Origin of the sequence: Photorhabdus sp. RM322S (assembly GCF_042879395.1) — a bacterium.
Taxonomy (GTDB): Bacteria; Pseudomonadota; Gammaproteobacteria; order Enterobacterales; family Enterobacteriaceae; genus Photorhabdus; species Photorhabdus khanii.
The window spans coordinates 1-57,671 of record NZ_JBHFKW010000024.1 but is presented as its reverse complement, the minus strand read 5'-3'; the positions used below and the strand labels follow the sequence as shown (position 1 = coordinate 57,671).

Genomic DNA, 57,671 nt, shown 5'->3' with positions numbered 1-57,671 from the left:
TCACCGGCGCATATCTATGTGGATTGAATGGGTTTTATCCAAATTCATCTACACATAATGAGTGCCAGCCACAGGAAAGTTTATCTTTAATGTACCAGTCAATCACATGGGAACATGTTATGTCTGGCACCAGTGCATATAGCATATGGGAAGACAACGTTTATTGAGGTTTTTATGAAAGGGATATCTCATCTTTCTTATGACTTAAATAATTACGCTTCGTCATTGAAGCGTAAAGCACACTTGGCTGCCAGTTTTTTTATAGAAGATAGTCAATTGAGAATGTCATATTTAAAAGAAGTTGATGACTTTGTTAATATGAAAACATATGAGTTTAAAAATACATTTGATATAAGTGAAAAAAAGAGATTAATTTATGAAGTAAGAGATGAATATGAAACGACTGAAAAAGAATATCAGATATTAAGGCGTAAGGATTATACTAAATATATTATAACCGATATATTTGAAGATCAGGGAGTAGTTAAATACGCAAAAATAGGCGGTGGGGTTGTTGCTGGTATTGTTCAAGCAGTTGCTGGTTTTGCTGTAATTAATTCAGGGAGGCTTGTAAAGTCTAAAACAGTTCAGTCAATAGGTGTTGTATTAGCTGCTCATGGAGCTAATAACTTTTATGAGTCTATTAGTCCGATTCTTTATGAGAATCAAGATATAGGCTGGGTCAGGGCAGGATATCGGCATATCTCTCATGCTTTAGGTTATGATGATGGTGTAGCTGATGTTGCTTATAGTTCAGTTGATTTAGTGGCAAGTTTATATGGAACTTATGGGATGCTTAAGCTTAAACCTATTAAATCCAAGAATAATATATCGGGGGGCTATACTGTTAAGCCGGGGACAGGAAAATTATTTAGGTATATTAATGAGGATCTTGCCAGAAAATGGCGGTTAACACCAAATCCTATGTTAACCATTCAAATATCTGGTAGTATATATAAAGTCAAACTTTTGATGGATGACATATATAAACTTCATGATGATTGAAATTTAGTTTTTATTTTAAGATGAATATAAAATGTTGCTAATTTTAATCCTATTATGAAATTACAATTAACAGAGTAGCTGAAATAAAATAAAGCTGATGTTGTTATTGATAAGTAAACAAAAGTCATCAATGGAATTCCATATGCTTGCCCACTGAAAAACATTCCTGATATTATAAATAAGTTAATTAGTGTTGAATATATTAATGGTATGGCGATTTCTTCACCTATAAGTAACAGATAATGACAAAAACAATCTGTTTTACTTTTATATTTATCATAAATGTAGGGGTCGTCTTTATGAAGAATCAGAAAATTTCTCTTTATCTTAAGCAATTCTTTTAAGGTGAATCCACTATTTAATATTAACTTTCTTAAGTCAGTTAAGTTCATTTATTTAGATCCGATTTTATTTAGTTTTATAATTGGTTATTTCTATCATGTTTTATTAATAAACTCAAGGGTTAAATTTTTTTATTTTAAAACGAATATAGAATATTGCTAATTTTAATCCTGTGATTAAATTACAGCTAACGGAAAGAGTATAATAAATAAAAGCAGAAATGGAAAAGAATAAGTAAATAGAGGACATTAATGGGATCCCATATGCTTTCCCACTGAAAAACATTCCTGTCATCATAAATGAATAAACTGAGGTTAATAGTATTATTGGTAATGCTATCTCGTCAGCTATAAATAGTAGATAATGACAAAAACAATCCGTTTTACTTTGGTATTTATCATAAACATCAGGGTCATCTTTATGCAGGACAAGAAAGCTTCTCTTTATCTTAAGTAATTCTTTTAAGGTGAATCCACTATTTAATATTAACTTTCTTAAGTCAGCTAAATTCATTTTTTTAAACTCGTTTTTATAACTATATAAATGGCTTGTCGTAACATATTTAATTTTTTATAGCTGCTTTAAATGTTCTTTTATTCTGAAACGAATATAGAAAATGACTAATTTTATGCATGTGAAAAGATTATAACGATAGCGATGATAAAAAGATTTATAGCATATGCATATTATTGTTGAAATGATATAAAGAATCGATACTAATGATAAATAGGATATTGAATTCTCGTCATAGAGGAAAATCTCCATTATTATGCAGCCTGCATACATGAGAGCAAAAAATAACACTGGATCGCCGGCATCTTCAGCAAGCACTATTATAACGTTGTAAATATTATCGCTTTTTGTATAATACTTTATTACATATCTTCTTTCATCATCGTCAAGATTTTTAAAGATCCTTTGCATCATAAGAAGCTCTTTAAACGTAAATCCGCTACTGAGTGTTAATTTTCTTAATTTTTCCAAATCCATTTATTTAACCTCATATTTATGATTGATATAATGATTTATCATAACATATTTATTCTTTTATTATACCTAATAAATGCGTTCTTTAGATCTGTTTTTCGCAGGTTTGTTGGGCTTGTAAATTTTCGAATTATGCTAACCGTTTTGCCGATAAACTAAAACCAATAAAAAATGAATGAATTTTCAATAAAATCACATAAAATTTTTCTCCTCTATGGAATTAAAGTTTACGTAATGCCGTTATATGGGGTGATTTTATTCTTAATTATGTAAAAGTGATTTATCCCTTAAGTGAAATGTTATTAGAATAGGATAACGCGGAAAAAACGGTATCTAATTTCGGTGGTTGCTTATTATAATGTTGAATAATGAATTATATACGATGAATTCGTTAACGATATCTTTTACTGTACTGATAAATTTCAATATTTAACTGCTTTTGAAAAGTGTTAAGTTAAATTTTACAGGTTAAATCACCTGTTATATATGTATCTAACTAACAGAAATAATAAGGAAAAATATAATGACATTAAAAAAGACTATTATATCTATCCGCCCTCTTGAATCCGTTGAGATTTATAGTGAAAACCATTTTCCAATGCCCTCTGTTGTCAAAGGGATAACGCTAAGAAACAATAAAGTAGTGCCAGTTAGGGTTATAAATTATTGGGCTCCTCCGATTGGAGATTATAAGCAGTATAGCTATGCTGATGTTTATGGCGGCGAAATTAAAATATTCCCATCACTTATGAATACTCTTTATCGTTATAAAATTGTAGTCTTCAATCTGGACGATAAACTAGATGCAGAAGTTGAATTTGTAACGAGTTCTTTACAGGAAGAATTTGACGTTAAATTAAGAAAGGTATATATGTATTCTAATGAACCTTTTGAAATTTTTAATAGTGGTAATGTCATCATTCCCCAAGATTTCGATGACGCACTGATAAAAAACCATGGCACGGCACATAAAATAGGAGGCAGGTTTTGGCCTGCCATCCTCTTACATCACTGTACGTATGCAGTTCCATATTAATATTAATTTTCTTAAGTAAGTTTGGTTCATCTATTAAAATTATATTTATTTGGTGGTTATATAATTCGTTATTTTTATCATGTTTCATTGTCAGTCTTAATGATTGAAGTCTATTTTTAATTTTAAAACGAATGTAGATAATTAACAGTTTTGACCCTGTAAATAATTCTGTTTAATTTTTCCTTATCATATTTTCATTAATAAAACTATATGTGTTTTTACTTAATTATAAATAGAATTTTAAAAGTTTCTTGAGGTTATATGCATAAATCCGTAATGTATTTCAAATTCGTGCAATTCATATATTTTAACGGAAACTTTACTATGTCTGACAAGCACTCAATTTGGCGATACACCATGCCGATAGCACTTTTGCTGATGGCGCCTTTTGATTTACTTGCTTCTCTGGCCATGGATATTTACCTTCCCGTGGTGCCAGCTATGCCCGACGTATTCAATACGAGTCCGTCAGTTATCCAGCTCACCTTAAGCCTTTATCTATTGGCCCTGGGATTGGGGCAGGTGCTCTTTGGACCACTTTCTGACCGCATCGGCCGACGTCCTGTTTTGCTCGGTGGTGCCACTTTCTTCGTTATTGCCTCAGTAGGGATCGCGACATCAACTTCTTCTTCTGTCTTCGTTGCCTTCCGACTTATCCAAGCCCTCGGCGCGTCAGCAGCGCTCGTCACGACTTTTGCAACGGTACGTGATGTATACTCTGACCGTCCAGAGAGCGCTGTAATCTACAGCCTGTTTAGTTCAATGCTAGCCTGCGTGCCTGCTCTGGCACCGATATTAGGCGCTTTTTTGGCGGATGGGTTCGGCTGGCGAGCGATCTTCTGGTTCTTGGCTCTGGTGGCGGTTCTGCCGTTACTACACGCAGCATTTCGTTGGCATGAAACTCGTATGTCGGATGTTTCCGGAGGTTTGTCAGTCATTCCTATTTTGGTAAGCGGTAAGTTCTGGCTTTACACATTCGCCTTTGGAACCGCGATGGGGACATTTTTCGTATTTTTCTCCACTGCACCAAGAGTGTTGATCGGAAAAGCTGGCTATTCTGAATTACAGTTTAGTTTTGCTTTCTCGACTGTTGCACTTGTCATGATAGTGACAACAGGTTTCGCAAAGCGATTTGTCGGCAAGTGGGGCATCGCTGGTAGCGTATGGCGTGGCATGGCGCTGCTGGTCTTTGGTGCTGCAATCTTAGCTGTAACATGGACGATAGGTGAACCATCCTTTGCCACGTTTGTATTGCCTATGTGGGTGATGGCTGTCGGGATGATCTTCATTGCATCTGTTACAGCCAACGGTGCACTCGCTGATTTTAATGACCGGGCAGGCTCGGCCGTGGCTATCTACTTCTGTGGTCAAAGCGTTATTGTTTCTCTTTTCGGCACAGCAGCTGTCGTAGGCATGGGTGGTGATACAGCTTGGCCGCTTGTCACTTTTCCATTCATATTTGCAGGTACGGTTCTCATAGCTATGAGAGTTTTCCCTGCTTGGAGTCGTTGAGATATTTCAATAATCTTATGAAATAATTTTCGGAATGCTGGGGCGACTATTTCCTTAAGAGACGGTAACAGTCGCCTTCTGAATTTGAACTCATGATTTATTATCGATCTTGTAAATATTTCTGATTTATCAGAACATATTTATTCCTTTATTTATTATGCCTAATAAATTTTCAAATAAAGAAAGTTTTTTCTTTGCGTGCAGCTAATAGTTCATCAAGTAATGTATATTCTTCTTCCAGTTTGTCGTATTCAGCTTTGAATTTTGGATCTTTCATCCAGTTAGCAACCATTTCATCGTGTGTTATGGTTGGAGGGATACGTTTACCAGTCATTCTTTTTGATCTCCTTTAATCTGGCTTCTGCAATGGTTCTCTTTTTGGATGGTGTTTTTTACGTCTTTTTAATGAAGCTGACGTAACATTCTTGTTATGTTTTCACAAGGTCTTGCAAGGCAAAGAAGACTCATCTGGATTCTCTCTATTTCAATTCATTATTTTTTAATTACCTGTTTATGATGCTGGAATAATCAGTTTCCATCAACGGCTAAGAGCAATGCCGGAGGCTTGTTGTGCCAGCATATTTTTAGCTAAATCGACAATAATTGCGGCGGCTTCGATCGGTGGTGTGCCGCCACGATGAATATTAGAGATACAAGTGCGGTCCGCCTCAACAGTTTTTTCTACAGTCGGCTTGTAGACCGCGTAGCAGGAGAGGCTTTCCGATTGCCCCAATCCGGGACGTTCCCCGATAAGTAAGATAACCACTTTCGCTTTCAGCAATTCGCCAATCTGATCTTCAATTTTAACGCGGCCATAGCGCACAAAGAACGGCGTGCCGATGCACAATCCTGCTTGTTCCAGCCCTTTTAGCAGAGGTGGCAGAATATCTTCATAGTTGGAAATAATAGCATCAGTAGAGAGACCATCGGAGACAACAACCTGTACGTCAGGATCAGTTTTACACTGTGTCAGCAGAGTTTCTACAGCATTGGCACTGAGTTTTCTCCCCAGATCAGGGCGAGTCAGATAGCGGTTTTTGTCGCTGATTTGAGATTGCACTTCCAGCAACCCCTGTTTTTCTATCCATTCAACCGGGACTTCTTTCAGCACCGTATCCTTGGAACGGGAGTGGTCAGCCAGAAAACGCAGTAATGCTTGGGTTCGCGGACGTGGACCACTGCGGCCGGTACAGACTCTTGATACGGTGCTGCGACGTAATTCTTGTAGGACTTCCATTCGGTTCGGGTTTTGTACACCAATCCACTGTTTGGCTTCCAGGGAACCTAAGTCCAGCGTACAGCTTTCAGCTTCGTCAGTAATTTCAGGAGAGGCATGTGGTTCCTGACCAGATACCACATTGCTTACATTTTCTTCAATTTGTTTTTGGTTCATGTGATTTATCTCAACAAAGCATCAGAAAAAGAACGACGCATCACCTGCGCGTGATGTTAAGCGCCCGTTTGCCATGATCCCCATGTTTTCCAGCCAGCGTTCAAACTCGGGTGATGGACGCAAATTGAGCAGATGGCGGATAGTGGCGGTATCGTGGAAAGCGGATGTTTGGTAATTGAGCATAATATCATCACCGAGCGGCATGCCCATGATGAAGTTACACCCTGCGGTTGCCAGCAGGATCATCAGGTTTTCATTCTGGTTCTGATCGGAATCTGCATGATTGGTATAGCAGCAGTCACATCCCATTGAGACACCGCTGAGTTTTCCCATAAAGTGATCTTCCAGTCCGGCGCGGATAATTTGGCGATCATTGTAGAGGTATTCCGGCCCGATGAAGCCGACGACAGTGTTAACCAGGAATGGATCATAATGGCGTGCCAGACCGTAGTTCCGTGCTTCCATTGTCACTTGATCCGCGCCAAAATGAGCGCCGGCAGAGAGGGCGGAGCCTTGACCGGTTTCAAGATACAGGCAGTTATTGCCGGCAAGACGGCAATATTCCGCGCCGACAGCTTGTGCTTCATCCAGCATCGCCAGCTCTACCCCAAACTCTTTCAGCCCTTTTTCACTGCCACAGATACTTTGGAAGATTAAACCGCCCGGTGCCCCACGCTTAATGGCTTCTATCTGGGTGGTGACATGGGCTAAGACACAGCCCTGTGTTGGGATGGCGAATTTGTCGATCACCTCATAGATGGTATCCAACACGCGAGTCAGGTTTTCCACATCGTCCGTTACCGGGTTAACGCCGATGACGGCATCACCAATGCCAAACGCCAGTCCTTCGTAAATCTGGGCCAGAATGCTTTGTACTTCGTCGCGGGTATCGTTGGGTTGAAGGCGGGCGCTGAATGTTCCCGGCGTGCCGATGGTGGTATTGGCTTTTTTGATCACCGGCATTTTTTTCGCGCCATAAATCAGATCGGCGTTGGAGCTGATTTTTGCCACGGCTGCGACAACCTCAGAACTTATTCCTTTACGCAGAAAGGCAATATCATCCACGCTGGTGTCATCGCTCAATATATATTCACGCAGTTCGCCAATGCGCCAGTTTTTTATGCGAGTGTAGGCAATTTCGTTAATGTCATCCTGAATAATGCGGGTAACACAATCTTCTTCATAGGGAATAACCGGATTCATACGGATATCCGCTATCGTCATTTCCGAGAGAACATGTTTAGCCGCTACACGTTGTTGAGAACTTTCGGCAGCTACTCCGGCTAATATATCCCCTGAACGCGATTCGTTCGCCATTGCCAACACCTGTTTGACATCCTTAAATTGATACGTTTTACCAAAAAGCTGTGTTTTTAATTTCATGTTTACGCTCTCTCAGGAAGGAAAAGCCAGTGATTTGATGGTAACGGGAACCACGGTGCCACCAAATAATGGAACCCCAATATCGATATAATCTCCGGTGTGGGTAATCACTTCGTCGATTACCGCCAGTGGCCGTCCTTCCATCAGAGGATGCAGCAGCATACCCAGTGCTTTACCAAAGTCTTGACCGGCAACGATAAGCAGCGGATGGGAAGAGGGATAGCGTTCGGTAAAATCCTGTAAAGCGGTGATGCATGTTTGTACTGCGGCATAATTGACTGGCAGGGCATCGGGCAGAGCCAGGGCATACAGATCTTGTTGTGGGTCGAGGTCCATTTGTGTTAGTGCTCGCAGCCAGGCTTCTGTCAGTGATTCAGTGACCTCTGTTCCAGGATGAACTACGGGGATGTTGCACAGTGGCAGCGACAGCGTATCAAGCCAAATAGTGCTGCCGGATAGCGATAATGTATGAGCGCCGGCGCCAATCACCGTGGCGCGGACGGTTTGTTTTGGGACTTGCAGCGGTAGCTTGGTGAAATTAGGATCATGATGAATCGCGTTCGCCAGTAGTGGCCCCAGATCGTGAAAACGGAATAGGTCACTATTCGACGCTTGACGATAACATTCACCTACACCGCCGGAGAGGGTGACAGCATAGAGTTCGTCACAGTTTGGTAGTGGTTCCGTCATCAGCAATTGCTGTGCCAGTGGGGTGAGATGCCCGACGGCGACTTCCCATAGCAACTGTGACATTCGGGCGGCAATCTGTTGTATCTGTGTGGCTGTCAGATGTTGAACATCTGTGTTTTCACCAAACAGCGATTGAACGATGAGCGTTCCGGGCGGATGTGCCCGTAAGACTTTTCCTTGAGGATCGGTTTCCAATAAGCGACCGCCGACATTTAGGCAAGCGGAGGCGACCAGTCGTCCGGCATCGAACAGCGCGTAGTTTGCTGTGCCGCCGCCAATGTCAATGTTGAGCACTCTGGCCATCTTCTGTTGTGATAGTGCCTGAGCGCCGGAACCAAAACCCGCGATCACTGATTCCAGATGTGGCCCGGCTGTTGCCACAACAAAATCCCCCAGTTTCTGGGCCAGTGTCATGACCGCAGGACGTGCGTTACAGGTTTTAGCGGTTTCACCGGTAATGATCACCGCTCCGGAATCGATGTTTTCCGGAGCGATGCCTGCTGCCTGATATTGCGCCTGAATTAAGTTGAGCAGTTCGTCTTCACGCAGTTGTCCGGCGAAATCCACGGGAGTAAATAACACCGGGCTTTGCCAGATAATCTCGCGCCGAACAAACTCATAGCGTGGTACTTGTGATACGGCTGCCCGGTTCACCAGTGACAGACACGAAAAGATCACTTGTGTGGTGGTGGTACCAATATCAATACCGACACTGAATAATTCCTTGACCTCCATAGCTACGCCTCTTGTCTGTAATAAGGCGTATGTTGGCATTTTTTTCTATAAATCAGTATTAAATATCGGCAATTTGGTCGAAAATTCAACGGTAATCACAAAAACATCAGGGGTTGTAATAAAAATGGCGTAGGTCAAGGCGAAGGGCTAAGTTCCCAGGAGAAACAAACAGATAAGTCAAAATGTGCCAGGACAGATTGTTATCATCAATACATCAGCAAAAGTGAAGAATTATTGATCTCACACCATATCGTGTTGCTGGCTATCGGTAATATATCTTCTAACAGACTTTCGTTACAGGGTGAGAAAAATGATGAATAGCGGAAAAGTTTGGTTGGTAGGTGCCGGTCCTGGCGATGCGGCACTGATTACTGTCAGAGGATTACATTGTATTCGTCAGGCTGATGCGCTGGTATATGATCGGTTAGTCAGCCCGGATCTGTTATCTGAAGCCCCTGATAGCTGCAACATGATCAACGTCGGCAAAACGCCGAATTACCACCCAGTGCCGCAACGGCAAATCAATCAGATCCTGGTAGAGTGCGCGCAACAGGGGTTAAATGTTGTCCGGTTGAAAGGGGGCGATCCTTATGTGTTTGGCCGTGGTGGTGAAGAGGCCGAAGCGTTGGCACTGGCGAAGATCCCTTTTGAAGTTGTACCGGGTATCAGTTCATCAATTGGTGGTTTGGCTTGTGCTGGGATCCCTGTGACTCATCGTGATTATGCTTCAGGTTTTCATGTTATTACCGGCCATCTGCGTCAGGGAAATGAGCCGCAGGATTGGGCGACATTGGCAAAGCTGGAAGGGACGCTGGTGATCCTGATGGGAATGACGCAACTGGCGAGCATTTGTGAGCAACTTATTGCAGGTGGTAAAGCACCGACGACACCGGCGGCAGTGGTGATGTATGCCAGCCACCAGCAACAGCAAGTAGCCAGTGCAACTTTGCTAACGCTGGCACAGCAAGTGGCCGCTCAGGGATTGACGGCTCCGGCATTGATTGTTATTGGTGATGTGGTGCGTCTGCGGGAAACATTGGTTTGTCACCGGGAGCGTTTGTTGCTAGCTTCCGTTTCATCATTGATGGCACTTTGATTCTCTATTTAACATGTGGATTTGACATTTGATGAGCGAACATGGTGGCAATGTGCTGGAAATGGCGCAGAAAATCGGTGTTACAGCAGAGGAAATAACGGATTTCAGCGCTAATATTAATCCGCTGGGGATGCCGATATCCCTGAAAGCGGCCATTATCGATCAGTTGCAACGTGCTGAATGTTACCCTGATACCGAATATCGCCGATTACATGCAGCGCTAGCGCATGTTCATCATTGCACCGCTGAAAACCTGATAGCGGGTAACGGCGCTACTGAACTGATTTATGCGGTAGTGAATTATCTTAAGCCGCGCCGTGCCATGCTATTGATGCCGGGATTCGCTGAATATCGGCGTGCTTTACTGCGGGTTGGTTGCCAGATTGATGATTATGTGATGAGTGAAACAGAGGGTTATCAGCCTGATGAGCGTTTGCTGGTGACATTGGCGCGTTGTCGCCCTGATTGCCTGTTTCTTGCCACCCCGAATAACCCAACCGGCCTGATGCCGGATGCTGAACTGTTACAGGCGGTGCTTGAACGTTGCCACCAACATAATATCGCGCTGATTGTCGATGAAGCGTTTATCGATTTTCTCCCGGATGCTGCCGGATTTATTCCCAAGATAGCCCATTATCCTCACCTCTATATTTTGCGCTCATTAACCAAGTTTTTTGCTATTCCGGGATTACGTCTTGGCTATCTGGTCAGCGGTGATGTAGCCGGTATTCGGGAGATGAAATGCAGGCGGGAACCGTGGACCATTAATGCTTTTGCGGCATTGGCCGGTGAAATCGTTTTCAATGATAAAGCTTACATTCAGGCAACACACCGTTGGCTGGCACAGCAGCAACGTTGGCTCTATCAGGCATTAGTTGCGTTGCCGGAATTATGTGTCTGGCTTCCCGCGGCGAATTATATTTTCTTACGTTGTCTGCGCCCGGAAATCGATCTCCAGCAAGCGTTGTTGAAACACCGAATACTTATCCGCCATTGCGCTAACTATCCAGGTTTGAGTGCTGATCATTACCGGGTTGCCATAAAGGGCAAGCATGATAATCATCGGTTGGTATTGGCGTTACGTCAGGTATTGGGTTATGGCTGAAACTTGCTGTCCCGCATCGTGCGGTGAACTTATTCAAGGGTGGATTCTTGATGGGTGAGAATCAGCATTTGCTGATCATGATACCGGGTGGCGTGCGCTAGCTGAGGAGAGGGGATCATGTTGGATTATTTGCCGATGTTTTGTCAGATTCGGGATAAAACCTGTCTGTTGGTTGGGGGAGGTAAGGTGGCCGAACGCAAAGCGCATCTATTATTGGATGCCGGTGCGCGTCTGCTGGTTAATGCAAGGGAATTCACTGCGCAATTCCAGATTTGGGAAGATGCGGGTCAAGTGACACTGATCTGTGGTGAGTTTGAGCCTTATTGGCTTGATTTCTGCTGGTTGGTGATTGCTGCGACCAATGATGCAGCCGTTAATGGTTATGTCAGTGATTGTGCGACGGAGCGCCGTATTTTCTGCAATGTAGTGGATGAACCACAACAGGCAAGTTTTATTACACCGTCGGTCATTGATCGCTCGCCGGTGGTAATTGCTATCTCCTCTGGGGGTAATGCGCCGGTATTGGTCAGGTTATTGCGTGAAAAACTGGAACGGTTGTTACCGATGCATCTTGGCCGTCTGGCTGCTTACGGCGGGACACTTCGCCAGCGGGTAAAACAGCATTTTCATCATCTGGCGGCACGTCGTCACTTTTGGGAACAGTTTTTTACCAGTGAGTCGTTGACGGAATCGTTGATCAGTCAAGATCGTCAACAAGTTGATTGTGTGACAGAAACACTATTCTCTGAGTTATCTCAAGCAGATACGAACAAAACAGATAGTCGCTCTTTGACTGACTAACATACTGGAGTGATAAAAATGAGTGAGGAGCGGTATAGACAGAGGAAACAGCGGCAAAAAGAGAGATTTATGGCACAAGTTGCGGCGGCTCAGGAGAACCGTGGGATCGTAATCATCTATACCGGCAATGGTAAAGGGAAAACAACTGCTGCTATGGGAACGGTTACGCGGGCGTTGGGGCATGGATTAAAGGCCGGGGTTATCCAGTTTGTTAAAGGAAGATGGTCAGCCGGTGAAGGCGCTTTGCTGGAACAACATGGATTAGAGTGTCAATTCATGTCGATAGAATTGACTGGGGAAATGCAAAATCATGCTAAGGAAATAGCTGCTTGCACGGGTGTTTGGCAACATGCGCTGCGAATGATGCGTGACCCTGCGTTATCATTGGTAGTGCTTAGTGAATTGGCTTGTATGATAAATAGTGGTTATCTGTTGCTTGATAAAATTATCAAAGCACTAAACGAGCGGCCCATTAATCAGACCGTAATTATTACCGGACAAGATTGCCCTGCTGAATTAATTGAACTGGCTGATACTGTTAGTGAAATGCGCCTTGTAAAACATGTTTTCACTGAGTAGGTTAATTATATGAAAATCAATTAATCACTTTCATATTAATTGACTGGTTGTAATGAGCTTTATTGAATATATAATCAATAAAGCTTGATAATACATTAAATAAATTCCATGCAATGTATTACACCATCCAATAATTTTAGTTTATTTACAAGTTGGGATTTATATCTAATATTGTCGGTGGAAAAAATATAACGTTAATTTAAGTTTTAATATGTGAAATGAGATCACGTAATTTATATTGCATTCTGTTGAATATTTTATTAAGTTTCAAACAACGCATGATTATTTAATTTATAAATTAAGAGGTTCAATATGTCTATTGAAAATACCAATATAGCTGAACAAACAACAGGTAAAGATTCAGTTGTACTTGGACATGCAGAAGCACCGGCAGTACATTCTATCGCAATTGGTGCTTCCCCCCGAAATTCTAAAACAATCAGTGAAGCGGCTATTGCCATTGGGCAAAATCAAATTGCGGGTAAACAAGGTGATACGAAAGTCGTTTGGCCCATTGCGATTGGTGCTGATTCTGTATCCAATGGCCTGGCTTCTATCGCTTTGGGACAAAAGGTGACTGCCAGTGCGGCTCAGGCAGTGGCGATTGGTCAACACTCCTCTGCAACAGAACAAGGGAGCGTTGCATTAGGTGCAGATTCTATTGCTAATAAACCGAATGTTGTTTCTGTAGGAAAAACGGGCCATGAACGTAAGATTATACATGTTGCAGCTGGGGATATTTCAAATCACAGTACTGAGGCGGTTAATGGTCAGCAGGTATATGCTGAATCGGCAAGGATTGATATATTATTGGATGCAAAGAATAAGGAATTGGAAGAGAAGATTCAATCTCTGGAAAGTGATATAGCTAATCTTACTCTGCTGGTTCAGAATAGTGTGGATGATGTCGCATTATTGAAGAAACGACTTCTTGATGCATTAAGTTATTAATATCATCTAACTATTGTTTTATATATTCTTGGTCGTCAGGCCAAGAATATAGGGTAGATAATTTGACCCGTTCCGCAGCATAAAAGCCAGTTCGAAACTGGCCTTCCACTCATCGGATAAAAACTTAAAGAAAACGAGGTGTTGACAGATAAATAACAACACTGTGAACACTCGATATAAAAGATTTGACAGATTTCATGATAGGTTCTCTTTATGGGTAAAATGTGATTTGTCTCACGAAAATCTAAATTCTGACTGTAATTTTAATCAGAAAAACTTCAGAGTCAAGTTGTTTTTAAAAATTATTTTAAATATTAAAATAATTTTTCATGGTGCTTTGAGTAACAGGAGGCTCGCATCTTACGGAGATGGAATGCCGAGCGGTGGTGTAGACGCGGTAAGGTAAAGGAGAGGAAATACCGACGCGAAGTTAACGAAAGTCGTCGTTAGGTCTGCTTGCTGGTGTTTGGAGAATCGCTTATAAATTCGTTAAGACCTTGCCAAGTCAAGGTGGTACGAGACTGGAAATTACTATAGAACTAATATGATAAATCTCAACGGATTGAGTAGGGTTTATATATAATTTATTCTGATGAATTATATATTGATATTTGTCAGAGGCGTGAAAATAATAAAACAATCTCGTTGTTATATCAGTATTAAATGATAAATAAACGAAATGCTTTCATAGAAATATAGAATATTAATAATTAGGTCAGTGAATTATGAACTATACACTGATATACTTGAGTAAATAGAATAATGACGAATAGTGTTTAGAATTTTAGTTTTAATACAATAGGTATGTTTTATTTTTGGTATGTTTTTAATTTCAATATGTTGGGTTATTTATTGTCGCTAATCATATAAAAATAATTGATCATTTAATTTATAAAGATATTTCATTATTATTCATTCAAACTAGACTATGGTTGACATGAATTACTGGGGACTTTTTTCGGTAATTAAATATATTACTTATGAAATAATATTATTTGATTTAAGGAGTATATATGAGCCCTAAGAATGATTTCAAAGCTTTTTCTATTAGTAATAATGCTAATGTAGTAAGTCAGCAATTATATGAAGTAAGTTCAGAATTGCCGACTGGATTCCCACCATATACTGTTACCACTCATGTGTTAAATAAAGTATTGCGTCAAGCGTCAACAATATCGTCTGTTGTAGCTGATTTTATTGCGACACAATCTGGTGAGAATGTTTTGGATGACGGTGATATACCCAAACTCACTCTACAATTAAATAAAGCCTTAGAGCAAAAATTCATAACAGGAGTTCCCAATGCTTCATTAACACAAAAAGGTATTGTTCAACTTACCAATGTGGTTGGTGATAGCGATACATTGGCTGTTACGCAAAAGCTTGTTAAAGAAATAGTAAATTCGTTGCTTGGAAATATTAATGGCAGAGTACCTAATAATCGGAAAGTCAACGGGAAGGCATTGTCTGAAGATATTACTATTTCTGCGATTGATGTCGGAGCGAAACGCCCAGGAGATATCTATTTATCTGCACATCCAGCATCAGATTTGGCTAAAGGAGAGTATATTGCGAATGGTGATATTTATGCGATTGATTCAATTATTGGTAGATCATTGAATAATTTATCAGATGCATATAAGGCAGCATGGGGAATTAAGCAGAATGGCGATAAAATCAATCTTCCTAATCTGTTTGTTGATGGGAGAGGGGTATTCATGCGTGCGGGTTTGAATCCTGGTGTGATACAAGGCGATACGATTAGAAATATTACAGGTGATGTGGGGTTGTGGCATGATGGGCTTATTGCTCGTACTAGCGGAGCATTTTATGGTGTTAATGCGACCTCCCAAGCAAGTATTATGAAAAAGAATGCTCCTGATGAATATGCCAAATTCGCATATGCCACTTTTGATGCTTCAAGAGTAGTGCCAACGGCAAATGAAAATCGCCCGCTCAATGTCAGTATGATACCCATAATTTATTTGGGAGCATGAAACAAAGCAATGATAAATTATTATTTTGATAATACTAAGCCACATCGGCCATTTATTGGATTGGCTGATGCTAATCCGGACAGTGAACCCCCGGTGAATGCTTTACGAATACAACCGCCATTTAAAGATGGATTTTGGCCATGTGAAAAATCAGGGCAATGGGAGCTTGTTGAGAATAAAAGGGGAGTCACAATTTACGATATTGTATCAGGGCAATCACAGGAGAATAGAGAAGTCATTATTCCTGATGGTTTTACTGAACAGTCAAGACCTTCGCAATATCATAAGTGGGATGGAGAATGGTTAATTTCGAAAGATAATGAAAAAAAATGGAAAAGTGATATTCAGCAAACCAGCATTAACGATGCGGAAAATAAGAAGCAGCAACTTCTACTTATTGTAAGTAAACAGATAGCTCCGTTACAAGATGCTATTGATCTAGGTATGGCAAGTGATGATGAAAAATCGCTGTTAACAGTTTTGAAAAAATATAGGGTATTACTGAATCGGGTAGATATTTCACAGGCACCTGATATTGAATGGCCGGAGCAGGTAAAATAACTAAAATAGCCTGAATAAACAGGCCTTTTTTACCGTGGTTTTGTTGATAAGAGTGTTAAGATACTGAAAAATTAAACTTAGATAAAAATTGTAGAGAGAAATGAAAGAGATCGATAAGAATAATTTCGGATGTTGAATATAATTAATTTTAGGGTGTTTGTGTTTGTAATGTGTTGGGTTGTTTATTGCTATCAGTTATACAAAAATAGTTAATCCTTTTAGTCATAAAAATCTCATTATTATTTTTATGAGCTAGACTATTATCAATGAAAATTTAGAGGGATCATCTTTGCAATAATTTAGTCTGTTTCTTATGCAATAATATTACTTAATTTAAGAGGTATATATGAGTCCTAAGAATGATTTTAAAGCTTTCTCTGTTAGTAATAACGCTAATGTAATAAATCAAGAAAGATATGAAGAAAGTCAGAGTTTGCAGACTGGGTTTCCACCAGAGAATATTCCCATTCATGTATTAAATAAGGCGTTACGTCAGTCGTCAACGATATCGTCTGTAGTTGCTAATTTTATTGCGACACAATCTGGTGATAATGTTCTTGATGATGGTGATATAACCAAACTTACCGCACAATTAAATAAAGCTTTGGGACAAAAAATCAAAACAGAATTTGATAGGAGTAAAGCGCTGCTCTCAATAAATGGATGGTGGAAATGCGGTGATACTGGAATAATTATTCAGTGGGGTCAAGCAAATGGCTCAATGAGTGAAAATGATTACAGAAATTTTACGATTCCATTTCCTAATGCTTGCGGCCAGATTGTTGCAACATATTCCAGTTTCGGTAATTACGGGCTTGGTGTTGCTGCTTTTGCCGTCTCTGCGAGCCAATTTATTCTAACGTGCAGAGATGGTACAGGATCTTTAGCAAATTGTTTAGTGAGATATTTAGCGATAGGATATTAATTATGTATTACTATAGTGCAAAAACAAATGCATTCTACCCTATAGAATTGAAACAAAATTATATTGCTTCTGGTTCGTTGCCCGATGATATTATAGAAGTTAGTGATGATATTTATCAAGAATATGCCGCGAATAATGCACCAGAAGGAAAATATCGTATAGCAGGTGAAAATGGTTTACTGGAATGGGCGGATATTCCTCCAGCAACAAAAGAAGAGTTGCAGCAATATGCTAAAAATAAAAAACAACAACTTATTCTAGGGGCTAGTGAACAAATAGCGCCACTACAAGATTCAGTTGATTTAGGTATTGCAACAGAAGCTGAAAAAGAGGTTTTATTATCATGGAAGAAATATAGAGTGATGTTGAATAGGACCGATATTAAGCAGGCGCCTGATATTGAATGGCCTGAAGAGCCAAAATAATGAAAATGGCCTGAATAAACAGGCCATTCATACAATACTTTATTGCTGTTGTAATTATGATACCGAAAAATTCAGTCTGATATATGAAATGGAGGGAATAATTTCATGTGATTAATATAAATGGCTTGGATATATTTCTGGTTGCGATTTGTTTGGTTGTTTATTTATTCTAATTGTACAAAAATAATTATTCTTCTAAGTTATAAGAACATTTTATTATTGTTTTTATGAACTAAACTATGATTGCCGTAAATTATGAAGGATTGCTTTAACAATTATTAAACATATTGGTTGTGAATAATGCTATTTAATTTAAGGAGTATATATGAGTGCCAAGAATGATTTTAAGGCTTTTTCTATTGGTAATAATGCTAATGTAGTGAGTCAGGGAAATTATGAGGGAAACCAGAGCTTGCAGACTGGATTTACGCTAAATGATATTCCTGCTGATCTGTTAAACAAGGTATTACGTCAATCGTCGACAATAGCATCTATGATAGCTAATTTTATCGCGACGCAATCTGGCGATGATGTTTTAGATAATGGTGATATCGCTAAACTCACCGAGCAATTAAACAGGGCTTTAGAAAAAGAAATCACAACAAAAGTTCCAAATGCCTCATTAACACAAAAAGGCGTTGTTCAGCTTACCGATGTGTTGGGTAATAGTGACACATTAGCTGTTACGCAAAAACTTATTCAGGAAATAATAAATTCATTACGCGACAATATTAATGCTAAGGTACACAGCACACGAAAAGTGAACGGGAAAGTGTTAGCTGAGGATATCAATATTACTTCTCAGGATATCTTTGCTGGGCAGGCGATTAATTTAGGTAATAATGCGGATTTGGATAATTACAAAACACCAGGAATTTATTATCAAGAGTATAATTCTAGTGCTCAAAGTGGCAATAATTATCCTGAGCTGTTCGCGGGTTCGCTTATTGTATTGAAAGCGGCTGGGGTCGTTCAACGTTATTTCGTCTATAACAGCAGTCGGGTATATACACGCAGCCAATTTCATGATAATCCATGGACCCCTTGGGTTAGAGAATATAACGCAGTGAATAAACCTACTGCTGAAGATGTTGGCGCATATACAAAAGCAGATTCTGATGCTCGATATATTACAGGGATCCGCAAAGTAAATGGAAAGGCTTTAGCTGAGGATATCAATATTACTTCTCAGGATATCTTGGCTGACCAGGCGATTAATTTAGGTGGTAGTGCGAATTTGGATAGCTACAAAACACCGGGGATTTATTATCAAGAATCTAATGCTCATGCTAAAAATGGCAGTAATTACCCTGAGCCGTTCGCGGGTTCGCTCGTCGTGTTGAAAGCAGCCGGGGTTATTCAACGTTATTTCGTCTATAACAGCAGCCGGATATATACACGTAGCCAGTTTCATGATAATCCATGGACCCCTTGGATTAGAGAATATAACGCGGTAAATAAACCTACCGCTGAGGATGTGGGCGCGTATGCAAAAGCAGACTCTGATGCTCGATATATTACGGGGATCCGCAAAGTAAATGGAAAAGCTTTAGCTGCGGATATCAATATTACTTCTCAGGATCTCTTGGCTGACCAGGCGATTAATTTAGGTGGTAGTGCGAATTTAGATAGCTACAAAACACCGGGAATTTACTATCAAGAGTCTAATGCTCATGCTAAAAATGGCAGTAATTACCCTGAACCGTTTGCGGGTTCACTTATTGTATTGAAAGCGGCCGGGGTCATTCAACGCTATTTCGTCTATAATAGCAGCCGGGTATACACACGCAGCCAGTTTCATAACAATCCATGGACACCTTGGGCTCAGGAATATAATACCTTAAATAAACCTTCTGCTAATAATATTGAAGAGTATACGAAAGTAGAATCGGAGAATCATTATATTACTGGCGTCCGTCTTGGTGCTGAAATTTATAGCAGAGATGGAGATGATTCTGCCGAGATGCTTTATTCTAGCCCTATGCAGTTCTCTAGTAACGGTCAATGGTTCACTATCGTACGAGGATAATGATAATGAGTTTAATAAATGTTGGTCCATTTGAACAATATATACCTGACAATGAAAACGCTATTCAATTTGCACTTTATCTTCAAGATAAGCAGGGCAATGATTGGTATAGATCTCAAAGTCAATTTTCAATAGATACATTAAAAATTATGTATGATACTAGGGGGCTCATTCGTGCAATAACGACTGATGTATCTAAACTTGCGCCACTTGGTTTTTCCGTCGCAGAAATTAATAAGAATAATGCGCCCATCGGATTTGATGAAAAAACCAAAGAGAAATGGATATTTGACGGTCAGAAAATATTACTTTATGTTGCGACTAAAGAAGAATTAATACAGAAAGCAGAATATGAGAAATCTCAGTTACTGACTAAAGTTAATAATATCGTCACGCCACTACAAGATGCTGTTGATTTAGATATTGCTACAGAAGCTGAAAGAGAGGCTTTATTAGCATGGAAGAAATATAGAGTGATGTTGAACAGAGTTGATATTTCATTGGTCCCTGATGTTAAGTGGCCGGAGCAGCCGAAATAATGAAAATGGTCTGAATAGACAGGCTGTTTATATAATGATTTTGTTGATGTTCAGATACTGAAAAATTCAGATTTGAATTTGAAATGGAAAATTTGTGGTAAGAAATAAGAGAGGGGAGAGGAGAATAATTTCTTGATATTGAGTTGCTTATTATAATCAATCATAAGAAATTGTTAACATTATAAGTTATAAGAATATTTAATTAATCTGATAGAGTACCTAAGGCACGATCAGAGTCTTTGCAAAGATTCTGATCGTGGAAATCTTCAGGTATGGTTAATTTAGAAAAGCGTTACTGTAAAGCCGATGATTTTTGTCAGCAATTTATATCTCACTGTTCTTAAACAGAACTAGAATTAATTATAAAATAATATTATTTAATTTAAGGATTTTATATGAGTTCCAAGAATGATTTTAAGGCTTTTTCTATTGGTAATAATGCTAATGTAGCTAGTCAGGGAAGATATGAAGAAAGTAAGGATTTACTGACTGGGTTTCCAACAAATGATGTTCCTACTCATTTGTTAAATAAAGTATTGCGTCAATCGTCAATTATATCATCTGTCGTAGCTAATTTCATTGCGACACAATCTGGTAATGATGTTTTGGATGATGGGGATATAGCTAAACTCACCGCACAATTAAATAGGGCTTTAGAACAAAAAACCACAATAAAAGTTACAGATGCCTCGTTAACCCAAAAAGGCGTTGTTCAGCTTACAAATGTGATTGGCAATAGCGACACATTGGCGGTTACACAAAAGCTTGTTCAGGAAATAATAAATTCATTGCGTGAAAATATTGATAGTAGAGTACCTAATACCCGAAAAGTGAATGGGAAGGTGTTAAGCTCGGATATCAGTCTGAATGCCGTGGATATAGGATCATATGCTAAAGCAGAAATAGATCACCAAATTAATACCCGAGGAGCTAAAAATACAATCTTAAAATCGGAGAATGGTTGGTGGAAATGTGGTGATACTGGGATTATATTTCAGTGGGGAATGTCTGATGTTACTACATATGCTAATCCTAATGCTCAGGTTAATTTCCCAATTCCTTTTCCACAAAAGGTTATTATAGTTGGCCAGCAAGATAGCGCTGGTGGAATTACTACAGCAATTTGGCAAATAAATAATATTCAACTATCAGGCTTCTCTGCGGCAAATCTTGGCACCCTGAGTCGCAACTCTAAAGAGTTTGGACCGGTAGTTGGGTCAAGATGTGTTTGGTACGCTTGGGGCTTTTAATACCGGTATATTTCTTAACAATGTGATAAAGGTTAAAGAATTGGTTTTTTATAGATTTTTTAGGTAATATTCCTCCAAAGGGTAAACAATATAGCAGGCGAAGATAGTTTACCCAATGGAACAGCTTTTTAATAAATAGAGTAATCTATTGATAATTTTCCATGGCTATTTATATATGGATAATAAAAATTCGGAAAATTCAATTTTGAATCCCTCGGCTGGATCTGGCTCATCAGCACTTTCCCATACTTCCCGCAAAATATCTATGTTAGTCTTAATGCTCAAATTAAAAGTCAGGAGTTTTTAAATGAAGGATATAATGATTCGCCATATTGAAGAAGGCGATTGTGAACAAGTTCATCAGTTATACGCTAACCTGCAAGTTTACTGTGATACTTTGCAGTTACCCTATCCTTCTCTGGAAACATGGGCGAAGCGTATTACGAATATTGCTGAGGGGTGTTTCTGTTTAGTTACTTGTATTGATGGGAAAATTGTGGGTCAGATGAGTATAGAAATATGCCAGCTCTTGCGGCGTCGCCATATTGCTACTTTTGGTATGGGGGTACATGCTGATTATCAGGGGCGCGGTATTGGCAGTGAATTGATGAAAGCTATGCTCAATATGTGTGATAATTGGTTGAATATTGAACGTATAGAGATGGAGGTGTATACAGACAATCATGCTGCAATTGCATTATATAAGAAATTTGGGTTTGAGATTGAAGGAACAGCTAAACGTTACGCTTTTCGCAATGGTCAATATGCTGATGCTTATTATATGAGTAGGATTTTAGATATTAGTAAGCGATCTCACTCTCTGTTAGAAAACTAGTTTTTATAGATATAGTTTATAATGTAAATTATAATCTTAACTTTTGTAGTCAATAGGCTTAAATTGGTGTCGAATAAAGGGAGAATAAGTAAATTCTCCCAATTGTCTTTTACTTTAACAAAATTACAGAAATAAAAAATCAGCCATAAATGCTTGGTGAAAATTAACGAAAAATAGTTTTCAGATATTAAATATAAATTTGTGGTATGTTTTCGACTTCAAAATATTGAATTACTTATTGCTGCCAATTATATAAAAACAGTTAACCTTATAAGTAATAAGGATACCATATTATTCTTTTTCTGGACTAGACTTTGATTGGTATGAATTGCAGGGAGGTTATTTTGCAATAATTCAATATATTGATTATAACATCATTTAATTTAAGGAAGGTATATGAGTCACAAGAATGATTTTAAGGCTTTTTCTATTAGTAATAATGCTAATAGAATTAGCCAAGAAAGATATGAAGAAAGTCAAAGTTTGCAGTCAGGGTTTCCACCAGAGAATATTTCTATTCCTGTATTAAATAAAGCATTACGTCAATCATCGACAATAACCTCGGTGGTGGCTAATTTTATTGCGGAACAATCTAGTGATGATGTTTTGGATGATGGCGATATAGCTAAACTCACTGCACAATTAAATAGAGCGTTAGAGCAGAAAATTTCAAATATCTCTAACCTTCCTGTAGGTGTTCCTGTTCCCTGGCCGACTGTGATACCACCAGCTGGGTGGTTGCAGTGTAATGGTGCGCTCTTTGATAAATCGAAATTTCCGAAATTAGCAGAAGCTTATCCTGATGGTAAGTTACCTGATTTAAGAGGGGAATTTATTCGAGGTTGGGATGATAGCCGAGGTGTTGATAGTGGCCGTAGAATTCTAACTCCTCAGGGCGATGCTATCAGAAATATTGAGGGTTCGTTCGCTGGCACTATAGCATCAAACTATCATTTGGCAATAAGAGGCGCTTTTTATGCTAGTCAAGTTCTTGGAATAGCTACAGATGGCAGTTTCAAATCGGTAAATAATTCTAACACGGATACTCCATACGGCTTTGGATTCAACGCGGCAAGGGTTGTTCCTGTAGCCTCAGAGAATCGCCCCCGCAACATCGCATTTAACTACATTGTGAGAGCAGCATAATGACAGAACAAAAGTACTCTTTAGAGACAGAAGTTTCATAGGCTCCTGATATTGAGTGGTCAGAATAGCCGAGGTGACAGACAGTAATAATTAGATAATTTTATGTTTTTAGGTAAGAAAGGCGGGTTTGTAAGTAGCTATAAATGCCAGATATGGAGTTGGGGTTTTTCCCCCCCAAGCAAATCCCAGGCATAAAAAAACCAACCCTAACAGGTTGGTTTTTCTGGAGAAATTTGGTCGGCATGATAGGATTTGAACCTACGACCCCCGACACCCCATGACGGTGCGCTACCAAGCTGCGCTACATGCCGATAACTTTTATTATACTACTGATTTTATGAATTAAAGCAAGTGCTAAATTCAATGACCGATTGATTTTTAAGCATTTAATTAGCTATAAAATGTTTAACCTCTGTGAGTATCTGTAACAGTTGTGCCAGATTGGGTTTAGCATCTTTAACTTCATTGCCTTCAAGGTCATATAAGGAATAATCACCGTTTTTATCCAGAAACAGAGTGTTCTCACTGGTTGTAATGATCAGAGAACCATTATCACCGGTAATAATCAATGGGCTATTACGTTGTGCTGTAAACAGATCTTCGCCTTGAGAGTAATCATCAGGAGAGTTGCTGACATGTAACAAACGTTGCATCAATGTTGTCATGACATCCTGATGGCTTGTCAGCTTATCAATGGTCTGTGATGGTGTTCCTGGCCAATGAATAAGCAGGGGAACATGCGTTTGATCACGATTAAACCTGCCATTATTTATCCATTTAGGTGGATGCGTAGCTGTGATTTCACTATGTGCGGCGGTAATAATAATGACCGTATTATTTAGCGCGTTTTTGTTTTTCAGCGTCTCTAATACAGCATTAATTTGAACATCGAGAGCAGCCGCATTACCTTGTGCGTCGACTTTATCCAGTCCGTTCATCTTCAAGAAGGAGAACCACGGCGCGTTGTTAGTGGGTAAATTCAGCCATTGCTGCCATTGTGTTACCGTAAGTTGATTGTTTTGGTTGACCGCTGTGGGCAATGAGTAGTCGGAAAGTAATGCCTGACGATAAAGTGGAGTATTGAACCCTGTGGAAGAGAATAAGCCAAATTGATATCCCCGATAAGTCAGTGCATTGATCAGTGCGGATGATTTACGTCCAGCAAGTATTCCATCCAGATAGCCGGAAGAAATACCATAAAACAGCCCGAATAGGGCGGTATCATTTTGAATACCATTACTGAAATGTTGATTGAACTGAATGCCGGTTTCTCTGAAATGGGAGAGTACAGGCATATTCTCTGTAATGTCTTTATTATCCAGCCCATCAACCACTAGTATTAACAGGTTGTATCCGCTGCCTTTATCCTGATAAGTCAGATCGTTAAGTGGATATTCCACTGTTAATGCAGCAGGATCTCCCTGTAGCATAAGACGGCGCTGATATTCTTGTTGATCCAGAAGGCCATGTTTTTCAAGAAACTTGCGCGCTGTCATTGGATAAGAGAGCGGCAGGTTAGAGCGTTGCATGGTTATCGGACGATAAAAATTAGCATCAGCCCAGATATACATCATATGGGAAGCCAAAAAGGCAGAAATAAGGACGGCAGCCAATGGCTTACCAATCCGTTGCCGACTCAGGCTGCGTAGTTTCTGCCAACTCCAGGTACCAAATAACATCTGTACCAGAAAAATGACTGGAATACAGATGAACATAAGTTGCCAGTCCCGCGCCAGTTCCCCTTGATCAGGATTGATAACTAAATCCCAAACTAAAGGTGTTAGGTGAAGGTGGAAACGGTGGTAGATGGTAATGTCGAATATTAACAGTGTCAGCCCGGCTGTGGCGAAAATGGCCGAAAGAAACCTGAGCAGGCGCTGTGACATGACAATAAATGTCAGTGGAAACAGAATCAGCAGATAAGCGGCAAAAACAATAAAACTAAAGTGCCCAAGCCAACTGGTCAAAGCATAGACTCGGCCGAGCAGCGAACCCGGCCAGTCAGAAACAAACAGGTAACGGCTACCTAATCCAAGACTGAGTAGGATGTTAAACAAGGCAAACCAATGCCCCCAGCTAATCATCTGGGACACTTTTTCACGATAACGCTGACGGCTAGTCACCATATTTTGTTTACGTTGTGGTCTTTAGTTAAAAATTAATGGGCTTTATCTTCGTTTACTGAAGATTTAAGCGCGTGTGCAAACGAGTCGGCAATATGCCTGCGCTGGGCAGGAGACACACTCGTATTGATTAAATTTGTTACCATATTGCCAAGTACCATCAGAGAAAGGTCTGTCGGCGTATGGTTTTTTTCCAGAACACTGACCAATTCTGTTAATAAACGTTCAACGTGTTCGTCACTATAACGAGATGACTGTGGCATAAATTTAGACTTCCTGAACTAACAAAGCACACTATCTTACCGTATAGGTGCGTGATTTTCTGCTCTTTTGTGGCAAATTAATTCACGGTTAAGATTTTATGTTGCAGTAATAGCGCGTCTTTAGCAATTTTCTGATATCTGTCAGTAAATAATAGTTGATGGAACGTGGCGAAACATTATTTTTCCCAGGGTTTTTTATTGCAGCAGTTGGTTATCAGTGTTTGAATACGCCGTTAGATGCGAATGAAATAAGCAGCGAAAGGAGTAGAAAGAATGAGTCTGCAAATAGACCAAATTGCCTTGCATCAATTAATCAAGCGTGATGAGCAGACGCTGGATGTCGTGCTGCGTGATTCTCTGCTCGCCACCGATCGGGTGGTGGAAGATATGATGGCTGAATTACACCGTGTGTATAGTGCAAAAAGTAAAGCTTATGGCCTGTTTAATGAAGAGAGTGAATTGGCAGAAGCGCTCAGACATCAGCGTAAAGGTGATGAAGATTTTCTGGGGTTCAGTCGCGCAGCAACGGCACGCCTGAGGGATGAACTGGCAAAATATCCGTTTGCTGAAGGTGGGACGGTCCTGTTCTGTCAGTATCGCTATCTGGCGGTAGAGTATTTGCTGATTGCTGTACTTAATAGCTGTAACAGTATGTCTGTTAACGATAATCTGGATCTAAATACCACGCATTATCTGGATATTCCTCATGCTGATATTGTTGCCCGTATAGATTTGACTGAGTGGGAAACCAATCCTGAATCAAGCCGTTATTTAACGTTCCTGAAAGGGCGGGTAGGACGTAAGGTTTCAGATTTCTTTATGGATTTTCTCGCTGCCAGTGAAGGGATGAATGCTAAGGCTCAGAATAAAGGGCTGTTGCAGGCCGTTGATGATTATTGTGAGTCAGGTCAGCTTGATAAAAATGAGCGTCAGGCATATCGCCAGCAAGTATACAGCTATTGTAATGAACAATTGCAGGCAGGAGAGGAAATTGAGATTCAGGAGTTGTCTCAGGAATTGCCAACATTTGGTGAGCAGAATTTTCAGCAATTTTCTCAGGAACAAGGTTATGAATTGGAAGCGTGTTTTCCAGCAGATCGCAGTACATTGCGTCAGTTAACTAAATTTGCCGGAAGTGGTGGCGGATTGACAATTAATTTCGATGCAATGTTATTTGGCGAAAGAATTTTCTGGGATCCGGTAACGGACACTTTAACAATTAAGGGCACTCCACCAAATTTACGTGACCAGTTACAGCGCCGTAGTGGTGGTCATTGATCCCTAAAATAAATAACGCCGCAAATGCGGCGTTATTTACTCGGCGTCCCGAAAAGCTCGACTGTGGCTAATTAAGCACGCAGGAAGTCAATGTGCGCCAGTTTTGGTTTAAACGGATGGCGCTGTACAGCCTGCACTTTAACTTTAGTTTCTTTACCGTCGATAACCAGAGTCAGAACTTCGCTATAAAATTCTGCTTTTTGTTCCATATTGATAACTTGATCGTGATCCAGTTCAATAGAAACAGGTTCCTGGTTGCCACCATATACGATAGCTGGGAACTTGTTAGTTCTGCGCAGGCGGCGGCTCGCACCCTTGCCCTGCTCTTTACGTACTTCTGCATTAATAGTAAACATTATTTTTCTCTTTAAAGAAGAAAATAAATCCTGCTACAGGCGACCCAGCAGCAGGTTCGGGATTTGGTTTAACGCGGGCGCTAAACGGGCGGCATTCTAGCGAAAAATGGTTGTGACAGCAAATGGAATACGTCAATTGGGGCCTATTAATACAATTCATCTGCCCGGCGAAAGCGTCCTTGATAATCAAAGATCTTTTCACGAATCTGCCAGAACTGACCTTTTTTACGGGCGACGACAAAATCGGGATGACGTAATAAAGGTTGCTGATTAACGATGTCTGAAACCGTTTTCCAGTTAAAAGGTACCGCTGGGGCACGTTGATGCTGATGGAGAAACTGGTGTTCAAAGAGCCGTCGTTGAGCCGGGGTTGTAAGCCGGAAGCGTTCAGAGGCATCGGCACCATCTTCATCATAATAGATGATTTTCAGCCATTCTCCTTTACTGTCAGTTCCTGGGATGAGTTGCATACCACCGCAACGCAGTACCAAGGCATCTTTGAGTTTTAATGCCGCTTTCAGCATATCATCGGGATCGACCAACATCTCCTGGCAACGGTGACAACGCCGCGCTGCAATGTCATTTTCTGCACCGCAATGAGGACAGAGTTTAAAACGAAAGCGGAAATCGCATTGATGACGTTTGCCGTGTTGATCATCTTCCCAGCCCTGACAGCGGCGTCCAAAGTGTTCGATAATTTCACCGTCGGAGGTACATTTTCCCCAAAATATATTGGCAAAGTGACAGATAGGACAGAATACCTGAACCGGTTGGCTCTGCTTATCTGGCCGACTGTTGCCAACTTCCGGTGTGTAGAGATCGTGAGGATTTCCTGCATAGTCGAGAATAAGGCAATCTTTTTTACCCGGAAATAATCTTAAACCACGGCCGACAATCTGCTGATATAAGCTGACGGATTCGGTAGGGCGCAGAATGGCTATTAGATCGACATGAGGTGCGTCAAATCCGGTAGTTAATACGGTAACGTTAACCATGTAGTGCAATTGCTGAGTTTTAAAGGCTTCGATAAATAGATCACGATCAGTAGGTGATGTATTGGCGCTGACTAATGCGGCTTGGCCGGAAGGAAGTAATTGAAAGATCTCTTTGGCATGTTCGACTGTTGCAGCAAAAAGCATAACGCCTTTACGGTCAGCCGAATATTCAATGATCTGCCTGATAATATGAGGTGTGACGCGTTCTTGTCGTTTGATTTCACGGTTCAAATCCGTTTCATTGAAAATACCTTGCTGACTGGAGCGGACCTGGCTGAAATCATATTGCATAACTGGCATATCCAGTCGCTGCGGAGGGACCAGGAAACTGTGCTTAATCATATAGCGTAATGGCAATTCATATATGCAATCACGGAAAAAACTATTTTCATCACCGCGGATCATACCGTGATAGTGATATTGATATATCCAGCCGATAGCCATCCTGTAAGGTGTCGCTGTTAAGCCAAGAATACGGAGTTGCGGGTTATTTTGCCGAAGATGATGAATAATTTGCAGGTACTGGCTGTTTTCATCATCACTGATACGATGGCACTCATCAATTATCAGTAAAGAGAATTGATTATCAAAGTGCTGAAGATTACGGGCGACAGATTGTACGCTGCCAAAAACCACTTTTCCTGAACTTTGCTTCTGCTGCAATCCTGCGGAGAAAATATCTGCTTGTAAACCATATGCGCAATATTTGCTGTAATTTTGTGCAACTAATTCTTTTACATGTGCCAATACTAAGACTCTCCCGCGAGCCAATTTTGCCAGTTCAGCAATAACCAGGCTTTTACCTGCTCCGGTTGGTAACACAATAACTGCGGGTTCACGATGATGTCGGAAATGATTAACGGTGGCATCCACAGCTTCTTGCTGATAGGGACGTAAAGTGAAAGTCATATTCGTTCCGCAACAGAAAAATATTCGCGGAAGAGTAACATTTTTCTTATCAATTTGCTGTGGATAGAAGTAAGGTGAGATAATTGTCTGATTAAGTGAAACTATAACCCGTTATAACAAATAGATAATTGTTGTTTATAGTAAACATGGTTATGATTAGCTTTGAAAGCTTTTGAATTCATCTCACATCATCTTTTTTGGTGGCTTTGCGTTGTAAGATCAAGATAGTAGGGTCACGTTTATTTTTAAATTAATTTAATACAGGTATCTTCATCCATGCGATTGGATAAATTTTTGTCACAACAGCTTGGTATCAGCCGGAATGAAGTAGGGCGTGAGTTGCGCGCGGGGCGTATCACTGTTGATGATGAGATTGTAAACGCCGGGGCTTATAAATTAGCTCCAGAGCAACAGGTTATGTTTGATGGTTCATTACTGGAACAGCAGCAAGGGCCTCGCTATTTTATGCTAAATAAGCCGCAGGGGTATGTCTGTTCCACGGATGATCCGGTGAATCCGACGGTTCTCTATTTTGTTGATGAGCCAGCGGCGCATAAATTACACACGGCTGGCAGGCTGGATATGGATACCACGGGTCTGGTTTTGCTGACTGATGATGGTCAATGGTCCCATCGTATTACTTCCCCAAAACATCATTGTGAAAAAACCTATCTGGTCACTCTTGAATATCCTGTTGCAGAAGGGACAGCAGATAAGTTTCTTGCGGGTGTCCAACTCAATGGTGAAAAAACACTGACAAAACCTGCTCAACTGGAAATTCTGGCACCTCAATTAGCCCGTCTGACTATCAGTGAAGGGCGTTACCATCAAGTAAAACGCATGTTTGCAGCGGTAGGTAATCGGGTAACAGAGCTTCATCGTGAGCGAATCGGTGAAATTATCTTAGATCCTGAGTTGGAACCCGGGGAGTACCGACCGTTAACTGAGCGAGAAGTAGCCAGTGTCAATGCCCCTTAATCTTAGAGTTCATCCCTTTAGGGCTATTACACATTCACAAGAACAGTCCGTAACAATCATGCCTGCTGGGGCAGGTTCTTAGTTTTAGTTAATCATTTTAAATTATTGGAGTAATACGCGTGCAACAACAACGATCATCCTATTTAGGGTTGATTTTGATCCTTGGGCTGCTTTCTATGTTAATGCCTCTTGCCATTGACATGTACTTACCCAGTTTGCCGACCGTTGCCGAAGATTTCGGTGTGGACAGTGGGCGGGTTCAGATAACATTGAGCAGTTATATTCTTGGTTTTGCTATCGGTCAGATGATATATGGCCCAATGGCTGACAGTTTGGGCCGTAAGCCGGTTATTCTGGGTGGCGTTATTGTGTTTGCTCTGGCTTCAGCCGCGTGTACGATAGCCAAGGATATTGACGATTTTATTTATATGCGGTTTTTGCATGGGTTTTCCGCCGCTGCGGCGAGTGTTGTTATTAATGCTTTGATGCGGGATATGTTCACGAAAGATGAATTTTCACGCAGTATGTCTTTTGTGATATTGGTAATGACCATTGCACCATTAATTGCGCCAATTCTTGGTGGCATGATGATGATTTGGTTCACATGGCATGCTATTTTCTGGAGTATTGCAATTACTGCTGTTATTGGGGTATTCCTTGTCGCTTTCTTTATAAAAGAAACTTTACCGAAAGAGAAAAGACAAAAGTTTCATCTCCGTACAACCATAAGCCAGTTTATTATGTTATTCCGCCAGCGTCGTGTGTTTTGTTACATGCTTGCCAGCGGATTTTCGTTTGCGGGAATGTTTTCTTTTCTCAGTGCCGGGCCATTTGTTTATATTGAGTTGAATGGTGTGTCGCCGCAGAAATTTGGTTATTATTTTGCGCTTAATATCGTATTTCTGTTTGTGATGACAACAATAAATAGTCGTTATGTACAGCGTTTTGGTGCGTTGAGAATGATGTATTTTGGTTTGAGTGTGCAGTTTATTATGGGGATCTGGCTGCTGCTTTCTACCGCACTGAATTTTGGTTTTATTTCTTTGGTCATCGGTGTAGCAGCTTATGTCTGTGGTATTGCTATGATTACATCCAATGTAATGGCGGTGGTTTTAGATGGTTACCCGCATATGGCAGGGACAGTATCTTCACTGGCAGGTACCATTCGTTTTGGGATTAGTGCTTTGGTTGGGGTATTACTTGCCATGTTACCTGCGCGCAGTGCCTGGCCAATGGTTGGTTCTATGGTTTTATGTGTTATTTTGGCTACTTTGTTTGTTATATATGCAAAAAAAGGTCGTGGTTAAAAGTAGAAGGCTGCTTTATGTGTAGCCTTTTCCTTAGGGAGGCGTAATTTATTACAGAATGATGTCTTTCTTCGTTGATATATTCCTTTAAATAACCATTCAGATTAGGAGATTGTGCCACATTGTGTTATTCGAATATCTGCTATTAAGCCATGGGATAGTATAACTGTGTGGTATAAAAAACATTTTCTGTATCACTAAAGTTTTTATTAAAAATTCTAATGATATTAGCGGGATTATTGGGTTGCCTCCTGAATATTAGGAATATTTAGATATTGAATGGTTTGATGATATCTATATTCTTCAGGAATGAAGCTATTGTTGTTTCATTCTTTTGTTACTTCTTATATGCCGTATTTATTGATTTTTATATTCGGATTGGGCTGAGAGGTTGACGTGTAAATGCAAGGAAATTCCGAACTGTTTTGCTGTGGGAATAAGTAATTATTAATACATTGATAGTGATTATAAGTCTGTTGTTGTATTTTTGTTAAATTAAAAATATTCAAGAGCGTTATCATTAGGTTATTATTAATCTTTCCTTATAAAACACATTGTTATCTATTTGTTTTTACAGTTCTTGTTTGATTTTTATGTTAAAGATTTGAGTTGAAAAAATAAAATATGTAAACAATCATTAAACATACAGTTAGTTTTTTGCATAAAAATAAGTTGAGTTTTCTTTTAAAAAAGTATAAATATATGCGAAATGCGAGCTTGATCTCATTTTTTCTAAGGTGAAGTTTAAAATTAATGTAATACTATAAACACAAATTTAACTTTTTGTTTACCTTTTTGGGGAGTTAGTTATTCGGTTTTGGCGAGTAGAACACCTGAAGATAGTCGCTAACTTTAACTTTTGTATCTATGTTCTTTCAGGTAGGAATAATTTGTGAATAATATTCAGCTTTCGGTGGTACATCGACTACCGCAAAGTTACAGGTGGTCACCCGGTTTTGTGGGTATCAAAGTTGAGCCACTTCCAGTTGATGAAGTGAATGTAAAAAGCAGCCTGATGGGGTTGAAGTTACTCAGCCACGAGGATATGGCTGCATGGAATGTTATGCAAAAATTACAGCAATCTCTTGCTGATATGCAAATTGAAAGTACTGTGATTGAGTGGGAAGGCCAGCCGTGCTTGTTTGTTGACAGTGAAGACGAGAGTGCGGTTATGTGTCGCTTGAAGACGCTTGGCGCTGCGATTGCTGAAAAGATAACAGCTCTCTACCCATTCTGATATAAACGCGAAAAGCGCTTCCTTTGGTGGAAGCGCTTTTTTGTACGCAAGGGAAAGAATTCTTAGCTGTTAGGAGGCGTTGATGACCCGGCGACCACCATAATAACGTTTGCTCCAGTATGCGCTGTTTAATCTGGAAACAATCACACCATTGCTGGTGGAGGCATGAACGAATTGCTCATTGCCAACATAGATACCAACATGCCTTGTGTGGGCACCTGTCTTAAACAAAACCAGATCGCCAGGACGTAATTTTGAGCGGTCGATTTTTTTACCAATGTTTTGTTGTTCAAATGTTGAACGTGGTAGTTCCATGCCAAACTGGTCATGGAAAGTACGTTGAACAAAGCCAGAACAATCAATACCGCGTTTAGTGTTACCGCCGAGTCGATAGGCAACCCCCTTCCAGCCATTGTATTGGCTAAGAATTTTGGATTTTATGTCCAGATTACGAACCAGCGCTTCGAATTCATCCTGAGACGCTTGAAGTAAGAAGCCGTTCTTACCGTTTACTGCATGCGTATCAGTTTGTGTATTGCGAAACTTTGAAGAATCTGGTGAGCTGCACGCGGATAAAGTGATCGCTACGAACAGCGCGGGTATCAGCCGCGTAATGTATCTCAGTACCGGTTGAGACTTGACCATTATTTTTGTTTTCCCTTGCTATCCTTACCTTAAATTGGTCGCTATTATTGAAAAATATCAAACGCTTCGAAGACTGGTGTTAGAAAAAGCAATAAGTAAACAACGCGCTTGGTGCAAAAACGCGCTGGACGCCACGTTTTATAACGATATTTACAATAAATGTTATTCAGACCGAGAGTACAGAAACAATCAGGAAAAGGCGAGTATTTAATGGCATAATTTACAAAAAATTAGATTTCTTAGTACGAGAGATTAGCAATGTTGCTAATTTATGTTATTTATGTGGATCTTATGAGCAATCAGGAAGGTTAAATACCTCCCCAATATTCATCAGTAAAAAGGGTGTGCAAGAAGGGTTTTATACTGGGTAACCAATTTGCGGTAGATTCTTATCCAACCAGTTAATCATTATGTCGCTTAATGGTGTTAGTAATAACCAACTTGCTCCAATGAGAACCAGAGATAAAGAACCGACTGCAATATCAGTAAACCAGTGTGTTCCCGCCATAATGCGGGGTAACGTAAATATGACCATAATCAGTAATGCAATGGAGAATGCTTTAACTGAGATATAGCGAAGTATGAAGCAACTGAAAGTGAGTAGCATTAATCCATGATCGCCTGGAAAACTATCGCCGGATGAATCCTTAGTCATCAGATTAGCCATTTCGCTAATGCGATTGATATTATCAAATGTTAATGTCGGGCTTGGGAATGGACGAATGACAGGGAGCTGATGACCGATTTGGTTAAGTATAATTGTGCTTATCAGTATGACCAGGCCAATCATGAATAATCTGCGTTTGCCTGCGTAATTCTGCTTACGAAATATGCTTTAATAAAGTAATCCCATACATAAAAGTGAAATTACATCGAAAGCCCTGATATTCACAAATGCTACAAACTCTGTAAATTTTGAACCTGGTATTAATTTCTCATTAAAGAAGTAGAAGATTGAAGAATCGATATTTAACCAAAAACTGTGGTGCTTTGGTAAATACCAGGAGAGAAATAAAGTAATCCCTAACAGGTTAAGTGTAAATATGGCAAATGGGTGACTGCATGTCATAGGATACCTATTTGTTAAAAGTAAAATTCAGTAATAATCAAGCTCATAATTATGTAGGTTAATGTAACAAGTGTTAGGTAATAATGTCATGAATCCAGTTCCTATCATAAGTTAATCTGGTGTTTTTTTTATCTATTTTGTGCTTTTTCCTTCAGATGTTTATTTGATTTGGTAAATATTTATGCTCAATTTTTTCGTTTTTATTGAGTGATGGCGGGGATATTTAAAGTTATAAATTTTTAATTTATTAATAATTACTTCTGATAATTTCCATGTTAAAAGATGTAAATATTTTAATCAGTTTTAAAAGCTAAATACAGTAAAAAAACAACGAAAATAGCCGTTACCAATAGCATGGACTCATAAATTTTTCCGATTTCCAGATTGATTTTACATTTGGAGGTCTCAGCAAATAATGCTGTCTTATGGCGAGGGTTTTATGTCTATGTTCCGGGTTATGGTGGGTTGTTTTTTCCTGATGATTCCTGGTGTTGTGAGTAGTGAATCAGAGACAGAATCAGGTACAGGGGTTATTCACTTTTCAGGTGCAATTGTTGAATCACCGTGTCGTTTTGATTGGTATGATCACTGGACTGATACCACTTGCTGGCGAAAAGGAGATAAAATTACCCAGCGACGAAAACTGGATTTCCAAAATGATGTTTATTTTTATTTACCACACCAAATTGGTGTAACAGAAATTAAATGGGTAAAAGGAGAAAAGAAAATTGGAATTGTTACAATTTCCTATAATTGATATTAAGAGAAATCTTAAATATTATCTCTTCAATACTTAACTGAAGAATATTTGGAATTTTATTTTTCATTTTCTCATCATATTAATGAAAGTCAATGACGAATTTACGCTTGCATTTTATTTGGAAATTTAAATCATGTCTAAAATATAAAGGTAAACGGATAGTTAATGAAATAATCGAAAATAGGTTGCTCTGTTTTATACAGAGCAACTTAGGATTAGCTAATGTTGTTAATCACAACGCCCCATATAGCGACGTTCTGCAATATGAATACGGATTTTTTCGCCGTTACTGATATATTCAGGTACTTGGACGGTCAGCCCGGTACTCATTTTTGCAGGTTTTGTCCGCGCACTGGCTGAGGCGCCTTTAATTCCGGGGGTAGTTTCTTCAATGACCATATCGACTGTCTGCGGCAGTTCAAGGGCAATAACTTGTCCCTCTATGGTCAGAACTTGCATACCCGGCAGACCACCTTCAGGGATAAATAGCAACTCTTCTTCGATTTGTTCTTTTTTAAAATGATAAGGCGTAAAATCTTCGTCATCCATGAAGACATATTCATCACCATCGATGTAGGAAAAATTAACGCTGCGACGAGTTAGGTTAATTGTATCAATGATATCATCGCCTTTGAAACGTTCCTCCACTTTTTGCCCGGTGCGGATATCGGTAAAACGCATTTTATATAGTGTACTGGCTCCCCGGGCGCTTGGTGCTTGAATATCAATATCTTTGACCAGCAGTAACTTGCCATTATAACTGACGGCAATACCGCGTTTAATTTCGTTGGCTTTAGCCATATGTAACCTTCCATAAAACTGGGAGAGAATAACCGGCGACAAAATTACTCGCAGTTAGGGAATTAGGCAAGTGGGGATCAGAAAACCCCAGCGTTTTTTTACGTTGGGGTTTGTAGAAAGAATATCGGGTATATCAGCGATACACGGGCAATAAATCAAAGGAGGCCAGGATATGAGCTACAGCGTTCATCAAGCCAAACAGAATGATAAATCCGATAAGGAATTTCCCGCCTGGCACCCGATAACTGGCATCAGGGAAGCGGCGACGGCTTGCCCGCGCCATAAGTGCAGGAACAATAACGGCCCAGATGGTTGCAGCTAATCCGGCAAAGCCAATGGCGTACAGAAAACCATTGGGAAACAGCAAAGCCAGGGCTGTAGGTGGAATAAATGTCACTAATGCAGATTTTAACCGGCCGGTGTTGTTATCTTTAAAACCAAAGAAATCAGCTATGTAATCAAACAGCCCTAAAGAGACACCAAGAAATGAACTTGCCAGCGCCATATAAGAGAATGCGTTTAGAAGCTGGGTAACGGTTGTGTTGTTGGTTGTATTATCCATTTGTTTCAGTAAATCACCGATATTCCCGCCATCAGCAATAATCTGTTTGAATGCTTCACGGGGAATATTCCCCTGAATAACATATTGCCATAGGATATAAATAGTCAGTGCGATTAATGTACCAAATAACAGACTGTGAACAACGGCTTTGCTGTCTTTATGATAATATTTCACCAAACCTGGGACGTTACCGTGATATCCGAATGAAACCAATAAATAGGGCAGAGCGGCTAAAGCGTAAGGCATATAACTTGCTGCCGTATCCCTTGGTATAGCATTGCTTTGATTGAACAGGATAACAGATTTAACTTCTGTAAACATGCCACCAACGGACATAAAAAAAGCAATAACCATACCCCCGATCAAAATCGTGCTCAGACGATCGACTGCTTTAGTTGATAGCCAGACAATAAAAGCGACGATAAAGGCGAAAATAAAGCCGGTGCTAGCCTGTGATATTGGAATAATATTTTCAAAATTATGGGCAATGATTGAGCCGCCGGCTGAAATATAGGCGTAGGTCAGTATGTAGAGAACGAATGCAATTGAGATGCCGTTGATCGCATTCCATCCTTTGCCAAGTAAATCTTTAGTCATAGTATGGAAGCTCGCACCTGATGGATAATTCAGGTTGGCTTCCAGAATCATTAAGCCGGAAAAATACATACAAGCCCATGTGTAAACCAGCAGAATAATTGAGCCAGTAAACCAGATACCGGAAGTCACCACGGGAGTGGAGAACATTCCTGCACCAACAGAGGTTCCGGCAATTATCATTGCTCCACCAAGTATGGAAGGGCGCTTTGAACTCTGAGTTGTCTCAATGGACATATTAACTCCTGCTGAGTATATTGTTTCTTTGTACTAGCTTAAAGATACATTTTTGTATATAGAGTGTAAATAGACGTCATAAAGGATTATTTGAAATTGAACTGATATAAGTTGGTTCATTCAGTAAGATAGAAGCTATTCTCTTGCCACATTTTTATGGCATTCCGGCTGGCTTCAAAATGAGGTTCAGGGAGATTATCAGGATCGCACCACATAAGTTGTTCGCATTTTTCCGGCTCCATTAATTTTGGCTCACCACCTGGGTGTTTAGCCAGCAAACAGACTGAAATGGTATGTTTTCCTTCTTTTTGATACGTTTGAAGATTATTACAAACACCATAGACTTTTGGTGATTGTATCGTCAGACCTGTTTCTTCTTCAATTTCACGGATTGCACATTGTTCAAATGTTTCTCCGGCATCAACATGACCACCAAATATTGACCAGTATGGCGCATGTTTACTGCTGCGTTTTCCAAGTAATACCTGACCATATTCATTCACAATAACAACGCCAACACCAACAATTACGGACATTTGATATATTCCTTCAGATAAGTTTCAGCAAATTAGCATCTCTTTTTGAGAAAAAAATTCAAGACTATTCTTACCCGTAAATCAGTTTAAGACAACGATCAAGAAAGTATGGAATTTAACTGAAACGATTCAATTTTAATGGTATAAATGGAACTGAAAATTCATAGTAATGATGATGATTATCTACTTAGGAGACATCGGGCAAAATGAGCCGTAGAGTTGCCACTATCACCTTAAACCCAGCTTATGATTTGGTTGGATTGTGCCCGGAAATCGTCAAAGGGGCGATTAATCGTGTGCAAGCAGCCGGACTGCATGCTGCTGGGAAAGGCAATAATGTTGCTAAAGTTTTGCGTGATTTAGGCATTGATGTCACTGTCAGTGGTTTTCTGGGTAGGGAAAATCAGGAAGGATTTCAGCAATTCTTCAGTGAAAATGGCATGGAAAATCGTTTCCATTTAGTGCCAGGTAGAACACGGATTAATGTTAAATTGACAGAAGAAAGCGGTGAAGTGACGGATTTCAATTTCTCTGGTTTTTATGTTAGTGAAGCGGAATGGTCGGAATTTGTTAATGATTCGCTTTCATGGCTCGGACAGTTTGATATGGTTGTTGTCAGTGGTAGCTTACCGGCGGGTGTCTCTGCTGAATCGTTTACCAATTGGATGTCCCATCTGCGTCAGCTTTGCCCTTGTATTATTTTCGACAGCAGCCGTGAGGCGTTGGTTGCAGGTCTGAAAGCGTCTCCCTGGTTGGTTAAACCGAATCGCTATGAGCTTGAGGTCTGGGCGGGGCGCTTGTTACCTGAACTATCCGATGTGATCATGGCTGCACATCAACTCAGGGACCAGGGAATTGCTCATGTCGTTATATCTTTGGGTGAGCAGGGCGCATTATGGGTTAATGCATCTGGAGCATGGTTGGCAAAACCACCGCATTGTAAAGTTGTCAGCACTGTGGGGGCCGGTGATTCAATGGTCGGTGGTTTGGTTTATGGTTTGCTGATGCGGGAATCCAGTGAACACACGTTGCGATTGGCAACGGCTGTGTCGGCGCTTGCCGTTAGTCAGCCTAATGTGGGTATCAGCAATCGCCCTGAATTAGCTGCAATGATGGCTAAAATTGAACTGACACCCGTTAAATGAAAAGGACCATTAATTTTGTTGTGATTTCAGCCAGGCGATTTCTTGTGGCCAAATATCTGGATTAATTGTTTCAAGGATTAGCGGAATTCCATTAAAACGAGCGTCTTGCATAATATAACTGAACGGTGTTTTGCCAATATTCCCTTCCCCAAGGCTATGATGTCGGTCAACACGGCTGGCAAATTCACTTTTTGCATCATTTAAATGCATTCCGCACAGATATTGAAAGCCAACAATTTTTTCAAACTCCTGAAAAGTTTGCTGACAAACGTCATCGGTACGCAAATCATAACCAGCGGCAAAGGCGTGACAAGTATCAATACAGACGCCAACTCTGCTTTTATCTTCAACTCCGTCAATAATTGCTGCCAGATGTTCAAATTTGAACCCCAGATTTGTACCCTGACCTGCCGTATTTTCGATAACAGCGGTGACTCCCTGTGTTTTATTGAGAGCGATGTTGATAGATTCTGCAATTCGTGCCAGGCATTTATCCACATCTATCTTATTGAGATGACTGCCAGGATGGAAATTCAATAAATCGACACCCAGTTGTTCACAACGTTGCATTTCATCAACAAAAGCCAGCCTGGATTTTTCCAGTGCTTCAGTATCTGGGTGACCAAGATTAATCAGATAACTGTCATGAGGGAGAATTTGCCGGCTACCGTATCCATAGCGCTCACAATTTTCTTTAAATTTATCGATAATGTCAGTGGCTAAAGGTGGTGCATTCCACTGGCGCTGGTTTTTTGTGAACAGGGCAAAAGCAGTCGCTTTTAGTTCGTGAGCCCGGATAACTGCCTGATCGACGCCGCCGGCAGCGCTGACATGTGCTCCAATAAATTTCATCATTCTTCTCCTTCCTATTTACACCATTTTGACATTGTTCAATCGCTTATTGAACCTTAAGAACGGAAAGGTCATAGATTGTTGGAGCTCTTCAATGCATATGTTCCGATCAACCAAACCAATATTGAACGCCCAGATTTATCAAGAATCCACCAACCATCAGCCATACAAACAAAATCAGAGCCAGTAAAATGGGTTTAAATCCAGCCTGACGGATGGCACTCACATGCGTGGTTAAACCTAGTGCAACCATTGCCATGGCAAGCATAATAGTATCAATCTGAATCAAATAACTCACTGTTTTTGCAGGTAATAAATCGAACGAGTTAAAACCTGCTATTGCAATAAAAATTACCGCAAACCAGGGAATGGTAATCGGCGTTCTCGCTTGGTTTTTCTCTCCGTTTTTTGCTCCGGTACGGCTGATGTAACTGGATAACAACAACAAGAATGGCGCCAGCATCATAACTCTAATCATCTTGCTGATAACTGCCGCGTTTTCAGCTTGATCATCAATAGCATGACCGACAGCAACAACCTGAGCAACTTCATGAATGGTGGAGCCTGTAAAGATACCGAAAGCTTCTTGAGTCAATGGGATCCACTGATAATGCTCATTGAGCTGATAGAACCATGGATAAATGAAAATAGCGATAGTACCGAAGATGACAACTGTTGACACTGCAACAGCAACTTTGCTGGCGGGGGCATTCACTACCGGTTCTGTTGCCATAATGGCCGCTGCACCGCAGATACTGCTGCCGGCACCAATCAGCATTGAGGTTTGCTGATCTAATCCAAAGAGTGATTTGCCCAGCCAGATTGCAATAAAGAACGTTGAAGACAACATAATAGCGTCAATCAAAAGACCGGTAGTGCCTACATCGGCAATTTGCTGAAATGTCAGACGGAAGCCATAAAGAATAATCCCTGCTCGCAGAAGATAATGTTTTGAGAAATGGATACCCTTATCACAATGAGATTTGAGTAAAGGATAGACGGTATTACCGGCAATGATTCCTGCAAGGATCGCCAGTGTCAGTGCACCCAGTCCCATATTAACAAACCACGGGATATTTCCGGCGTATATTGAAATTGCAGTTAGTATTGCCGCCAGTATGAGTCCAGGTATTAAGTTCATACCGGGAATTGACGGTTGTTGACTGAGTTTTTCTTCATGAATGTCAGACATAGATATTTCTCACTTTGCTTATATGTTTTAAACATAAGCATATAGCAAATCAATTTATCATTAAAATTGATAATATTTTTATGTATAATCGTAAAAAGTGGTAATAAAAAGAGGGTTTTTGTTAAGTTGTTTATTACTGTATAAAATTAAAACAACCTATTTCGATGACACCATATTTTGCGGGGCAATATGCATATCACATTGAGGCAATTGGAAGTTTTCACGGAGGTATTGAAAAGCGGTTCAACGACACAAGCCTCCCAGCAGTTAGCGCTATCTCAATCCGCAGTGAGTGCTTCATTAACGGATTTGGAAAGCCAGCTTGGCGTACAGCTCTTTGACCGAGTAGGAAAACGGTTGGTGACTAATGAGCATGGTCGTTTACTTTACCCCAAGGCTTTGGCATTGCTGGAGCAGGCGGGGGAAATTCAGCTGTTATTCAAACAGGAATTGGGGGCATTACGTATTGCTGCCAGCAGTACCATTGGTAATTATATGTTGCCGGAAATGTTGGCAAATTATCGCCAGGATTTTCCGGATACACCTCTGGAGTTAAACATCAGTAATACACAGGATGTTATCAATTCTATACTCGAATTCCGCGTTGACCTTGGTTTGATAGAAGGTGCTTGCCATAGTCCTGAATTGATAACTCAGCTCTGGATGGAGGATGAACTGGTTATTTTTTCTTCTCCTAAAAACCCATTAGCTCAACAGAATCTGAAACTGGATGATTTAGCCAAAGCATCATGGATATTAAGGGAAAGGGGATCGGGGACAAGAGAGGTGTTGGATCATCTGTTGTTTGCCCGCTTACCTGGGTTCAAGATTTTGATGGAGTTGGGAAATTCCGAAGCGATAAAACATGCAGTCAAATTTGGTATGGGGATTAGTTGTTTATCCAGACGGGTCGTTGCAGAGCAATTGGAAAATCGTACTTTGCTGGAGTTAAAAGTGCCGGAGTTGAAACTTTTCAGAATGTTGTACCTGATTCATCATCGGCAGAAGCACATGTCCAATGCACTGCAAAAACTGCTCAGTTATTGCCGGTGAGTTTTACATTCTGTTTAAAATTTAGAATTACCTGTATTACTTATAATTTTCTCTGAATTATGAAGGTATCTTATAACAGCGCTTCCTCGCTATTTTGACAGTGAGGATTTGCTACAATCCGCCATCAGACTTATTTGCAGCTAACAGGAACAGAATGTCTCAACAACAACAAAGTGTTTCCCAGAAACCAGTAGCGCAACATTTGCGCCGTGAATTGAAAGCACGGCATATGGCGATGATTGCCATTGGCGGATCAATAGGTACCGGGCTATTCGTGGCTTCAGGTGCGACGGTTTCACAAGCCGGGCCTGGCGGAGCATTACTTTCCTATGCATTAATTGGCCTGATGGTTTATTTCCTGATGACCAGCCTGGGGGAATTGGCTGCTTATATGCCTGTCTCCGGTTCTTTCTCAACTTATGGTTCCAAATATGTTGAAGAAGGATTTGGTTTCGCCCTTGGCTGGAACTACTGGTACAACTGGGCGGTGACTATCGCTGTGGATTTGGTTGCTGCTCAGTTGGTGATGAATTACTGGTTACCCGATATGCCGGGCTGGATCTGGAGCGCGCTATTCCTCGCACTGATTTTCCTGTTGAATTTTATTTCAGTGAAAGGTTTTGGTGAGGCTGAATATTGGTTCTCTTTGATTAAAGTCAGCACAATTATTGTCTTTATTGTGGTCGGATTATTGATGATAACCGGTATCATGAAAGGTGCGGAAGGTGCTGGATGGCATAACTGGACTGTGGGTGATGCGCCTTTTGCCGGTGGCTTTTCTGCCATGATCGGTGTGGCAATGATAGTGGGATTTTCTTTCCAGGGAACTGAACTGATTGGTATTGCTGCGGGTGAATCCAAAGATCCAGAGAAAAATGTTCCCCGCGCGGTACGTAAAGTATTCTGGCGTATCCTGCTGTTCTATATTTTTGCGATCCTGATTATCAGTCTGATCATTCCTTATACTGACCCAAGTTTACTGCGTAATGAGGTCGGTGATATCAGTGTCAGTCCGTTTACGCTGGTATTTGAAAATGCCGGTTTATTATCAGCTGCGGCTGTGATGAACGCTGTTATTTTGACAGCGGTGTTGTCTGCCGGTAACTCAGGTATGTATGCCTCTACCCGTATGTTGTTCACACTGGCAAAAGAGGGCAAGGCACCGAAGATTTTTGGAAAATTATCCAAAGGTGGTGTGCCGCGTAATGCTTTGTATGCAACGACGGTTGTGGCTGCTTTGTGTTTCCTCAGCTCAATGTATGGTAACCAGACCGTCTATTTGTGGCTGTTGAATACCTCAGGTATGACAGGTTTTATTGCCTGGTTGGGGATTGCTATCAGCCATTATCGTTTCCGCCGTGGTTACATCGCTCAGGGGCTGGATTTAAGTAGACTACCTTATCGTTCAGGGTTTTTCCCGGTTGGTCCAATCTTTGCGTTTATTCTGTGTCTGACCATCACATTAGGGCAGAATTACCAGGCATTTCTACAAGACAAAATTGACTGGTATGGTGTAACTGCAACTTATATTGGTATTCCACTATTCCTGTTGATTTGGTTTGGTTATAAATTGGTGAGGAAAACCCACTTTATTAAATATAACGAGATGAAATTTCCTGATATCCCAAATAAGTGAATTCGATCATGTTAAATGATGATTAACGGGCCAGCAGGGATCTTGGGAAAATGCTAACTCGGCATGGCCTTATGGGTTTTTTAATTCGATTCATGATTGATTTATTATTATCTTAACGTTTATTTATTGGAGTAAATAAACAGTTATTAATAGAAGTCAGAAGAAACCGTCCATTTTGTAACCCGAATGGGCGGTTTTTTATTTTTCATAGGGTTAGCTGTGAAATTAGTTACTCAATTTACTAAAATCTGTGTAAATAACATTGATAAGTATTCTCGTTTACTTTATTGTTAACGCCATAATTATTAATATGAAAGGGGCTAGCAAAGTGAAATTTGTATCTCGATCCATTGCAAAAAGTATCAGTATCGGCCTATTGGCGGGTTCAGCAGTCATGGCAAGCTTCGCGTCATGGGCTGAAACGGTCATTGACGTAGCGGGTCGCACTGTTGAAGTTCCTGAGAATATAAACCGTATTTTGTTGGGCGAAGGCCGTTTGTTTCATGCTGTCGCTTTACTTGAAGGAGATAAACCCCTGGCTCGTATCGCGGGTTGGCAAGGTGATTTCCGTAAATTGGACCCACAGTCCTATGCTGTCTATAAAGCTAAATTTCCTGAGATTGACAAAATTCCTTTGATTGGTAACACCAGCGCTGACAGCGTTAGCGCTGAAAAAGTGTTAACTCTCAATCCAGACATTGCTATTTTTGGCTTATCTGGTCATGGTCCTGGTAAAAACAGTGAATTAGTTACCCAGCTTGAAAAGGCAGGTGTTCCGGTTGTTTTTGTTGATTTTCGTACCGAGCCGTTAAAAAACACGCTGCCGAGTATTCGTATGTTGGGCAAAGTATTGCACCGTGAAAAACAAGCGGCAGAGTATGCTGATTTCTACGAGAAAAATGTCAAATTGGTAACTCAAATCACCAGTAAAATCCCGGAAGAGAAAAAGCCAACCGTATTTATCGACTTGAGAGCTGGCGCTTTTGAAGACTGCTGCGCGACGGCCGGTAATGGTAATCTGGGTAATTTTATCGATCTGGCTGGTGGCAAAAACATTGCTAAAGGCGTTTTGCCAGGCGCGCTTGGCAACATGAACCTCGAAAAAGTTATTGCCGTTGATCCTTATATTTATATTGCTAGTGGTGCAAAAGCGCCAGACAGCAATGAACCTGGTGTAAAGCTAGGGGCGCAATCAACGCCTGAATTGGCAAAAGCCAGTCTGAAAACAATGACTGAACGCAAAGGTATTAGCTCGTTGACTGCGGTTAAAGAGGGCAGAGATTATGCTATTTGGCATAACTATTACAATTCTCCATATAACGTGATAGTAGCTCAGGTATTTGCTAAATGGTTCTATCCTGAACAGTTTGCAGATTTAGATCCACAGAAGACACTGAACGAATTACACAGTAAATTCCTGGCAATTGAGCCATCAGGTGTTTATTGGATCAGTGAGAAGTAATCAGTAAGATAGGTAACAGAAACAATGAGTACCACTACCGAGCTTATGCCAACGGTGAAACAACAATCAGATGACAGCGGTGTAAAAGCCCATTATCGACATATTTTACGCCGTCGTATCGTGATGATGATGTTCATCTTCCTGGTTATCGGCGCTTCCTTGGTATTAGATTTTACTATAGGGCCATCAGGTTTATCTTTGCAGTCTCTCTGGCAGACTTTAGTGTCGCCAGAGAGTATGGATTCGGGTACACGGGTCATTGTCTGGGATATCCGTTTACCTTACGCTTTGATGGCGGTGGTGATCGGCCTGTCTCTTGGGTTGGCTGGTGCTGAAATGCAGACAATTCTGAATAACCCATTGGCAAGCCCTTTTACTTTAGGGGTTTCTCAGGCGGCTGCATTTGGTGCTGCGTTGGCCATCGTGTCAGGTATCGGTATTCCGGGCGTGCCTGACCAATGGCTCATCTCTGCGAACGCCTTTATTTTTGCTTTTCTGTCAGCGTTGATGCTGGATGGTATTACCCGTTGGACACGGGCTGCCACTTCTGGCGTGGTGTTGTTTGGTATTGCGCTGTACTTTACTTTCAATGCACTGGTTTCCATGATGCAGTTTATTGCAACTGAGGATACCCTTCAGGGGTTGGTACTCTGGACAATGGGTAGCCTTGCCAGAGCAACTTGGATAAAACTGGGTGTTATGTTGCTGGTATTTGCAGCTATATTTCCGATTTCAATGATGAATGCTTGGAAATTGACAGCGTTGCGTTTGGGTGAAGATCGTGCAATCAGTTTTGGTATTGATGTTCGTCGCCTGCGCTTGGGTACATTGCTGCGTATCAGTATTCTTTCCGCTTTAGCGGTTGCATTTGTCGGACCAATTGCCTTTATCGGTTTGGTTGCACCCCATATTGCTCGTATGATGTTTGGGGAAGATCACCGCTTCTATTTGCCTGCCAGTGCACTGATTGGTGCATTAGTGCTGTCTATGACGTCGATTGTCTCGAAGAACTTGATCCCAGGTGTCATTATTCCGGTTGGGATAGTTACCGCATTAGTTGGGGTTCCATTCTTCCTTAGCATAATTTTACGCCATAGGGGGAATGTATGAATCAGGGATTAACGATTAATAATTTTTGCGCGGGCTATCCGAAAAATCCGGTCATTGAAAATTTAAATGTTTCAACGTTATCCCGTGGAAAAATTACGGTATTACTGGGGCCAAATGGTAGCGGAAAATCAACACTTTTGCGTTCTTTGGCTGGATTAAATCGCGCAAGCGGGCAGATCTGGCTCGATGGTCAGGATTTGATGAAAATGAATTTTGCCCAGCGGGCAGAAAATGTGGTTTATTTGCCACAAAGTTTGCCTGCTGGTGTTCATTTACATGTGCTGGAATCCATTATTGTTGCGCAGCGGGCCTCCGGTGGGCGTCATTCTGAAACCAGCGAAGAAGAAGTGATGTCTTTATTACGTCAGTTGGGGATTGAACATCTGGCGTTATGTTATTTAGATCAATTATCCGGTGGTCAAAAACAGTTAGTTGGATTGGCACAATCGTTAATTCGTAAGCCAACATTATTATTATTAGATGAGCCACTAAGTGCGCTGGATTTAAATTATCAATATCACGTAATGGAGTTAGTTGCACAAGAAACATATCGTCGTAATATTATTACGGTGGTAGTGGTGCATGATATTAATATTGCATTGCGTCATGGTAATCATGTATTAATGTTACAAAAAGGGAATTTAATTACTGAAGGTGTTCCTGAGCAAGTTATTACGCCGGATAGTTTGGCGCAAGTTTATGGTGTCAGAGGCAGAATTGAATACTGTTCTCAGGGGGTTCCACAGGTATTGATTGATGGGTTGGTTTCCAAGTTGACCAGTTAGAAATTATTATAACATATTGTTTAAAAACATATTGTTGATAAAGCGTGGACGTAGACAGCGCATAGAAACCAGAACGTACTTATATAGTATGTGAGGGATGAGTTATTTCGCTCGTATTATCATACGCTTAAAAACGATTATTTTTTCTGGGTAATGTTCAGATCCATTTTTATTGCAGAGAATGAAAAATAAAATAATTTAATGAGATAGGTTGTTGGAAAAATTACTTATATTTTATAATAATATAAGAAAATCTAATAAAAAAATAATAAAACCATACAGAGGTAAATATTTTTCCTCGTTATTTGAGCATATGTTGATTATCCATTTTTACATATGAATAAAGCATAATTATATTTCTTGGAGGATCGGGAATGGGTGTTTTTAATAAAAGACAAATCGCGTTAGGGGTTATTGTTGCAATTTCATCTGGCTCTGTTTTTGCGGCCAATAGCAGTAATGACACCATTGTTGTGACTACAGCAGCAGGCTTCCAACAGAAAATTGAAGATGCACCAGCGTCTATTTCTGTGGTGAGCCGTGAACAATTAGAAACCAAAGCTTATCGTGATGTGACCGATGCATTGAAAGATGTGCCAGGTGTCTTGATTACAAATGGTGGTAGCAGCAGTGACATCAGCATTCGTGGTATGGCGTCTAAATATACCATGATTCTGGTTGATGGTAAGCGTGTTGATACCCGTAATACCCGCCCAAACAGTGACGGTTCTGGTATTGAGCAGGGGTGGTTGCCGCCATTGGCTGCTATTGAACGTATTGAAGTGATACGTGGTCCTATGTCCTCTCTGTATGGTTCTGATGCGATGGGAGGAGTGATCAACGTTATTACCCGTAAAGCGCAGAAAGAGTGGAAAACCAGCCTTCGCGTTGATACCACTTTGACTGAACGTAAAAATTCCGGTAACAGCCATCAGAGCAGCATTTATGCAGCAGGCCCGATAATTGACGGACTATTGGGATTAAAAGTGCATGGCCTGTATTCTCACCGCAACGAAGATAAATTTATTGGCGGCTTTAACAAGCAGGAAATGCGCAACGGTTCAGCAACTTTTTCTCTGACACCTGATGAACAGAATACTTTTGATTTTGTAGCGGGTCGTTATGAGCAGGATCGTGATTCAACTATCGGTAAGACGCGTGAATGCACGCCAAAATCTTGTGATGATAATGTAAATCGCTATAAACGTAATAATTATTCTATCACCCATAATGGCAACTATGACTTTGGTACCATAAATACCTACATTCAGCGTGACGAGTCAAGTAACCCCGGCCGTGACATGAAATATAATGAGACGGTATTTAATAATCATTCAGTCTTCATGCTGGATGATCATACAGTAAGCATTGGTGGTCAGTATCGTTATGAAGATTTGCGAGATGATGGTAACCAACTGCCTTCAGCAAGAGATGTGAATAAATTAACTCGCTGGAGCTGGGCGTTGGTTGCTGAAGATGAGTGGCAAATGACTAATGATTTTGCTCTGACTGGCGGCATCCGTATGGATAAAGACGAAAACTTTGGTGCACACTGGACGCCTCGTTTGTATGGTGTGTGGCATGCGGATGAACAATGGACGATTAAAGGTGGTGTCTCCACGGGTTATCGCTCACCCGATCTGCGTCATGTAGCCCCGAATTGGGGACAAGTAACAGGTGGCCGTTTCTTGAAGGGCATGATTTTAGGCAATTCAGATCTTAAGCCAGAGAAAACGGTTAGTGAAGAAATTAGTGTTATCTGGAACAATCAGGATAACTTTAATATTGGTATAACTCTCTTTAATACAGATTTTAAAGATAAGATCACTGAAATTAGAGATTGTGATAAAGACAGCGCTAAACCATGTGCTCCAATTAATGGAATAAATTATGACTTTATTAGTAAACGTGAGAACGTTGATAAAGTAAATATGCATGGTGTGGAGGCGACAATGAACTGGGATATCATTGAAGACTGGTCGTTGACAGCAAACTACACTTATACTGATTCAGAACAAAAAAGTGGGGATTTCAAAGGTAAGCCACTGAACAAAACGCCTAAGCATATGGCAAATGCGACTTTGAACTGGCAGACTTTACCGGAAATGAAAACCTGGACGCGCGTTAATTTCCGCGGCAAAACTTCGGATTACTTGTTACGTACCCGTATGGACAAGGGGACTCCATCCTATACCTTTGTGGATATCGGCGTTAGTTATAATTTGACTAAAGAGTTACGTGTGCTAGGTGGGGTATACAACGTATTTGATAAACGTGTTACTGAAGAGAATCATGGCTCGGTACTGGATGGCCGTCGTTATAACATTGGTATCACCTACGACTTCTGATAATTAGTTTTAGCTATAATGTGCTATAACCCCCTTGTTTGTTTCTGGCAGGGGGTTTTGTTTTTTTACTTCTACCTGCAAAAACTGAATGGCAATCCGTTTTGTGTTGTGCTACAACTTAATACATGTCAAAAGAATGTATAAGACATAGTTAAATTCCATAGCGTAATCAATTTGTGTGATAAAAAATAATGGACTTTTAGTGCGGTGACTATTGCTATTTCAAGTCTTCAAGTGCAGAATTCGCCCACTGGAAAATAACTGATGCGTTTATATGTGTCGGTTATTTTTTTTGCTTAGACTTATTTTTTACTATACTAGAGGCCGGATTCTGAGCCGGATAGATAATTGGCCCACGAGCAACCATAACAAGAATCGGTTGCCGTCATGAGGAACGCTAATATGGAGCAATTATTCTCTTTCGCACTTGTGCCAATTGGCGCAAGCTGCTGTTTTGATGACTACGGAGCGTTGAGCTCTGCGTATAATCCAGCCTCTAACTCCACTGCCTATAGGCAGAAGCGAAGTCTTCCCAGTAACTGTCGATTAAGTAGTACCGTAACACGAATCGAAGTTATGGGAGGTTTCGCTCATGTCGCATGATACTGTAATTCCAATTGGCACCAACCAAACTGGTGCGAACAATCGTGTTCAACTCAGAAAAACACTGACCTTAGTTCAGGTGGTGATGATGGGGCTTGCTTATCTGCAACCTACGACCATCTTTGATACTTTCGGGATTGTTTCTGGTTTGACCGACGGTCATGTAGCAACATCTTATGCTATTGCTTTGATCGCAATTCTGTTTACTGCCCTAAGCTATGGGAAATTGGTAAAACGTTTTCCTTCTGCCGGATCTGCATACACTTATGCACAAAAATCCATCAGCCCTCATGTTGGCTTTATGGTGGGTTGGTCATCGTTGCTGGACTATTTGTTCATGCCGATGATAAATATCTTGTTGGCGAAAATTTATCTCCAGGCCATTTTTCCCGGTGTAGATCCGTGGATCTTCGTTGTAGGTTTGACGTTTCTAATGACCGTTTTTAACCTGCGTGGGATTAACGTTGTTGCTAATCTCAACACAGGTATTGTTATTGTTCAGGTTGCAGTTATGCTTGTATTCGTGGGCTTGTTGATCCACGGCGTATACAATGGAGAAGGCGCAGGAACTTTATGGAGCGCAAGGCCATTTACTTCTGAAGATGCTCATTTAATCCCGATGATTACCGGGGCAACGATTTTGTGTTTTTCATTCCTTGGGTTTGATAGCATTAGCACGTTGTCCGAAGAGACGCCGAATGCAGGCAAGGTGATCCCGAAAGCGATCTTCCTGACGGCATTAATTGGCGGCATCATCTTTATTATGGTTTCTTATTTCTTACAGCTCTATTTTCCTGATATCTCTCGGTTCAAGAACCCGAATGAAGCTCAGCCAGAAATTATGCTGTATGTAGCGGGTACTTTATTTCAGTCCATCATTATGGTGTTCTCTTGTGTCACCGTTTTGGCTTCTGGTATGGCGGCTCACGCAGGTGTTTCCCGTCTGCTTTATGTTATGGGGCGTGATGGTGTATTTCCTGAGAAAGTATTCGGCTATGTGCATCCGAAATGGCGAACTCCGGCAATCAACGTATTGCTGGTCGGTCTTGTCGCGCTGTCCGCAATGACCTTTGATCTGGTTACTGCAACGGCTCTGATTAACTTTGGCGCGCTGGTAGCATTCACCTTTGTAAACTTATCGGTCATCTCTCAGTTCTATATTCGTGAACGTCGTAACCGTACACTGAAAGATACAATCAACTTCCTGGTATTACCGGTGATTGGGGCTTGTACTGTTGGTGTGCTGTGGATGAATCTGGAACAAAGTTCTATGGAGTTAGGGCTGACTTGGGGAGCAATTGGTTTGATTTATATGGTATTCCTGACCCGCAGCTTCCGTCAGCCGATGCCTCAGTGTTCTGAAATGGTTTAGTATTCGGTTTGAAAAAGAATAACGGCACCGAATTTGGCGCCGTTTTTTTTATGTTTCCCATTGTTGCAATAATTCAGAATAAGAATCTTAGGAAAAAAAACAGGGAGGTAGTTTGCAGATAAGAAAAATTTCAACGGTAAATGGAGAAAAACAATCTATGCTCTGAGAGGCGATTAAATTATAGAGGAAGAGACTATGAATGATGCAAAGACCTCTCAAAATCAACAACTCATCACTGCCCTGACCAATATTGTCGGTAAATCTCATATCCTGACTGCTCCCCATAAAACGGAACGTTATCGTAAAGGTTTTCGCTCCGGCCAAGGTGACGCTTTAGCTGTGGTATTTCCCGGTTCGCTGGTGGAACAGTGGCGTGTGTTTAAAGCCTGCGTTGAAGCAGATAAAATCATCTTGATGCAAGCGGCTAACACCGGTTTGACCGAAGGTTCTACACCAAATGGTAAGGATTACGACCGCGACATCGTGATCATTAGTACGTTGCGCATGAATAAAATACAGATCCTGAAACAGGGCAATCAGGTAGTCGCGCTGCCTGGCAGTACATTGTGGCAACTTGAACGTGCTCTTAAACCTCTGGGACGCGAGCCGCATTCCATTATCGGCTCTTCCTGTATTGGTGCTTCTGTGATTGGCGGTGTCTGTAATAACTCCGGCGGATCTTTGGTTCATCGTGGGCCAGCTTATACTGAAATGGCGTTATACGGACGAGTTAATGAACGTGGTAAACCAGAATTGATTAATCATCTGGGTATCTATCTGGGAGAAACACCGGAAGAGATCCTCTCTTGTCTGGAAGGACAGCGTTACAGTGAGCAAGATGTAGAATATGGTCAGCGTAAAGCGTCTGATTATGAGTATGCGCAACGAGTACGTGACGTAGATGCTGATACGCCATCTCGTTTTAATTCTGACGAACGCCGCCTGTTTGAAGCCTCAGGATGTGCAGGTAAATTGGTTGTGTTTGCGGTTAGGCTTGATACTTTCCCGGCAGAGCCTTTATCTCAGGTATTTTATATTGGTACCAATCAAACTGATGTATTGACGGAATTGCGGCGCTATATATTAGCGAATTTTCGTCATTTACCGGTGGCGGGTGAATATATGCATCGGGATGTTTTCGATATTGCAGAAGTTTACGGTAAAGATACATTCATCATGATTGATAAGCTTGGTACGGATAAGATGCCAGCTTATTTTACTTTGAAAGGGAAAATGGACGCTATTTTCAACAGGATCCCATTTTTACCTGCCAATATTATTGATCGAATGATGCAAGGGTTAAGTCGTTTACTTCCTCCCCACTTACCTAAGCGTTTGAAAGAATATCGTGATCGGTTTGAACACCATTTGATATTAAAAATGTCTGGTGATGGGGTTGAGGAAGCCAGAAGCTGGCTGGAAAGTTATTTCAGCCGGGTGGAAGGGGATTTCTTTGCTTGTACACCGGATGAGGGGGTTAAAGCATTCCTGCATCGTTTCTCTGCGGGTGGTTCAGCGATCCGTTATCAAGCCGTGCATAGTAACGAAACGGAGAATATCCTTTCGCTTGATATTGCTTTGCGCCGTAATGATCGTAAATGGTTTGAACAGTTACCACCGGAGTTTGATGATGTATTAGTGCACAAGCTTTATTGTGGACATTTTATGTGCCATGTGTTCCATCAGGATTACATTGTGAAGAAAGGTGTGGATGTACATGCTCTGAAAGAAAGAATGATGGAACTGCTTGATAAACGAGGCGCAGAATATCCCGCAGAACATAATGTGGGTCATCTGTATCAGGCTAAGCCTCAACTTAAAGCTTTCTATCGAATGACCGATCCTACTAACACTCTTAATCCAGGCATTGGAAAAACATCCAAGCTGAAAAATTGGGATGGGGAATCTTAATGTTAATATTCTCAGCATTTACAACGCTATGCTGATGCTAAGAAAGTTTAAATCTGTCAGGATGAATGAAAATTATCCTGTTAACAAGAAAGGCGAGTAGATATAGCTCGCCATTCTGTGCTTATCCGCTATTTGCCTAATTATCCAGCCAGTTTCGCTGCATATTCCATTAATGCTTTAAGTTGATGGCATTTTTCTTCGTTGCCTTGATGTTCAATAAAGAGCTGTTCAATGATAAAGATATATTCACTGAGCTTGTCCTGAGTTAATACATCTTGGCGATGACGCAACCAGCTTTGTTGTTCATCATAAGTCAGAGTAGCAGGGTAGTTTCTGGCTCGATAACGGAATAACAGCTTTTTAATCCTTGGATCTTGAAAAGTCAGATCTAGTGCGGGTAAATTCTGAGGTAATGTTTCACGGATAATATTCATTGCTGTTTTATCTGCATCACTAAAAAAGCCATTGTACAGTTGAGCGTCAACATTATCTGATTCAGGGAAAGGTTTGGCCTCAGCAAAGAGTTCTACAACTTTTTCTCTGATTTGTGGATTCTTCCGCAGAATAGCGAGATTTCTTTCACAATGATCACGATCCAACCCAAGACGTTCAGCATCTTCTGTTCTTAAAGTATTATCAGGTGCGACTATCGGACACTTATTAATATGAACCAATTTGACTGGAACTGAGGGCTGATCGGGCTGCAATTCATCATGGCGGGTATATAGGCGTTCACGTAAAGCATCAGCATCCAACTCCAGTAAAGGTGAAATATCTCTTGCCAAATCGCACATGATAACGGCATTCCGGTTTACTGGATGCCAGGCAAGAGGTGCAACCAGGCTGGTATTGCCGCGGGCAGCGCCAAACATACCGGAAACATGAAGCAGAGGTTTCATTTGAGGGATATCAATGAGATTGCTGATTTTCTGCTTATTTCTCAACTGAAAGAAATAATTGAACATCCGTGGTTGTGCTTCTTTAAGTAATTTTGCCATGGCAATCGTGGCGTAAACATCGGACATTGCATCGTGAGCATGTGAATGCTCAACGCCATTTGCCTTAGTCAAATGTTCCAGTTTAAAGCTGGGCAGACCATCTTCATTTTTTGGCCAGATAATACCTTCGGGACGCAGGGCATAACAGGCACGTAATACATCAAGTAAATCCCACCGGGAATTACCTTTTTGCCAGCTATAAGCGTACGGATCATAAAAATTGCGGTAAAAAATATGCCGGCTGACTTCATCATCAAACCGGACATTGTTATAACCGAGAATACAACTGTTTGGCACACTAAACGCGTTATGGATTTGGCGGGCGAATTCTACTTCGTTGACGCCTTTTTCCAAGGCAGTCTGAGGCGTAATTCCCGTAATCATGACCGCTTCTGGTTGAGGGAGATAATCATCAGCAGGTGAACAGTAAATAACTAACGGTTCTTCAATAATATTGAAATCCATATCGGTGCGGACACCGGCAAATTGAGCCGGTCTGTCCAATGCGGGATGTTTACCGAAAGTTTCGTAGTCATGAATATAGAAGGTGAGTTGTTCTCTGCTGTTTTTCATTGTTGTTCAATGTCCAATGAGGTTAATTAATTATTTGTTTTTTCTGCTTTTTAGAGAGGGGAGTGATATTTTGCCCAGAAATGTAGGTAATCATTGCTTACTATCTTAGAGAATCCATGTGATTGCAATATTATATCCATATTTTCCTACTTTCTGCGCCACGATGGGATGCCAGTTATTAACATTTTTGGGGCTTGGAATAAATTATTGTATGTTTTTAGAACATTTATCCTTGACAATATTGATCTGCCTACTGCAATATGCATTAAAGCATTGAAATGATAAATGAGGTGAATATGTCAAATTTAATTTATTTAACGGTTAAAGGTCAAAACCAAGGGTTAATTTCTGCGGGTTGTGGCAGAAGAGACTCAATAGGTATTAAAGCGCAAAATGGGCACGAAGATCAGATCTTCGTCTATAGTCTGCAACATCTTATGACTCGCAAACAAAATGTTTCACATCATCCGGTAATTATCACTAAACCTATTGATAAAGCTTCTCCTTATATTAGCAAAAAGCTTGGATGATAATGAAAGGTTAGAGTGTTTTCTTGAATCTTACCGTACCAGTGAAAATGGTGGACTTGAGCTTTACTATACAATTCGTCTCGGGCAAGCGTATATTGTTAGTTTAAAATCAGACCACCCGCATTCATTAACCAGTAATCATATGATGCCACAGGAGATTATCTCAATGGTATACACTAATATTACCTGGAATAATGTGGCTTGTTCAACAGGTGCCTATAGCATTTGGGATGAAAGGGTTTTTTAATGGACGGGGCTAAAGAAATCGCTGAAAAAATGGTTGCAACAATTGACGATAACAGTAGCTGGCTTACTGGATTTGCTGAAGGAGTCTTAGATATTCCGGTGGATTTTTATTATCTCGGTTATGATTATCTTGATACTGAACATCGATGGGATAATGAAAATGACAAATATCGTTTTGTTGGGTTAATAAAGTCGGAAGCTATTACGCTTAATAATCTTGAAAGGATTATTCAGATTATTTTTGAGGATTATTTAGGTAAACTTAGTGAAGAACAAAAGCAACGGCTAATAAAAACAAAAATTGGGAAAATATTTGGAGGTATGATTTCGAAATATGTCATATTTAGGGGGAGCCTTGGTGCTTTTTTTGGTGCAAAATGGTTCACAAAATTTGGGGGATCAATGACGTTTATTGGAACGTTGGGAATTGGTGCTTCAATTTCTAGAGCTGTTTATACTTCTAGGGAATTAGCCGGAACAAACCCAGCGTTATATATGCAGTTAAGGCGAGAGGGTAACTTAGATTTACTCTATTTTTTGGTTGAGAGTAAAATGGCTCCATATGTTAGAGCATTGGAAAAGTATGACGAAAATCGAGATTTATTTAATGAAATATTTGATGAATTTTCCGTAGGATTAGACGAATGATCATGAAAATAATAAGTATATTGATGAAAATCGTGATGCATCTAATACAAGGATTAGCTGTTAGTGTGGGTACGATTTCAACCGGAGGACTAATCTATTTTACCTTGATGTCAACATTAGAAAATCGATATCAGTATGCGATAGTTGCGGGTACATGCTTGGCGTTTTCTGCTTTTATTTTCTATATTACAGAAAAAACAAAAGAAAAATGTAGACTGTTTCATTAGATTCTGATTTATATATGAGGTATATTTTGGCGTCTATCCTATAAAAGAATTAAATGATCCCTTTCTCAGGAAAAATATGGCTTTATATATAAAATTAAGGCGAGAAAGTGGCTTTTTTTGTTGAGAGTAGAATGGAGCTATATGTCAGAACATTGGAAATATATGACGAAAATAGAGGTTTATTTAATGAAATATTTGATGAATTCTCCGTAGGATTAGATGAATGATCATGAAAATAATAAGTATATTGATGAAAATAGTGATGCATATAACTCAAGGGATAATTGGTGGGGTGAGTGTATTTTCAGTTATGGGATTAGTTTATTTTACCTTGATGTCAACATTAGAAAATCGATATCAGTATGCGATAGTTACGGGTACATGCTTGGCGTTTTCTGCTTTTATTTTCTATATTACAGAAAAAATAAAAGAAAAATGCCAACTATTTCAGTAAGTTTTAATAAGGATATAAGCGATAGAAATATTGCGGGGTATTATTACCTACTATCTTATATCAGGTCAGCTCTTTTATCAACTAATTACAAATGTATTCATCAGTGAATAAGATATAAAACAGAATAAACTGATATGCAGTACCTTGGTAATTTCCAAGGTACTAAAGTAGAAGGATATAAGCTCCTGTTATATCTGGTTTTTTAAGGATAATTAATTTCTTGAAAATGCTCATTAATACGCTCAATATATTGATCTTTTAAATCAGTTTCGTATTGGATTCTTTCAAGCAAATTCGTTCTATTGACACTATAGAATGGCCTAATAGAAAGGCCATTTTTGGGATGGATTATTTTTATAATCGGAATTTTTGTTCTACGGGCATAGCCAAAGGATATTTCGTAACCATCTAAATCAAAAGGGATTTTTTTCATCACTTAACCTAATCTTCGTCATGTTTTTCGTCGATTTTAATACTGTTTCAGTAATAAGGAATTTTTTATTTTATTATTAAGATGAATATCACAAATATAGTCATTTTTGAGATATATTTAA

General features: G+C 40.4%; 52 protein-coding genes, 1 tRNA gene and 2 pseudogenes (1 of these 55 running past the window's edge). 36 read left to right on the top strand and 19 right to left on the bottom strand.

From position 1 onward, the window contains the following. Positions 1–167, top strand: the 3' end of a protein-coding gene (locus tag ACGF63_RS14980; RefSeq protein WP_331251333.1) for an Hcp family type VI secretion system effector. 265 nt of this gene lie to the left of the window's left edge; the window shows 167 of its 432 coding nt (coding positions 266–432); its start codon lies off the left edge, out of view; it ends in the stop codon at positions 165–167. Positions 168–174: 7 nt separating this feature from the next. Then, the gene (locus tag ACGF63_RS14975; RefSeq protein WP_152961704.1) at positions 175–1,005 is read left to right on the top strand and encodes a DUF4225 domain-containing protein; all 831 of its coding nucleotides are present in this window, start codon (positions 175–177) and stop codon (positions 1,003–1,005) included. 456 nt (positions 1,006–1,461) lie between these two features. Here the strand turns inward: ACGF63_RS14975 and ACGF63_RS14970 are convergent, their stop codons facing one another. After that, positions 1,462–1,860, bottom strand: a complete 399-nt coding sequence (locus ACGF63_RS14970) for a hypothetical protein (protein ID WP_021324517.1) — start codon at positions 1,858–1,860, stop codon at positions 1,462–1,464. Between the two features lie 997 nt (positions 1,861–2,857). Between ACGF63_RS14970 and ACGF63_RS14965 the strand changes: the two genes are divergently transcribed. Continuing rightward, positions 2,858–3,370 (top strand): hypothetical protein, encoded by a 513-nt coding sequence (locus ACGF63_RS14965; protein WP_051477420.1) that lies wholly within the window; start codon positions 2,858–2,860, stop codon positions 3,368–3,370. Between the two features lie 324 nt (positions 3,371–3,694). Further along, positions 3,695–4,882 (top strand): CmlA/FloR family chloramphenicol efflux MFS transporter, encoded by a 1,188-nt coding sequence (cml, locus tag ACGF63_RS14960; RefSeq protein WP_152961705.1) that lies wholly within the window; start codon positions 3,695–3,697, stop codon positions 4,880–4,882. Between the two features lie 172 nt (positions 4,883–5,054). Here cml and ACGF63_RS14955 read toward each other — a convergent pair whose 3' ends face one another. The 4 genes from ACGF63_RS14955 to eutA all read right to left on the bottom strand — a co-directional run bounded on the left by ACGF63_RS14955 (position 5,055) and on the right by eutA (position 9,083). Beyond that, positions 5,055–5,216 (bottom strand): hypothetical protein, encoded by a 162-nt coding sequence (locus ACGF63_RS14955; protein WP_021324520.1) that lies wholly within the window; start codon positions 5,214–5,216, stop codon positions 5,055–5,057. Positions 5,217–5,420: 204 nt separating this feature from the next. Continuing rightward, positions 5,421–6,275 carry an ethanolamine ammonia-lyase subunit EutC gene (eutC, locus tag ACGF63_RS14950; RefSeq protein WP_036848026.1) on the bottom strand — a complete coding sequence of 285 codons (855 nt, stop codon included), beginning with the start codon at positions 6,273–6,275 and terminating at the stop codon, positions 5,421–5,423. A 21-nt stretch (positions 6,276–6,296) separates the two neighbouring features. Beyond that, positions 6,297–7,658 carry an ethanolamine ammonia-lyase subunit EutB gene (locus ACGF63_RS14945; RefSeq protein ID WP_036848024.1) on the bottom strand — a complete coding sequence of 454 codons (1,362 nt, stop codon included), beginning with the start codon at positions 7,656–7,658 and terminating at the stop codon, positions 6,297–6,299. A gap of 12 nt (positions 7,659–7,670) precedes the next feature. After that, on the bottom strand, positions 7,671–9,083 hold the full coding sequence (gene eutA / locus ACGF63_RS14940) for an ethanolamine ammonia-lyase reactivating factor EutA (RefSeq protein ID WP_387631742.1): 1,413 nt from the start codon (positions 9,081–9,083) through the stop codon (positions 7,671–7,673). Positions 9,084–9,396: 313 nt separating this feature from the next. Here eutA and cobA point away from each other — a divergent pair, with 313 nt between their 5' ends. The 14 genes and pseudogenes from cobA (at position 9,397) to ACGF63_RS14870 (ending at position 23,322) form a co-directional block, all read left to right on the top strand. Continuing rightward, positions 9,397–10,179 (top strand): uroporphyrinogen-III C-methyltransferase, encoded by a 783-nt coding sequence (gene cobA / locus ACGF63_RS14935; RefSeq protein WP_036848452.1) that lies wholly within the window; start codon positions 9,397–9,399, stop codon positions 10,177–10,179. 31 nt (positions 10,180–10,210) lie between these two features. Then, entirely contained in the window at positions 10,211–11,284 is a 1,074-nt protein-coding gene (cobD, locus tag ACGF63_RS14930; protein ID WP_387631739.1) for a threonine-phosphate decarboxylase CobD, read from the top strand. Between the two features lie 120 nt (positions 11,285–11,404). Next, positions 11,405–12,034: pseudogene (locus tag ACGF63_RS14925) on the top strand (NAD(P)-dependent oxidoreductase); the annotation flags it as partial. Positions 12,035–12,103: 69 nt separating this feature from the next. Beyond that, positions 12,104–12,664 (top strand): cob(I)yrinic acid a,c-diamide adenosyltransferase, encoded by a 561-nt coding sequence (gene cobO / locus ACGF63_RS14920; RefSeq protein WP_387631737.1) that lies wholly within the window; start codon positions 12,104–12,106, stop codon positions 12,662–12,664. 312 nt (positions 12,665–12,976) lie between these two features. Beyond that, positions 12,977–13,615: a hypothetical protein gene (locus ACGF63_RS14915; protein ID WP_152961710.1), complete on the top strand. Its 639-nt coding sequence runs from the start codon at positions 12,977–12,979 to the stop codon at positions 13,613–13,615. Positions 13,616–14,628: 1,013 nt separating this feature from the next. Further along, a complete protein-coding gene (locus ACGF63_RS14910; protein WP_036848011.1) occupies positions 14,629–15,612 on the top strand; it encodes a phage tail protein in 984 nt (327 codons plus the stop codon). A gap of 9 nt (positions 15,613–15,621) precedes the next feature. Continuing rightward, positions 15,622–16,173, top strand: coding sequence for a tail fiber assembly protein (locus ACGF63_RS14905; RefSeq protein WP_152961711.1), 552 nt, complete (start codon positions 15,622–15,624; stop codon positions 16,171–16,173). A gap of 346 nt (positions 16,174–16,519) precedes the next feature. Further along, positions 16,520–17,098 carry a hypothetical protein gene (locus ACGF63_RS14900; protein WP_036848006.1) on the top strand — a complete coding sequence of 193 codons (579 nt, stop codon included), beginning with the start codon at positions 16,520–16,522 and terminating at the stop codon, positions 17,096–17,098. A 2-nt stretch (positions 17,099–17,100) separates the two neighbouring features. After that, positions 17,101–17,523 (top strand): tail fiber assembly protein, encoded by a 423-nt coding sequence (locus ACGF63_RS14895; RefSeq protein WP_152961712.1) that lies wholly within the window; start codon positions 17,101–17,103, stop codon positions 17,521–17,523. Positions 17,524–17,848: 325 nt separating this feature from the next. Continuing rightward, a complete protein-coding gene (locus ACGF63_RS14890; protein ID WP_239002267.1) occupies positions 17,849–19,552 on the top strand; it encodes a pyocin knob domain-containing protein in 1,704 nt (567 codons plus the stop codon). A gap of 5 nt (positions 19,553–19,557) precedes the next feature. Beyond that, positions 19,558–20,091, top strand: coding sequence for a tail fiber assembly protein (locus ACGF63_RS14885; RefSeq protein ID WP_387631732.1), 534 nt, complete (start codon positions 19,558–19,560; stop codon positions 20,089–20,091). Positions 20,092–20,486: 395 nt separating this feature from the next. Further along, positions 20,487–21,341: a tail fiber protein gene (locus ACGF63_RS14880; RefSeq protein ID WP_239002269.1), complete on the top strand. Its 855-nt coding sequence runs from the start codon at positions 20,487–20,489 to the stop codon at positions 21,339–21,341. A 307-nt stretch (positions 21,342–21,648) separates the two neighbouring features. Continuing rightward, complete coding sequence (locus ACGF63_RS14875) at positions 21,649–22,176, top strand: GNAT family N-acetyltransferase (RefSeq protein ID WP_152961714.1); 528 nt, start codon at positions 21,649–21,651, stop codon at positions 22,174–22,176. Positions 22,177–22,572: 396 nt separating this feature from the next. Next, the gene (locus ACGF63_RS14870) at positions 22,573–23,322 is read left to right on the top strand and encodes a phage tail protein (protein ID WP_036847994.1); all 750 of its coding nucleotides are present in this window, start codon (positions 22,573–22,575) and stop codon (positions 23,320–23,322) included. A 234-nt stretch (positions 23,323–23,556) separates the two neighbouring features. Here the strand turns inward: ACGF63_RS14870 and ACGF63_RS14865 are convergent. The 3 genes from ACGF63_RS14865 to ACGF63_RS14855 form a co-directional block, all read right to left on the bottom strand. Next, positions 23,557–23,633 (bottom strand) — tRNA-Pro (locus tag ACGF63_RS14865). Between the two features lie 75 nt (positions 23,634–23,708). Continuing rightward, on the bottom strand, positions 23,709–25,448 hold the full coding sequence (gene yejM, locus ACGF63_RS14860) for an LPS biosynthesis-modulating metalloenzyme YejM (protein ID WP_387631729.1): 1,740 nt from the start codon (positions 25,446–25,448) through the stop codon (positions 23,709–23,711). A 32-nt stretch (positions 25,449–25,480) separates the two neighbouring features. After that, the gene (locus tag ACGF63_RS14855) at positions 25,481–25,708 is read right to left on the bottom strand and encodes a YejL family protein (protein ID WP_036772527.1); all 228 of its coding nucleotides are present in this window, start codon (positions 25,706–25,708) and stop codon (positions 25,481–25,483) included. Positions 25,709–25,981: 273 nt separating this feature from the next. Between ACGF63_RS14855 and yejK the strand changes: the two genes are divergently transcribed. After that, on the top strand, positions 25,982–26,986 hold the full coding sequence (gene yejK / locus ACGF63_RS14850; protein WP_036849180.1) for a nucleoid-associated protein YejK: 1,005 nt from the start codon (positions 25,982–25,984) through the stop codon (positions 26,984–26,986). A gap of 71 nt (positions 26,987–27,057) precedes the next feature. On the opposite strand, the gene rplY is transcribed toward yejK, so the two are convergent. Next, on the bottom strand, positions 27,058–27,342 hold the full coding sequence (gene rplY / locus ACGF63_RS14845) for a 50S ribosomal protein L25 (protein WP_036849181.1): 285 nt from the start codon (positions 27,340–27,342) through the stop codon (positions 27,058–27,060). Between the two features lie 146 nt (positions 27,343–27,488). After that, entirely contained in the window at positions 27,489–29,246 is a 1,758-nt protein-coding gene (locus ACGF63_RS14840; protein WP_387631724.1) for a DEAD/DEAH box helicase, read from the bottom strand. Positions 29,247–29,522: 276 nt separating this feature from the next. On the opposite strand from ACGF63_RS14840, the gene rsuA reads away from it, so the two are divergent. The 3 genes from rsuA (at position 29,523) to ACGF63_RS14825 (ending at position 32,768) form a co-directional block, all read left to right on the top strand. After that, positions 29,523–30,224, top strand: a complete 702-nt coding sequence (gene rsuA, locus ACGF63_RS14835) for a 16S rRNA pseudouridine(516) synthase RsuA (RefSeq protein WP_036849183.1) — start codon at positions 29,523–29,525, stop codon at positions 30,222–30,224. A gap of 119 nt (positions 30,225–30,343) precedes the next feature. Beyond that, positions 30,344–31,531, top strand: a complete 1,188-nt coding sequence (locus tag ACGF63_RS14830) for a Bcr/CflA family multidrug efflux MFS transporter (RefSeq protein WP_387631720.1) — start codon at positions 30,344–30,346, stop codon at positions 31,529–31,531. A gap of 892 nt (positions 31,532–32,423) precedes the next feature. Beyond that, on the top strand, positions 32,424–32,768 hold the full coding sequence (locus tag ACGF63_RS14825) for a YejG family protein (protein WP_036849188.1): 345 nt from the start codon (positions 32,424–32,426) through the stop codon (positions 32,766–32,768). A gap of 69 nt (positions 32,769–32,837) precedes the next feature. Here the strand turns inward: ACGF63_RS14825 and mepS are convergent, their stop codons facing one another. Both mepS and ACGF63_RS14815 read right to left on the bottom strand, forming a co-directional pair. Continuing rightward, a complete protein-coding gene (gene mepS, locus ACGF63_RS14820; RefSeq protein WP_036849190.1) occupies positions 32,838–33,413 on the bottom strand; it encodes a bifunctional murein DD-endopeptidase/murein LD-carboxypeptidase in 576 nt (191 codons plus the stop codon). A gap of 358 nt (positions 33,414–33,771) precedes the next feature. Continuing rightward, positions 33,772–34,482, bottom strand: a pseudogene (locus ACGF63_RS14815) (phosphatase PAP2 family protein). Between the two features lie 439 nt (positions 34,483–34,921). Here ACGF63_RS14815 and ACGF63_RS14810 point away from each other — a divergent pair. Beyond that, a complete protein-coding gene (locus ACGF63_RS14810; RefSeq protein WP_239002273.1) occupies positions 34,922–35,239 on the top strand; it encodes a hypothetical protein in 318 nt (105 codons plus the stop codon). 231 nt (positions 35,240–35,470) lie between these two features. Here the strand turns inward: ACGF63_RS14810 and yeiP are convergent, their stop codons facing one another. From yeiP to ACGF63_RS14795, 3 genes are all read right to left on the bottom strand, one after another. Beyond that, positions 35,471–36,043: an elongation factor P-like protein YeiP gene (yeiP, locus tag ACGF63_RS14805; protein WP_132352772.1), complete on the bottom strand. Its 573-nt coding sequence runs from the start codon at positions 36,041–36,043 to the stop codon at positions 35,471–35,473. 133 nt (positions 36,044–36,176) lie between these two features. Beyond that, positions 36,177–37,436 (bottom strand): tryptophan permease, encoded by a 1,260-nt coding sequence (gene mtr, locus ACGF63_RS14800; RefSeq protein ID WP_152961745.1) that lies wholly within the window; start codon positions 37,434–37,436, stop codon positions 36,177–36,179. A gap of 116 nt (positions 37,437–37,552) precedes the next feature. Then, positions 37,553–37,972: an NUDIX hydrolase gene (locus ACGF63_RS14795; protein ID WP_036849196.1), complete on the bottom strand. Its 420-nt coding sequence runs from the start codon at positions 37,970–37,972 to the stop codon at positions 37,553–37,555. 206 nt (positions 37,973–38,178) lie between these two features. Here ACGF63_RS14795 and fruK point away from each other — a divergent pair, with 206 nt between their 5' ends. Continuing rightward, on the top strand, positions 38,179–39,117 hold the full coding sequence (gene fruK / locus ACGF63_RS14790; protein ID WP_036849198.1) for a 1-phosphofructokinase: 939 nt from the start codon (positions 38,179–38,181) through the stop codon (positions 39,115–39,117). A 9-nt stretch (positions 39,118–39,126) separates the two neighbouring features. Here the strand turns inward: fruK and nfo are convergent, their stop codons facing one another. Further along, entirely contained in the window at positions 39,127–39,969 is an 843-nt protein-coding gene (gene nfo, locus ACGF63_RS14785) for a deoxyribonuclease IV (protein ID WP_036849200.1), read from the bottom strand. 109 nt (positions 39,970–40,078) lie between these two features. Beyond that, positions 40,079–41,161, bottom strand: coding sequence for a YeiH family protein (locus ACGF63_RS14780; RefSeq protein ID WP_152961746.1), 1,083 nt, complete (start codon positions 41,159–41,161; stop codon positions 40,079–40,081). Positions 41,162–41,350: 189 nt separating this feature from the next. Here ACGF63_RS14780 and yieE point away from each other — a divergent pair, with 189 nt between their 5' ends. The 8 genes from yieE to dld all read left to right on the top strand — a co-directional run bounded on the left by yieE (position 41,351) and on the right by dld (position 53,441). Beyond that, positions 41,351–42,214: a DNA-binding transcriptional regulator YeiE gene (yieE, locus tag ACGF63_RS14775; protein ID WP_152961747.1), complete on the top strand. Its 864-nt coding sequence runs from the start codon at positions 41,351–41,353 to the stop codon at positions 42,212–42,214. Between the two features lie 154 nt (positions 42,215–42,368). Continuing rightward, on the top strand, positions 42,369–43,850 hold the full coding sequence (locus tag ACGF63_RS14770) for an amino acid permease (RefSeq protein WP_387631713.1): 1,482 nt from the start codon (positions 42,369–42,371) through the stop codon (positions 43,848–43,850). Between the two features lie 310 nt (positions 43,851–44,160). After that, positions 44,161–45,312, top strand: coding sequence for an ABC transporter substrate-binding protein (locus ACGF63_RS14765; protein WP_387631710.1), 1,152 nt, complete (start codon positions 44,161–44,163; stop codon positions 45,310–45,312). Between the two features lie 24 nt (positions 45,313–45,336). Continuing rightward, positions 45,337–46,422: a FecCD family ABC transporter permease gene (locus tag ACGF63_RS14760; RefSeq protein WP_387631708.1), complete on the top strand. Its 1,086-nt coding sequence runs from the start codon at positions 45,337–45,339 to the stop codon at positions 46,420–46,422. Next, positions 46,419–47,207, top strand: coding sequence for an ABC transporter ATP-binding protein (locus ACGF63_RS14755; RefSeq protein WP_387631705.1), 789 nt, complete (start codon positions 46,419–46,421; stop codon positions 47,205–47,207). Before ACGF63_RS14760 ends, ACGF63_RS14755 begins: the two co-directional genes overlap by 4 nt. Before the next feature lie 374 nt (positions 47,208–47,581). Next, positions 47,582–49,555 (top strand): ligand-gated channel protein, encoded by a 1,974-nt coding sequence (locus ACGF63_RS14750; RefSeq protein WP_387631702.1) that lies wholly within the window; start codon positions 47,582–47,584, stop codon positions 49,553–49,555. Between the two features lie 592 nt (positions 49,556–50,147). Next, positions 50,148–51,530, top strand: coding sequence for an APC family permease (locus ACGF63_RS14745; RefSeq protein WP_152961750.1), 1,383 nt, complete (start codon positions 50,148–50,150; stop codon positions 51,528–51,530). 195 nt (positions 51,531–51,725) lie between these two features. Further along, positions 51,726–53,441 carry a D-lactate dehydrogenase gene (gene dld, locus ACGF63_RS14740; RefSeq protein ID WP_387631700.1) on the top strand — a complete coding sequence of 572 codons (1,716 nt, stop codon included), beginning with the start codon at positions 51,726–51,728 and terminating at the stop codon, positions 53,439–53,441. Positions 53,442–53,581: 140 nt separating this feature from the next. Here the strand turns inward: dld and sbcB are convergent, their stop codons facing one another. After that, positions 53,582–55,012 carry an exodeoxyribonuclease I gene (gene sbcB / locus ACGF63_RS14735; RefSeq protein ID WP_387631697.1) on the bottom strand — a complete coding sequence of 477 codons (1,431 nt, stop codon included), beginning with the start codon at positions 55,010–55,012 and terminating at the stop codon, positions 53,582–53,584. Between the two features lie 296 nt (positions 55,013–55,308). Here sbcB and tssD (ACGF63_RS14730) point away from each other — a divergent pair, with 296 nt between their 5' ends. The 4 genes from tssD (ACGF63_RS14730) (at position 55,309) to ACGF63_RS14715 (ending at position 57,117) form a co-directional block, all read left to right on the top strand. Beyond that, entirely contained in the window at positions 55,309–55,542 is a 234-nt protein-coding gene (tssD, locus tag ACGF63_RS14730) for a type VI secretion system tube protein TssD (RefSeq protein ID WP_387631695.1), read from the top strand. Continuing rightward, positions 55,502–55,789 (top strand): type VI secretion system tube protein TssD, encoded by a 288-nt coding sequence (tssD, locus tag ACGF63_RS14725; RefSeq protein WP_387631692.1) that lies wholly within the window; start codon positions 55,502–55,504, stop codon positions 55,787–55,789. Before tssD (ACGF63_RS14730) ends, tssD (ACGF63_RS14725) begins: the two co-directional genes overlap by 41 nt. Further along, positions 55,789–56,436, top strand: a complete 648-nt coding sequence (locus ACGF63_RS14720; RefSeq protein ID WP_387631689.1) for a hypothetical protein — start codon at positions 55,789–55,791, stop codon at positions 56,434–56,436. Before tssD (ACGF63_RS14725) ends, ACGF63_RS14720 begins: the two co-directional genes overlap by 1 nt. A 456-nt stretch (positions 56,437–56,892) precedes the next feature. Further along, positions 56,893–57,117, top strand: coding sequence for a hypothetical protein (locus ACGF63_RS14715; RefSeq protein ID WP_387631687.1), 225 nt, complete (start codon positions 56,893–56,895; stop codon positions 57,115–57,117). 202 nt (positions 57,118–57,319) lie between these two features. Here ACGF63_RS14715 and ACGF63_RS14710 read toward each other — a convergent pair whose 3' ends face one another. Then, positions 57,320–57,550, bottom strand: coding sequence for a hypothetical protein (locus ACGF63_RS14710; protein ID WP_036849223.1), 231 nt, complete (start codon positions 57,548–57,550; stop codon positions 57,320–57,322). Positions 57,551–57,671: the final 121 nt, after the last annotated feature.

Coding starts and splice junctions, on each gene's coding strand:
- ACGF63_RS14975 (WP_152961704.1), top strand. CDS start 175: ATGAAAGGGATATCTCATCTTTCTTATGACTTAAATAATTACGCTTCG.
- ACGF63_RS14970 (WP_021324517.1), bottom strand. CDS start 1,860: ATGAATTTAGCTGACTTAAGAAAGTTAATATTAAATAGTGGATTCACC.
- ACGF63_RS14965 (WP_051477420.1), top strand. CDS start 2,858: ATGACATTAAAAAAGACTATTATATCTATCCGCCCTCTTGAATCCGTT.
- cml (WP_152961705.1), top strand. CDS start 3,695: ATGTCTGACAAGCACTCAATTTGGCGATACACCATGCCGATAGCACTT.
- ACGF63_RS14955 (WP_021324520.1), bottom strand. CDS start 5,216: ATGACTGGTAAACGTATCCCTCCAACCATAACACACGATGAAATGGTT.
- eutC (WP_036848026.1), bottom strand. CDS start 6,275: ATGAACCAAAAACAAATTGAAGAAAATGTAAGCAATGTGGTATCTGGT.
- ACGF63_RS14945 (WP_036848024.1), bottom strand. CDS start 7,658: ATGAAATTAAAAACACAGCTTTTTGGTAAAACGTATCAATTTAAGGAT.
- eutA (WP_387631742.1), bottom strand. CDS start 9,083: ATGGAGGTCAAGGAATTATTCAGTGTCGGTATTGATATTGGTACCACC.
- cobA (WP_036848452.1), top strand. CDS start 9,397: ATGAATAGCGGAAAAGTTTGGTTGGTAGGTGCCGGTCCTGGCGATGCG.
- cobD (WP_387631739.1), top strand. CDS start 10,211: ATGAGCGAACATGGTGGCAATGTGCTGGAAATGGCGCAGAAAATCGGT.
- cobO (WP_387631737.1), top strand. CDS start 12,104: ATGAGTGAGGAGCGGTATAGACAGAGGAAACAGCGGCAAAAAGAGAGA.
- ACGF63_RS14915 (WP_152961710.1), top strand. CDS start 12,977: ATGTCTATTGAAAATACCAATATAGCTGAACAAACAACAGGTAAAGAT.
- ACGF63_RS14910 (WP_036848011.1), top strand. CDS start 14,629: ATGAGCCCTAAGAATGATTTCAAAGCTTTTTCTATTAGTAATAATGCT.
- ACGF63_RS14905 (WP_152961711.1), top strand. CDS start 15,622: ATGATAAATTATTATTTTGATAATACTAAGCCACATCGGCCATTTATT.
- ACGF63_RS14900 (WP_036848006.1), top strand. CDS start 16,520: ATGAGTCCTAAGAATGATTTTAAAGCTTTCTCTGTTAGTAATAACGCT.
- ACGF63_RS14895 (WP_152961712.1), top strand. CDS start 17,101: ATGTATTACTATAGTGCAAAAACAAATGCATTCTACCCTATAGAATTG.
- ACGF63_RS14890 (WP_239002267.1), top strand. CDS start 17,849: ATGAGTGCCAAGAATGATTTTAAGGCTTTTTCTATTGGTAATAATGCT.
- ACGF63_RS14885 (WP_387631732.1), top strand. CDS start 19,558: ATGAGTTTAATAAATGTTGGTCCATTTGAACAATATATACCTGACAAT.
- ACGF63_RS14880 (WP_239002269.1), top strand. CDS start 20,487: ATGAGTTCCAAGAATGATTTTAAGGCTTTTTCTATTGGTAATAATGCT.
- ACGF63_RS14875 (WP_152961714.1), top strand. CDS start 21,649: ATGAAGGATATAATGATTCGCCATATTGAAGAAGGCGATTGTGAACAA.
- ACGF63_RS14870 (WP_036847994.1), top strand. CDS start 22,573: ATGAGTCACAAGAATGATTTTAAGGCTTTTTCTATTAGTAATAATGCT.
- yejM (WP_387631729.1), bottom strand. CDS start 25,448: ATGGTGACTAGCCGTCAGCGTTATCGTGAAAAAGTGTCCCAGATGATT.
- ACGF63_RS14855 (WP_036772527.1), bottom strand. CDS start 25,708: ATGCCACAGTCATCTCGTTATAGTGACGAACACGTTGAACGTTTATTA.
- yejK (WP_036849180.1), top strand. CDS start 25,982: ATGAGTCTGCAAATAGACCAAATTGCCTTGCATCAATTAATCAAGCGT.
- rplY (WP_036849181.1), bottom strand. CDS start 27,342: ATGTTTACTATTAATGCAGAAGTACGTAAAGAGCAGGGCAAGGGTGCG.
- ACGF63_RS14840 (WP_387631724.1), bottom strand. CDS start 29,246: ATGACTTTCACTTTACGTCCCTATCAGCAAGAAGCTGTGGATGCCACC.
- rsuA (WP_036849183.1), top strand. CDS start 29,523: ATGCGATTGGATAAATTTTTGTCACAACAGCTTGGTATCAGCCGGAAT.
- mepS (WP_036849190.1), bottom strand. CDS start 33,413: ATGGTCAAGTCTCAACCGGTACTGAGATACATTACGCGGCTGATACCC.
- ACGF63_RS14810 (WP_239002273.1), top strand. CDS start 34,922: ATGTCTATGTTCCGGGTTATGGTGGGTTGTTTTTTCCTGATGATTCCT.
- yeiP (WP_132352772.1), bottom strand. CDS start 36,043: ATGGCTAAAGCCAACGAAATTAAACGCGGTATTGCCGTCAGTTATAAT.
- mtr (WP_152961745.1), bottom strand. CDS start 37,436: ATGTCCATTGAGACAACTCAGAGTTCAAAGCGCCCTTCCATACTTGGT.
- ACGF63_RS14795 (WP_036849196.1), bottom strand. CDS start 37,972: ATGTCCGTAATTGTTGGTGTTGGCGTTGTTATTGTGAATGAATATGGT.
- fruK (WP_036849198.1), top strand. CDS start 38,179: ATGAGCCGTAGAGTTGCCACTATCACCTTAAACCCAGCTTATGATTTG.
- nfo (WP_036849200.1), bottom strand. CDS start 39,969: ATGAAATTTATTGGAGCACATGTCAGCGCTGCCGGCGGCGTCGATCAG.
- ACGF63_RS14780 (WP_152961746.1), bottom strand. CDS start 41,161: ATGTCTGACATTCATGAAGAAAAACTCAGTCAACAACCGTCAATTCCC.
- yieE (WP_152961747.1), top strand. CDS start 41,351: ATGCATATCACATTGAGGCAATTGGAAGTTTTCACGGAGGTATTGAAA.
- ACGF63_RS14770 (WP_387631713.1), top strand. CDS start 42,369: ATGTCTCAACAACAACAAAGTGTTTCCCAGAAACCAGTAGCGCAACAT.
- ACGF63_RS14765 (WP_387631710.1), top strand. CDS start 44,161: ATGAAAGGGGCTAGCAAAGTGAAATTTGTATCTCGATCCATTGCAAAA.
- ACGF63_RS14760 (WP_387631708.1), top strand. CDS start 45,337: ATGAGTACCACTACCGAGCTTATGCCAACGGTGAAACAACAATCAGAT.
- ACGF63_RS14755 (WP_387631705.1), top strand. CDS start 46,419: ATGAATCAGGGATTAACGATTAATAATTTTTGCGCGGGCTATCCGAAA.
- ACGF63_RS14750 (WP_387631702.1), top strand. CDS start 47,582: ATGGGTGTTTTTAATAAAAGACAAATCGCGTTAGGGGTTATTGTTGCA.
- ACGF63_RS14745 (WP_152961750.1), top strand. CDS start 50,148: ATGTCGCATGATACTGTAATTCCAATTGGCACCAACCAAACTGGTGCG.
- dld (WP_387631700.1), top strand. CDS start 51,726: ATGAATGATGCAAAGACCTCTCAAAATCAACAACTCATCACTGCCCTG.
- sbcB (WP_387631697.1), bottom strand. CDS start 55,012: ATGAAAAACAGCAGAGAACAACTCACCTTCTATATTCATGACTACGAA.
- tssD (WP_387631695.1), top strand. CDS start 55,309: ATGTCAAATTTAATTTATTTAACGGTTAAAGGTCAAAACCAAGGGTTA.
- ACGF63_RS14720 (WP_387631689.1), top strand. CDS start 55,789: ATGGACGGGGCTAAAGAAATCGCTGAAAAAATGGTTGCAACAATTGAC.
- ACGF63_RS14715 (WP_387631687.1), top strand. CDS start 56,893: ATGAAAATAATAAGTATATTGATGAAAATAGTGATGCATATAACTCAA.
- ACGF63_RS14710 (WP_036849223.1), bottom strand. CDS start 57,550: ATGAAAAAAATCCCTTTTGATTTAGATGGTTACGAAATATCCTTTGGC.